The 57,671-nt window shown below is 62.4% G+C and carries 50 protein-coding genes and 1 riboswitch (1 of these 51 running past the window's edge); of the genes, 28 read left to right on the top strand and 22 right to left on the bottom strand.

Annotation, left to right across the window (positions count from 1 at the left end; translation table 11 throughout):
- The 15 genes from NKH36_RS29190 to NKH36_RS29120 form a co-directional block, all read left to right on the top strand.
- On the top strand, positions 1–2,059 hold the 3' portion of the coding sequence (locus tag NKH36_RS29190) for a transglutaminase family protein (protein WP_352964408.1). Its footprint begins 1,319 nt before the window's first position; the window shows 2,059 of its 3,378 coding nt (coding positions 1,320–3,378); its start codon lies beyond the left edge, outside the window; the stop codon is at positions 2,057–2,059.
- 6 nt (positions 2,060–2,065) lie between these two features.
- Positions 2,066–4,471, top strand: coding sequence for a circularly permuted type 2 ATP-grasp protein (locus NKH36_RS29185; RefSeq protein WP_352964405.1), 2,406 nt, complete (start codon positions 2,066–2,068; stop codon positions 4,469–4,471).
- Positions 4,472–4,495: 24 nt separating this feature from the next.
- Positions 4,496–5,380 (top strand): transglutaminase family protein, encoded by an 885-nt coding sequence (locus NKH36_RS29180; protein ID WP_352964404.1) that lies wholly within the window; start codon positions 4,496–4,498, stop codon positions 5,378–5,380.
- A gap of 148 nt (positions 5,381–5,528) precedes the next feature.
- Positions 5,529–6,629, top strand: coding sequence for a DNA topoisomerase IB (locus NKH36_RS29175; RefSeq protein ID WP_352964403.1), 1,101 nt, complete (start codon positions 5,529–5,531; stop codon positions 6,627–6,629).
- A gap of 115 nt (positions 6,630–6,744) precedes the next feature.
- Entirely contained in the window at positions 6,745–7,119 is a 375-nt protein-coding gene (locus tag NKH36_RS29170) for a YciI family protein (RefSeq protein WP_095484111.1), read from the top strand.
- Positions 7,116–8,390 (top strand): RNA polymerase sigma factor, encoded by a 1,275-nt coding sequence (locus NKH36_RS29165; RefSeq protein ID WP_352964401.1) that lies wholly within the window; start codon positions 7,116–7,118, stop codon positions 8,388–8,390. Before NKH36_RS29170 ends, NKH36_RS29165 begins: the two co-directional genes overlap by 4 nt.
- 243 nt (positions 8,391–8,633) lie before the next feature.
- A complete protein-coding gene (amaB, locus tag NKH36_RS29160) occupies positions 8,634–10,145 on the top strand; it encodes an L-piperidine-6-carboxylate dehydrogenase (protein ID WP_352964400.1) in 1,512 nt (503 codons plus the stop codon).
- A 344-nt stretch (positions 10,146–10,489) separates the two neighbouring features.
- On the top strand, positions 10,490–12,025 hold the full coding sequence (locus NKH36_RS29155; RefSeq protein WP_352964398.1) for an FGGY-family carbohydrate kinase: 1,536 nt from the start codon (positions 10,490–10,492) through the stop codon (positions 12,023–12,025).
- A complete protein-coding gene (locus NKH36_RS29150; protein WP_352964396.1) occupies positions 12,022–12,798 on the top strand; it encodes a DeoR/GlpR family DNA-binding transcription regulator in 777 nt (258 codons plus the stop codon). The genes NKH36_RS29155 and NKH36_RS29150 overlap by 4 nt, the downstream gene beginning before the upstream one ends.
- A gap of 92 nt (positions 12,799–12,890) precedes the next feature.
- The gene (locus NKH36_RS29145; RefSeq protein ID WP_352964393.1) at positions 12,891–14,606 is read left to right on the top strand and encodes a glycerol-3-phosphate dehydrogenase/oxidase; all 1,716 of its coding nucleotides are present in this window, start codon (positions 12,891–12,893) and stop codon (positions 14,604–14,606) included.
- 510 nt (positions 14,607–15,116) lie between these two features.
- Positions 15,117–15,773 carry a DUF2291 family protein gene (locus NKH36_RS29140; protein ID WP_352964391.1) on the top strand — a complete coding sequence of 219 codons (657 nt, stop codon included), beginning with the start codon at positions 15,117–15,119 and terminating at the stop codon, positions 15,771–15,773.
- A complete protein-coding gene (locus NKH36_RS29135) occupies positions 15,770–17,317 on the top strand; it encodes a sugar ABC transporter ATP-binding protein (protein ID WP_352964388.1) in 1,548 nt (515 codons plus the stop codon). The genes NKH36_RS29140 and NKH36_RS29135 overlap by 4 nt, the downstream gene beginning before the upstream one ends.
- A gap of 19 nt (positions 17,318–17,336) precedes the next feature.
- A complete protein-coding gene (locus NKH36_RS29130; RefSeq protein WP_352964386.1) occupies positions 17,337–18,473 on the top strand; it encodes an ABC transporter permease in 1,137 nt (378 codons plus the stop codon).
- A 32-nt stretch (positions 18,474–18,505) separates the two neighbouring features.
- Positions 18,506–19,465, top strand: a complete 960-nt coding sequence (locus NKH36_RS29125) for a D-ribose ABC transporter substrate-binding protein (protein ID WP_352965524.1) — start codon at positions 18,506–18,508, stop codon at positions 19,463–19,465.
- Between the two features lie 556 nt (positions 19,466–20,021).
- On the top strand, positions 20,022–21,137 hold the full coding sequence (locus NKH36_RS29120) for an AI-2E family transporter (RefSeq protein ID WP_352965521.1): 1,116 nt from the start codon (positions 20,022–20,024) through the stop codon (positions 21,135–21,137).
- A gap of 250 nt (positions 21,138–21,387) precedes the next feature.
- On the opposite strand, the gene NKH36_RS29115 is transcribed toward NKH36_RS29120, so the two are convergent.
- Genes NKH36_RS29115 through NKH36_RS29105 form a run of 3 tightly spaced genes read right to left on the bottom strand, consistent with a single transcriptional unit; the run spans position 21,388 to position 23,943 of the window.
- Positions 21,388–22,395: an ABC transporter substrate-binding protein gene (locus NKH36_RS29115; protein WP_352965518.1), complete on the bottom strand. Its 1,008-nt coding sequence runs from the start codon at positions 22,393–22,395 to the stop codon at positions 21,388–21,390.
- A 1-nt stretch (position 22,396) separates the two neighbouring features.
- Positions 22,397–23,158, bottom strand: coding sequence for an ABC transporter ATP-binding protein (locus NKH36_RS29110; protein WP_502912135.1), 762 nt, complete (start codon positions 23,156–23,158; stop codon positions 22,397–22,399).
- Positions 23,152–23,943, bottom strand: a complete 792-nt coding sequence (locus NKH36_RS29105) for an ABC transporter permease (RefSeq protein ID WP_352965513.1) — start codon at positions 23,941–23,943, stop codon at positions 23,152–23,154. Before NKH36_RS29105 ends, NKH36_RS29110 begins: the two co-directional genes overlap by 7 nt.
- A 143-nt stretch (positions 23,944–24,086) precedes the next feature.
- A riboswitch (TPP riboswitch) is annotated at positions 24,087–24,199 on the bottom strand.
- A gap of 296 nt (positions 24,200–24,495) precedes the next feature.
- On the opposite strand from NKH36_RS29105, the gene NKH36_RS29100 reads away from it, so the two are divergent.
- The 4 genes from NKH36_RS29100 (at position 24,496) to NKH36_RS29085 (ending at position 27,922) form a co-directional block, all read left to right on the top strand.
- The gene (locus NKH36_RS29100; RefSeq protein WP_352965510.1) at positions 24,496–25,272 is read left to right on the top strand and encodes a sulfite exporter TauE/SafE family protein; all 777 of its coding nucleotides are present in this window, start codon (positions 24,496–24,498) and stop codon (positions 25,270–25,272) included.
- A gap of 133 nt (positions 25,273–25,405) precedes the next feature.
- On the top strand, positions 25,406–25,915 hold the full coding sequence (locus tag NKH36_RS29095) for a superoxide dismutase family protein (RefSeq protein WP_352965507.1): 510 nt from the start codon (positions 25,406–25,408) through the stop codon (positions 25,913–25,915).
- Positions 25,916–26,111: 196 nt separating this feature from the next.
- Entirely contained in the window at positions 26,112–27,119 is a 1,008-nt protein-coding gene (locus tag NKH36_RS29090; protein WP_352965504.1) for an ATP-binding cassette domain-containing protein, read from the top strand.
- Entirely contained in the window at positions 27,116–27,922 is an 807-nt protein-coding gene (locus tag NKH36_RS29085; protein ID WP_352965501.1) for an ABC transporter permease, read from the top strand. The genes NKH36_RS29090 and NKH36_RS29085 overlap by 4 nt, the downstream gene beginning before the upstream one ends.
- Before the next feature lie 377 nt (positions 27,923–28,299).
- On the opposite strand, the gene NKH36_RS29080 is transcribed toward NKH36_RS29085, so the two are convergent.
- The gene (locus tag NKH36_RS29080; protein WP_352965498.1) at positions 28,300–29,253 is read right to left on the bottom strand and encodes a DMT family transporter; all 954 of its coding nucleotides are present in this window, start codon (positions 29,251–29,253) and stop codon (positions 28,300–28,302) included.
- Between the two features lie 360 nt (positions 29,254–29,613).
- Positions 29,614–30,507: a LysR family transcriptional regulator gene (locus tag NKH36_RS29075; RefSeq protein ID WP_352965495.1), complete on the bottom strand. Its 894-nt coding sequence runs from the start codon at positions 30,505–30,507 to the stop codon at positions 29,614–29,616.
- 428 nt (positions 30,508–30,935) lie between these two features.
- Here NKH36_RS29075 and NKH36_RS29070 point away from each other — a divergent pair, with 428 nt between their 5' ends.
- The 5 genes from NKH36_RS29070 to NKH36_RS29050 are packed head-to-tail and all read left to right on the top strand — an operon-like array spanning position 30,936 to position 35,728.
- A complete protein-coding gene (locus tag NKH36_RS29070) occupies positions 30,936–31,751 on the top strand; it encodes a class I SAM-dependent methyltransferase (protein ID WP_352965492.1) in 816 nt (271 codons plus the stop codon).
- Positions 31,751–32,944 (top strand): glycosyltransferase, encoded by a 1,194-nt coding sequence (locus tag NKH36_RS29065; protein ID WP_352965489.1) that lies wholly within the window; start codon positions 31,751–31,753, stop codon positions 32,942–32,944. The genes NKH36_RS29070 and NKH36_RS29065 overlap by 1 nt, the downstream gene beginning before the upstream one ends.
- Positions 32,941–33,858, top strand: coding sequence for a sugar phosphate nucleotidyltransferase (locus NKH36_RS29060; RefSeq protein ID WP_352965486.1), 918 nt, complete (start codon positions 32,941–32,943; stop codon positions 33,856–33,858). The genes NKH36_RS29065 and NKH36_RS29060 overlap by 4 nt, the downstream gene beginning before the upstream one ends.
- On the top strand, positions 33,855–34,733 hold the full coding sequence (locus NKH36_RS29055) for an NAD-dependent epimerase/dehydratase family protein (protein ID WP_352965484.1): 879 nt from the start codon (positions 33,855–33,857) through the stop codon (positions 34,731–34,733). The genes NKH36_RS29060 and NKH36_RS29055 overlap by 4 nt, the downstream gene beginning before the upstream one ends.
- On the top strand, positions 34,730–35,728 hold the full coding sequence (locus NKH36_RS29050; protein WP_352965481.1) for an NAD-dependent epimerase/dehydratase family protein: 999 nt from the start codon (positions 34,730–34,732) through the stop codon (positions 35,726–35,728). Before NKH36_RS29055 ends, NKH36_RS29050 begins: the two co-directional genes overlap by 4 nt.
- Before the next feature lie 28 nt (positions 35,729–35,756).
- Here the strand turns inward: NKH36_RS29050 and NKH36_RS29045 are convergent, their stop codons facing one another.
- The 15 genes from NKH36_RS29045 to nanR form a co-directional block, all read right to left on the bottom strand.
- Positions 35,757–36,665 carry a hypothetical protein gene (locus NKH36_RS29045; protein WP_352965478.1) on the bottom strand — a complete coding sequence of 303 codons (909 nt, stop codon included), beginning with the start codon at positions 36,663–36,665 and terminating at the stop codon, positions 35,757–35,759.
- Positions 36,665–37,597, bottom strand: coding sequence for a sugar phosphate isomerase/epimerase family protein (locus tag NKH36_RS29040; RefSeq protein WP_352965916.1), 933 nt, complete (start codon positions 37,595–37,597; stop codon positions 36,665–36,667). Before NKH36_RS29040 ends, NKH36_RS29045 begins: the two co-directional genes overlap by 1 nt.
- A gap of 2 nt (positions 37,598–37,599) precedes the next feature.
- Complete coding sequence (locus tag NKH36_RS29035; protein ID WP_352965472.1) at positions 37,600–38,658, bottom strand: alcohol dehydrogenase catalytic domain-containing protein; 1,059 nt, start codon at positions 38,656–38,658, stop codon at positions 37,600–37,602.
- On the bottom strand, positions 38,645–39,721 hold the full coding sequence (locus tag NKH36_RS29030) for an ROK family protein (RefSeq protein ID WP_352965469.1): 1,077 nt from the start codon (positions 39,719–39,721) through the stop codon (positions 38,645–38,647). The genes NKH36_RS29035 and NKH36_RS29030 overlap by 14 nt, the downstream gene beginning before the upstream one ends.
- Positions 39,718–40,947, bottom strand: a complete 1,230-nt coding sequence (locus NKH36_RS29025; RefSeq protein ID WP_352965466.1) for a family 4 glycosyl hydrolase — start codon at positions 40,945–40,947, stop codon at positions 39,718–39,720. The genes NKH36_RS29030 and NKH36_RS29025 overlap by 4 nt, the downstream gene beginning before the upstream one ends.
- A 157-nt stretch (positions 40,948–41,104) precedes the next feature.
- Positions 41,105–42,325: a sedoheptulose 7-phosphate cyclase gene (locus tag NKH36_RS29020; RefSeq protein ID WP_352965463.1), complete on the bottom strand. Its 1,221-nt coding sequence runs from the start codon at positions 42,323–42,325 to the stop codon at positions 41,105–41,107.
- Positions 42,326–43,117: 792 nt separating this feature from the next.
- Positions 43,118–45,082: a D-apionate lactonase family protein gene (locus NKH36_RS29015; protein WP_352965461.1), complete on the bottom strand. Its 1,965-nt coding sequence runs from the start codon at positions 45,080–45,082 to the stop codon at positions 43,118–43,120.
- On the bottom strand, positions 45,079–46,173 hold the full coding sequence (locus NKH36_RS29010) for an ABC transporter ATP-binding protein (protein WP_352965459.1): 1,095 nt from the start codon (positions 46,171–46,173) through the stop codon (positions 45,079–45,081). Before NKH36_RS29010 ends, NKH36_RS29015 begins: the two co-directional genes overlap by 4 nt.
- Positions 46,174–46,184: 11 nt before the next feature.
- Positions 46,185–47,033, bottom strand: a complete 849-nt coding sequence (locus NKH36_RS29005) for a carbohydrate ABC transporter permease (RefSeq protein ID WP_128246859.1) — start codon at positions 47,031–47,033, stop codon at positions 46,185–46,187.
- Positions 47,033–47,974 (bottom strand): carbohydrate ABC transporter permease, encoded by a 942-nt coding sequence (locus NKH36_RS29000; RefSeq protein WP_352965456.1) that lies wholly within the window; start codon positions 47,972–47,974, stop codon positions 47,033–47,035. Before NKH36_RS29000 ends, NKH36_RS29005 begins: the two co-directional genes overlap by 1 nt.
- A gap of 109 nt (positions 47,975–48,083) precedes the next feature.
- Positions 48,084–49,739 carry an extracellular solute-binding protein gene (locus tag NKH36_RS28995; RefSeq protein WP_352965454.1) on the bottom strand — a complete coding sequence of 552 codons (1,656 nt, stop codon included), beginning with the start codon at positions 49,737–49,739 and terminating at the stop codon, positions 48,084–48,086.
- 115 nt (positions 49,740–49,854) lie between these two features.
- Positions 49,855–50,907: an NAD(P)-dependent oxidoreductase gene (locus tag NKH36_RS28990; RefSeq protein WP_352965452.1), complete on the bottom strand. Its 1,053-nt coding sequence runs from the start codon at positions 50,905–50,907 to the stop codon at positions 49,855–49,857.
- A 13-nt stretch (positions 50,908–50,920) separates the two neighbouring features.
- On the bottom strand, positions 50,921–51,697 hold the full coding sequence (locus NKH36_RS28985; RefSeq protein WP_352965450.1) for an HpcH/HpaI aldolase family protein: 777 nt from the start codon (positions 51,695–51,697) through the stop codon (positions 50,921–50,923).
- Between the two features lie 47 nt (positions 51,698–51,744).
- A complete protein-coding gene (locus NKH36_RS28980) occupies positions 51,745–52,053 on the bottom strand; it encodes a putative quinol monooxygenase (protein WP_352965447.1) in 309 nt (102 codons plus the stop codon).
- Entirely contained in the window at positions 52,050–52,757 is a 708-nt protein-coding gene (nanR, locus tag NKH36_RS28975; protein ID WP_352965445.1) for a transcriptional regulator NanR, read from the bottom strand. Before nanR ends, NKH36_RS28980 begins: the two co-directional genes overlap by 4 nt.
- Positions 52,758–52,956: 199 nt before the next feature.
- Between nanR and NKH36_RS28970 the strand changes: the two genes are divergently transcribed.
- The gene (locus tag NKH36_RS28970; RefSeq protein ID WP_352964281.1) at positions 52,957–53,169 is read left to right on the top strand and encodes a KTSC domain-containing protein; all 213 of its coding nucleotides are present in this window, start codon (positions 52,957–52,959) and stop codon (positions 53,167–53,169) included.
- Positions 53,170–53,628: 459 nt separating this feature from the next.
- Here NKH36_RS28970 and NKH36_RS28965 read toward each other — a convergent pair whose 3' ends face one another.
- Positions 53,629–54,093: a hypothetical protein gene (locus NKH36_RS28965; protein ID WP_352965442.1), complete on the bottom strand. Its 465-nt coding sequence runs from the start codon at positions 54,091–54,093 to the stop codon at positions 53,629–53,631.
- A gap of 368 nt (positions 54,094–54,461) precedes the next feature.
- Between NKH36_RS28965 and NKH36_RS28960 the strand changes: the two genes are divergently transcribed.
- From NKH36_RS28960 to NKH36_RS28950, 3 genes are all read left to right on the top strand, one after another.
- Positions 54,462–54,812, top strand: a complete 351-nt coding sequence (locus NKH36_RS28960; RefSeq protein ID WP_352965441.1) for a DUF982 domain-containing protein — start codon at positions 54,462–54,464, stop codon at positions 54,810–54,812.
- Between the two features lie 492 nt (positions 54,813–55,304).
- The gene (locus NKH36_RS28955; RefSeq protein WP_352965440.1) at positions 55,305–56,432 is read left to right on the top strand and encodes an extracellular catalytic domain type 1 short-chain-length polyhydroxyalkanoate depolymerase; all 1,128 of its coding nucleotides are present in this window, start codon (positions 55,305–55,307) and stop codon (positions 56,430–56,432) included.
- 434 nt (positions 56,433–56,866) lie between these two features.
- Positions 56,867–57,202 (top strand): KTSC domain-containing protein, encoded by a 336-nt coding sequence (locus tag NKH36_RS28950; RefSeq protein WP_352965438.1) that lies wholly within the window; start codon positions 56,867–56,869, stop codon positions 57,200–57,202.
- Here the strand turns inward: NKH36_RS28950 and NKH36_RS28945 are convergent.
- Positions 57,099–57,671 (bottom strand): DUF6766 family protein (locus NKH36_RS28945; RefSeq protein WP_352965436.1); only part of this gene is annotated, 573 nt, incomplete at its 5' end. The genes NKH36_RS28950 and NKH36_RS28945 overlap by 104 nt on opposite strands.

Here is a 57,671-nt window from a genome sequence, read left to right as displayed (position 1 = left end):
CAAAACCATGGTCAGCGAAGCCTATGAGGACCCGGCTGAGTGGCTGCTCAAGGAAGGCAAGCTGCCCGACAATGTCGACCCGTCCAATTCGAAGCTGGAAGACCCGGAAGAGCGCAGCCGCATGGCAAAAGTGTTCGAACGCGGCCTGACCAAGCCGTCGGGTTATGTACTGCCTGTCCAGCGCTGGAACAGCCAGGCGTCGGGGCCGCGTTGGCGTTCGGAGAAATGGAAGACGCGGCGCGGCCGGCTGTTCCTGGTGCCGGGCGATTCACCGGTCGGCTACCGCCTGCCGCTGGGCACGCTTCCCTATGTGCCGCCGGCGCAGTTCCCCTACATCGTGCCGGTTGATCCGTCGCTGCCGCGCGGACCATTGCCGGCGCGCGAGGCTATTTTGCCTGAGGCCGCTCCTTTGCCAGAGGCTGCCCCGGCCGAATTGGAAGGCGCCGACGAAATGGCGCGCCGCCAGCAGGCGGCTTCTTTTACGGCTGTTGCCGGTCAGCAGGACCGTGTCGAGCAGAAAATCACCGAGATCGGCGGCGCGGTGCGCACAGCGCTGTCGGTCGAGCCGCGCGACGGACGGCTTTGTGTGTTCATGCCGCCGGTCGAGGCGCTGGAGGATTATCTCGAACTGGTCGCGGCGGCCGAGAACGCGGCAAAGGCGATCGGCCTGCCGGTGCATATCGAGGGCTACGGCCCGCCGCACGATCCGCGCCTCAACGTCATAAGGGTGGCTCCGGATCCCGGTGTCATCGAGGTGAATATCCATCCAGCTGCGAACTGGCAGGACTGCGTGGCAACCACCACCGCGATCTACGAGGAAGCGCGGCAGACACGGCTTGGCGCCGACAAGTTCATGATCGACGGCCGCCACACCGGCACCGGCGGTGGCAACCATGTCGTCGTCGGCGGTGCGACGCCCAACGACAGTCCGTTCCTGCGCCGCCCCGACCTGCTGAAAAGCCTTGTCCTGCAATGGCAGCGGCATCCGTCGCTGTCCTATCTGTTCTCGGGCCTGTTCATCGGCCCGACCAGCCAGGCGCCGCGTTTCGACGAGGCGCGCCACGATTCGCTCTACGAGCTCGAGATCGCGATGGCGCAGGTGCCGCATCCGGACAAGGGGCAGGCCCCGCTGCCGTGGCTGGTCGACCGGCTGTTCCGCAACCTTCTGACCGACGTAACGGGGAACACCCACCGTTCGGAAATCTGCATCGACAAGCTGTTTTCGCCGGACGGGCCGACTGGCCGGCTGGGGCTGGTCGAGTTCCGCGGCTTCGAGATGCCGCCCAATGCGCGCATGAGCCTCTCGCAGCAATTGCTGGTGCGCGCCATCATCGCCCGCGCCTGGAAAAACCCACTCGATGGCCGCTTCGTGCGCTGGGGCACGTCGCTGCATGACCGTTTCATGCTGCCGCACTATGTCTGGGCTGATTTTCTCGACGTGCTGGACGATCTCAAGCTGAACGGCTTCGAGTTTCGTCCCGAATGGTTCGACGCGCAGCTCGAATTCCGCTTTCCATTCTGCGGCGAGGTCCAGCATGCCGGCATCAAGCTGGAACTGCGGCAAGCGCTGGAGCCATGGCATGTTATGGGCGAGCAGGGTGCCATCGGCGGAACCGTGCGCTTCGTCGATTCCTCGGTCGAGCGGCTGCAGGTGAAGACCGAAGGGCTCAACCCGGAGCGTCACGCCGTCGTCTGCAACGGCCGCATCGTGCCGATGAAGGTGACCGACACCAGGGAGATCGCGGTGGCGGGCGTCCGCTTCAAGGCCTGGCAACCGGCATCGGGGCTGCATCCCGCGCTGCCGGTCAACACGCCGCTGGTCTTCGACATCTACGATCGCTGGTCGGGCCGGGCGGTCGGCGGCTGCGTCTACCATGTCGCGCATCCCGGCGGGCGCAGCTACGACACCTTCCCTGTCAATGGCAACGAAGCGGAGGCGCGGCGGCTCGCCCGCTTCGAGCCACGCGGCCATACGCCGTCCGGCTACGTGCTGCGCGACGAACAAGCATCTGAGGATTTTCCGATGACCCTTGACCTGCGGCGACCTGCAAGACTCTGATCAGCCATGGCAAAGGGGAATCACAAGGAAATACGCGGCAGGCCGCACAACCTGCTGGAGCACTACCAGCTGATCGACGGTGTCGTCGACGAGATGGTCGATGCGTCAGGCAATCCCCGTCCGGTCTGGAAGGACTTTATCGAGGCGCTGGAAGAACTGGGGCCTGAAAAGCTCGCCCAGCGCTTCGCTCGCGCCGACCAGTATCTGCGCGACGCCGGCGTTTATTACCGCGTCTACGACAAGGCCGGCGCCAATGAGCGCGAATGGCCGCTGGCGCATGTGCCGTTGCTGATCGAGGAGCAGGAATGGGCCGCGATCAGTGCCGGCCTAGTTCAGCGGGCCGACCTGTTCGAGGAAACCATCGCCGATATCTACGGGTCGAACCGCCTGATCGGGAAAGGAATCCTGCCGGCGGGGCTGATCGCCGCCAGCCCGGAATATTTGCGGCCCGTCGTCGGCACCAGACCGGCCAGCGGGCATTTCCTGCATTTCTGTGCCTTCGAGCTCGGCCGTGGACCGGATGGCCGCTGGTGGGTACTTGGCGACCGCACCCAGGCGCCATCGGGTGCCGGCTTCGCGCTGGAAAACCGCGTCGCCACCACGCGTGCGCTGTCCGACATCTATGGCGAGATGCATGTGCACCGCCTTGCCGGCTTCTTCCGTCGCTTTCGCGACGCGCTGAACGGCATGGCTAAGGAAACCGGCGGCCGTGTCGCCATCCTGACGCCGGGACCGCTCAACGAAACCTACTACGAACATGCCTATATCGCCCGCTATCTCGGAATCATGCTGCTCGAAGGCGAGGATCTGACCGTCTCCGGCGGCCGGTTGATGGTGCGCACGGTTTCAGGGCTGGTGCCGGTCAGCGTGCTCTGGCGGCGGCTCGACGCGGCCTTCGCCGATCCGCTGGAGTTGCGGCCGGATTCGCAGATCGGCACGCCAGGGCTGGTCGAGGCGATCCGCCGGGGAGCCGTTTCAGCCGTCAACGCGCTCGGCTCCGGGCTGATGGAAACACGGGCGCTGTTCGCCTTCCTGCCGAAGATCTCGCGCGAATTGCGCAACGAGGAGCTTCTGCTGCCGAGCGTCGCGACATGGTGGTGTGGGCGGGACGCGGACCGTGACCATGTGCTGGCTAACCTCGACCGCATGGTGATCGGTCCGGCGCTGTCGACACGGCTTGCCTTCGAGGATGACGATTGCACGAGGCTGGGCTCGGCGCTGGTTGCCGGGGAGCGGGCCGAACTGATAGCCCGGATCGAACGGGACGGCGGCGCCTTCGTCGGACAGGAAGCGGTGACGCTTTCGACCACGCCGGTCTATGTCGGCGGCTGGCTTGAGCCGCGGCCAGCAGCCCTGCGCGTCTATCTGGCGCGAACACCGGAAGGCTGGACGGTGATGCCCGGCGGTTTTGCCCGCGTCGGCTTTTCGCTCGACCCGACCGCCATCGCCATGCAGCGCGGCGGCCAGGCCGCGGATGTGTGGGTGGTCAGCGACAGACCGGTGGAACGCGAGACGCTGCTGCCGCAGGAGCATGACAGCTTCACCCCTACCATGCCAGGCAGCCTGCCCAGCCGTGCGGCGGAAAACCTGACATGGCTCGGCCGCTATATCGAACGATCGGAAGACACGGTGCGCATCCTGCGCGCCTACCACGTGCGGCTGGCCGAGGCCTCCGACCCGGATATGCCTTTGCTTGCCGATATCAGAGACCATCTCGAACCGTTCGGCATCGACGTTGCGACGGCGATCCCGCCGGGGCTGATCGGCACGCTTGACAGCGCCGTCTACAGCGCCGGGCAGATCCGCGACCGCTTCTCGCCCGACGGCTGGCTGGCGCTGAAGGATCTGTCGAAGACCATTCATCAATTCGCGACAACCGTGGCGCCGGGCGACGATGCGACACGCGCGATGACGGTCATCCTGCGCAAGCTCGCCGGATTTTCCGGCCTGCTGCATGAGAATATGTACCGCTTCACCGGCTGGCGCTTCCTGGAGATCGGCCGGCGGCTGGAACGCGGCATTCAGATCGCCCGCACGCTCGCCCGGTTGACCAGGGCCGCGGCGCCGGACGGTGCTCTCGACATGATGCTGGAGATCGGCGACAGCGTCATGACCCATCGGCGGCAGTATCCCGTGCAGGCCGGCCGGCGCACGGTGGTCGACCTTCTGGTGCTCGATCCGCTCAACCCGCGCTCCATCCTGTTTCAGCTCGAGCGGCTGAAGGCCGAAATCGCGTTGTTGCCCTCTGTCGGCAGCGAAGGGCATATGTCGCCGGCGGCGAAGGAGATCCTGCAGCTCAACACGGCAATCGCCATCAAGGAGCCCTCGGACATGACGGCGAAGGCCCTGGACGATCTCGCCACCGAGATCGGCGGCCTCTACAACAGCCTCGCCAAAGCCTATTTCGGCTAAGGACGGGTTCGGATAAAGGCGGGCATGCTCTACGACATCAGGCTCAATCTGCGTTACGATTATGATGCTGCAGCCGGCGGCGGCCGCCATCAGGTGCGCGTGCTGCCCCCGACGATATCGGGCGTGCAGCGCGTGATCGCCGCTTCGCTGTCCTTCGCGCCGGCGCCGAGCGAACGGTCGGATTTTTCCGATTTCTTTGGCAACAGCGTCACGGCGATCGCGTTTCGCGATGCCCATGAGGCGCTCGACATCAGGATGAGCGCGCGCGTCGCGGTCTCGCGGCCTGAACCCGGGCTTGACGTGTCGCCCGACATTCGCCGGCTGCGGGAGGACCTCGACGCGGTGCGATCGCTATCGCCTGATACACCGCACCACTTTCTAGCCGCCAGCGACCATGCCGGCGTTGATGCGGCGATAACGGGTTACGCGCGGAGCAGTGCCGGCAGTTCTGTCGTCGGCACTGCCATGGACCTGTGCAACCGCATTCATCGCGATTTCACCTATGACGGCGAGGCGACCACCGTTCGGACCCGAGCCAGCGATGCTTTCAGCCTGAAGCGGGGTGTCTGCCAGGACTTTTCGCATATCATGATCGCCGGCCTGCGCGGCCTGGGGATCCCTGCCGGCTATGTCAGCGGGTTCCTGCGGACCATTCCGCCGCGTGGAAAACCGCGACTGGAAGGGGCCGACGCCATGCATGCCTGGGTGAAGGTGTGGTGCGGGCGCGACACCGGATGGCAGGAATTTGATCCGACCAACGGCATGCGGGCAGGCAACGATCACATCACCGTCGGCCACGGCCGCGACTATTCGGATGTAGCGCCGATCATCGGCGTCCTGAAGACGACGGGCGGACAGGTCGGCGAGCAGGCCGTCGACGTCATTCCGGTTGTGCTGGAAAAGGCATGACGGCAAGCGAGGCCACACTCGATCTTGAACATCGGCAGAAGGCTGCTTTTCGAACGCGGATGTGGTGAGCCTGGCATCTTTGTGGAAGCCATGGCGGAACCAGCGGCCGATCCGTCGCTTATCTACGGGAAAATTCCGTGGAGAGGACATGCTGGACAAATCCGGGTCGTCGCTTGGCCGGTCGGCTAGCAGGAAGGTTGCTCCAGGGGCGCCGACAAATGGGTCGCAAGCCTCCGCCGATCGAGCCTCGCTTAGCTACATCACCGACGCCGAGCCCGGTATCCGCCGTTTCAGGGCTGGCAAGGGATTCTCCTACAAAGGGCCTGACGGGCAGGGTGTCGACGACGACACTTTGGCCCGCATCAAGGCGCTCGCCATACCGCCGGCGTGGACGGACGTGTGGATCTCGCCGGATGCCAACGGTCACATCCAGGCGACGGGCCGGGATCAACGTGGGCGTAAGCAATATCGGTATCATGCGCTCTGGGCGGAGGAGCGTGACGGCGTCAAATATTCGAGCCTGGTTGCCTTTGCAGAAAGCCTGCCTGAGCTGCGACGCCAGATCGACGCCGATCTGCGCCGCCACGGCCTGCCGCTGGAACGCGTTGTCGCCGCTGTGGTCTGGCTGCTCGACAACACGATGATCCGCGTCGGCAATGCCGCCTACGCTCGCGACAACAACAGCTTTGGCCTGACCACACTGCGCGACCGCCATGTCGACATCAATGGCTCGAGCCTGCGGTTTGCTTTCAAAGGCAAGTCCGGCAAGGAATGGAAGCTGAAGCTCGTCGATCGCCGGATCGCCAGGATCGTGCGCGGGGCGCAGGATCTGCCGGGCCAGAAGCTGTTCCAGTATCTCGACGAGGACGGAAGCAGGCGACCGATCCGCTCCGACGACGTCAACCGCTATATCAGGGGGACGGCAGGGGCCGATTTCAGCTCCAAGCATTTCCGAACATGGGGCGGCACCATCCATGCTGCGTCGCTGTTTGCGCAAACCGAACGACCCGAAAGCCAGGCACAACAGAAGCGGGCGATGAACGGCGTCATCGACAGGGTGGCCGAGCGGCTGGGCAACACGCGCGCCATCTGCCGCAGATGTTACATCCACCCGCAGGTTTTCGAAGCCTGGTCCGAAGGCCGGCTGCTCAGCGAAATGGCGGATGCGAACAAGCGGAAGCGATCGATACCCGGCCTTGATGTCGAAGAAGCCCTCGTTCTGAGATGGTTGAAGGCGCAGGAAAGCTGAACCGAACAGAGCAGCCACAAGCCTTCATTGTGCTCGCAGGACGCAATTTTTTTATCGACGTTATGTCGGGATCGGTCCTACTGTTTCGTCCTTTGACAGAGAAAAGGACGCACCAATGCTCTACGCTATCCTCTGCTATGCCTCCGAAGACGTCGTCTGCTCGTGGAGCAAGGAACAGGACGATGCCGTCATGGAAAAACTCCTGGGCGTGCAGGAAAAATACGCTCAGGCGGGCCGGCTTGGCCCGGTGGCGCGGCTGCTGCCGACAACCGCTGCGACAACGCTGAGAAAGGTCAAGGGCGAAGCGGTCGTCATCGACGGCCCGTTTGCCGAAACCAAGGAACAGTTCCTCGGCTTCTACACGCTCGAATGCGCCGATCTCGACGAGGCCGTCGACTTTGCGCGCGAACTTTCCGAGGTCAACCCGAGCGGCGGCTCCTACGAAATACGGCCGGTTTCGCTCTTCAATCCCGCCAAGGTTTCCGCATGACCGATCTCACCTGGATCAGCACGGCGATCAGCACCGCCCGCCCACAGGCGATGGGCGCGCTGCTGCGCTACTTCCGCGATCTCGATGCGGCGGAGGAAGCCTTCCAGGACGCTTGTCTGCGAGCTCTGAAGAACTGGCCGACAAACGGTCCGCCGCGCGATCCGGCAGCCTGGCTGATCTTCGTTGGCCGCAACAGCGGCATCGACGCGGTGCGCAAGCGTGCCAAGCAGGCGCCGCTGCCGGAAGAGGACCAGATCTCCGATCTGGAGGATGCCGAAACCGATATCGCCGAACGGCTGGACGGCGCGCATTACCGCGACGACATATTGCGGCTGCTGTTCATCTGCTGCCATCCCGACCTGCCGGCGACGCAGCAGATCGCCGTGGCGTTGCGCATCGTTTCAGGCCTGAGCGTCAAGCAGATCGCCCGCGCCTTTCTCGTCGGTGAAAGCGCCATGGAGCAGCGCATCACACGTGCCAAGGCGCGCATCGCCGATGCCGGCGTGCCGTTCGAGACGCCCGGTGCGGTCGAGCGCTCCGAACGGCTCGCCGCCGTCGCCGCCATGGTCTACCTGATCTTCAACGAAGGCTATTCGACCAACAGCGGCGAGGCGCCGGCCCGCGCGCCGCTCTGCGAAGAGGCAATCCGGCTGGCCCGGCTGCTGCTCAGGCTGTTCCAGACCGAGCCGGAGATCATGGGCCTGACGGCGCTCTTGCTTCTCCAGCACGCGCGTGCGCCGGCGCGTTTCGACGCGAACGGCGAAATCGTGCTGCTCGAAGACCAGGACCGCAGCCTGTGGAGCCGCAAGATGATCGACGAGGGGCTGGCGCTGGTCGACAAGGCGCTGCGCCACCAGAAGCCCGGTCCTTACCAGGTGCAGGCTGCGATCGCCGCCCTGCATGCGCGGGCGGAAAAGCCCGAGGACACGGACTGGAACGAGATCGAGCTGCTCTACAGCCTACTCGAGCAGATGCAGCCGTCGCCGGTGGTGACGCTCAATCGCGCCGTCGCGGTGGCCAAGGTACGCGGGCCGGAAGCGGCACTTGCCATGATAGAGCCGCTGGAACAAAGGCTTTCCGGCTATTTCCACTTCTTCGGCCTGAAGGGTGGCCTGTTGATGCAACTCGGTCGCGGCGAGGAGGCGCGCATCGCCTTCGACCGCGCCATCGCGCTTGCCAACACGGCAGCCGAGGCCGCCCATATCCGCATGCATATTGACCGGCTGATGAAGGAAGGCGCCGTGCGGGGAACCGCGCAGACAGCGCGCTGAACGAATCGCTGGTTCAACGGTCTGACCTTGGCTTAGACCATGCCGGGGTGGCGATTTTTCCCTGAAACGAGTAATGCCACGCCATGACAGCGCCTGATGTGCCGATCGGGCACAGGGACGGCATGGCACAAGGCTTTGGCCGACGTGCTTTTAAGTTTGTTTTATGCATGTCGTTGTCCCAAAACCGCTGCGCACTTTTGGGCGACATGCATTATGAGCGACGGGATCTGAAAGGGAAAGAAAATGACGATTGCGAAGGAAACAGCCGGGCTATTGGCGAAACTGGGCGTCACCGGGGATGCCCTTTCGGGCGGCGATCTTATCGTACGCAGCCCGGTGACGGGCGAGCAGATCGCCTCTCTCAAAACGATCTCGCCGGCCGATGCGGCAAAGGCCATCGATGCCGCCCACAGAGCCTTTCAGGCCTGGCGTCTGGTGCCGGGGCCGAAGCGCGGCGAGCTGGTGCGGCTGCTCGGCGAAGAATTGCGCGCGCACAAGGCCGAGCTTGGCCGGCTGGTGTCGATCGAAGTCGGCAAGATCCCGTCCGAAGGGCTCGGCGAAGTGCAGGAGATGATCGACATCTGCGATTTCGCCGTCGGCCTATCGCGCCAGCTCTACGGCCTGACCATCGCCACCGAGCGCCCCGGTCATCGCATGATGGAAACCTGGCATCCGCTGGGTGTGGTCGGCGTGATTTCGGCCTTCAACTTCCCGGTCGCGGTGTGGTCGTGGAATGCCGCGCTCGCGCTTGTCTGCGGCGACGCGGTGGTGTGGAAGCCGTCGGAAAAGACACCGCTGACGGCGCTCGCCTGCGAGGCGATCTTCAAGCGTGCGGCACAACGTTTCGGCGATGCTCCGGAAGGCTTGACGTCGGTGCTGATCGGCGACCGCGCCGTCGGCGAAATCCTTGTCGATCACCCGAAGGTTCCGCTGGTTTCGGCCACCGGCTCGACCCGCATGGGCAGGGATGTCGGTCCGCGGCTGGCGAAACGCTTTGCCCGCGCCGTGCTGGAGCTCGGCGGCAACAATGCCGGTATCGTCTGCCCGACCGCCGATCTCGACATGGCCTTGCGCGCTATTGCCTTCGGCGCCATGGGCACGGCCGGCCAGCGCTGCACGACGCTCAGGCGCCTGTTCGTGCATGAGAGCATCTATGATGCCTTGGTTCCGCGCCTGAAGAAGGCCTATGAAACCGTCTCGGTCGGCAATCCGCTGGAGACATCAGCGCTGGTCGGACCGTTGATCGACAAGGCGGCCTTCGACAGTATGCAGAACGCGTTGAAGGAAGCCGCCGCTCACGGTGGCAAGGTGACCGGTGGCACGCGGGTCGAGAATGGCCATCCAGACGCCTATTACGTTCGTCCGGCGCTGGTCGAGATGCCCAAGCAGGTGTCGCCGGTGACGGAAGAGACCTTCGGGCCGGTCCTCTATGTGATGAAGTACTCGGACTTCGACGCCGTGCTCGACGAGCACAATGCGGTCGGAGCGGGGCTGTCATCGTCGATCTTCACCCGCGACCTGCAGGAATCCGAGCGGTTCCTCGGTGTCGACGGTTCCGACTGCGGTATCGCCAACGTCAACATAGGCACATCGGGGGCCGAGATCGGGGGTGCCTTCGGTGGCGAGAAGGAGACCGGCGGCGGCCGCGAGTCGGGCTCTGACGCCTGGAAGGCCTATATGCGGCGCGCCACCAACACGGTGAACTATTCCAAGGCGCTGCCGCTGGCCCAGGGCGTATCCTTCGACATCGACTGAGGCTGGTGAGACCTTGTCGTGGCGGCTACGCAATAGCTGCCACGATTTATCCCGGTCGCCGTTCAGCGGCTTCCGGGAGATCCAAAACAATCTGCGAAAGCCGCATCAATGATGGCGAGCTCGGGACTTCGGCGCTCGTACGGGCCCTTGGTCGCCGCAAGATGCTTCCAAAAATCACACATGTTGACGTTAATTTAACACCATTGTATGGTCGATTCCGTTGGTCGGAATTCCCATCGGTGCTCGGCGGTTGCTTCGCCGGGCTTTCCCCGCCGTCGTCAAGCGCAATGCACCAAAATCCTATTCGCAACGCGTATCGGCAAGCACTGAGCTGAGAGGTAGCCATGTCCAGCCTGCTTGGGATCGACAGCGGCCTGACGGTGACGAAGGCGGTGATCTTCGATGCCGACGGCTCGCAATTGTCGGTGGCGCGCCGGCGGGTGGCGCAATCTATGCCGCATGCGCGCTGGGTCGAACGCGACATGGCCGGTCTCTGGCAAGCGACCAGCGAGGCGATCCGGGAAGCCGTTGCCTTGAGCGGCCGGCCGGCCAGCGACATCGAGGCAGTGGCGGCGACCGCGCACGGCGATGGCCTGTACCTGCTCGACAACGATCGCCGGCCACTGGGCCCCGGCATATTGTCGCTGGACAGCCGGGCAGGCGAAATCGTCGACAGATGGTCGCAAGGTCCGGTCTTCGCCGAGGCGCTCGCCCTGACTGGCCAGGTGCCGCACGCTTCCTCACCGTCGTCGCTGCTGGTTTGGTTGCGGGAGCACGATCCGGGACGCTTCAGCCGGATAGCGCACATACTCGCCTGCAAGGACTGGCTGCGATTTTGCCTGACCGGCACTATCGGCACCGACCTGACAGAGGCGAGCACCTCGTTCACCAATATGCGTGCGCAAAGCTATGCGCCGGAGGCGATGCGCATTTTCGGTCTTGAGACATTGTTTGAAGCTTTGCCGCCGGTGGCGCATTCGGCCGACATCGTCGGCTACGTCACAGCCGATGCAGCGGCGCTGAGCGGGCTTGCAGAAGGCACGCCGGTCGCTTGCGGCCTGCATGATGTCACGGCCTCGGCGCTTGGCATGGGTGGCCACGAGGAGGGCGTGGTCAGCATCGTCGCCGGTACCTATTCGATCAACGAAATAGTCTCCACCGAGTCGCGCGTCGACACGCGCTGGTTCTGCCGCAACGCCATCGACTTGGGGCGTTGGAACAACATGTCGATCTCGCCGGCCTCGACGGCGAATTACGACTGGTTTCTCGACACGCTCTGCCGCCCGGAACAGGACGAAGCAAAAAGCACCGGCGGCTCGATCCACGAGATGCTGGCGGCAGAGATCGACGTGGCGCTTGGCAAGCCTTCGACCATCTTGTTTCATCCCTATCTGTTCGGCTCGCCTTACGGCAATGCCGCCAGTGCCAGCTTTCTCGGCCTGCATGGCTGGCATGACCGCGGCGACATGCTGAAGGCGGTGCTGGAAGGCATCGTCTTTAACCACCGCACTCACGTCGAAGCGCTGCGCGACGGATTTGCAGTTCGTGAGGTGCGGCTCACCGGCGGCGGTTCGCGCAATCCGGCCTTCGCGCAGATGTTTGCCGACGTGCTCAACGTGCCGGTTATCGTCACGTCGACCGACGAGGCGGCGGCCTTTGGCGCAGCTCTTTGTGCCGGTGCCGCGGTTGGCCTGTTTGCCACGCCGCAACAGGGCGCGCGCGCCGTCAGCAAGACGAGCCATGAATATCTGCCCGACGTCGCGCGCAATGCGGTTTTCGAGGACCGGTTTTCTCTCTATTGCCGCATTGCCGAATCGCTCAAGCCGCAGTGGCCGGAGATCGAAAGGCTGGCGCGGCAAAGCATTGAGGGGGCTGCATGATCAAGGCCGACGAACGGCGCGAGGAAATCGCCGACTATGTGATCAAATTCGGCCAGGTGCGCATCGACGACCTGGTCGAGCATTTCGGCGTCTCGCGGATGACCATCCACCGCCATATCGACCAACTGGCGCACCAGGGCGTGCTGCGCAAGCTGCACGGCGCGGTGACGGTTCAGCCTTCCGGCCTTTATGAAAGCGCTTTCCGCTATCGGGTGACGGTCGGCAGGGGCGAGAAGGATGCGCTGGCGCATGCGGCGCTGGATTATGTAGAGGCCGGCCAGGCCGTCATGCTGGACGATTCGACGACGGCGAACGCGATCGCGCCTCTGCTGCCCGACATCAAACCACTGACCGTCATCACCAACAGCGTCGCGACTGCAGCACTGCTGACCAATGTCGACGATATCGACTTCATCTGTCTGGGCGGTCAGTACCACCGCACCTACAACGCCTATATTGGCATCGTCTGCGAGAATGCCGTGGCGCAATTGCGCGCCAATCTTCTGATTTGCTCGGCTTCGGCGATCTCAGGCACCACGGCCTTCATCCAGGACCAGCATGTGGTCCGGGTCAAGCAAGCGATGGTCGCTGCCTCGACCACGCGCATTCTTGTCGTCGACCATTCCAAGTTCGACAAGGTCGCCCTGCATGTCTTCGACGATCTGACCCGTTTCGACGCGGTGCTGACGACCGACGGTGTGAGCGATGCGCAGGCGCAAAAACTCGAACGAGCCGGCGTAAAACTGCGCATCGTCAACATGGCTCAATCATGAATGCTTCCGGCGACGCAGGCGCATCGGACCCTGTGTCGGATCCCGGCGCATCCGGTCCCGGCTCAGCCGACCCCATCGGGCGCCTCGCCTTTATGAACAAGACGGGCGACGTCGATGTCATCATTCTTGGCGCCGGCATCAACGGGGCTGGCCTGTTCCGGGATCTGTGCGCGCAAGGCGTCAGTTGCCTGATCGTCGACAAGCGCGATTTTGGCTCAGGCACAAGTGCTGCGCCATCGCGGCTGATCCATGGCGGCCTGAAATATCTCGAAACCGGCGAGTTCGGCCTGGTGGCGCAGTCGACGCTGGAGCGCAACCTGCTGTTGAAGAACGCGCCGCACTATGTCAGCCCGCTGCCGACAGTCATCCCGATCTTCTCGTGGGGCAAGGGCATGTGGGCGGCGCTGCGCACGCTACTGGGCTCGGCCAGCGCGCCGCGCAGCCGCGGCGCCATCCTCATCAAGATCGGCCTGACGATCTACGATTTTTATGGGTCGCGGCATCGTGTCATGCCGCGCCACCGGCTGGTCGGACGACGGCGGGCGCTGAGCGAGATGCCGGCACTGACCAGGTCGATCGTCGCCACCGGCACCTATTACGACGCCAAGATCAGCCATCCCGAAAGGCTGGTACTCGAACTGATCACCGACGGACTGGCAGCAAATGCCCTCGCCGCGGCCGCCAACTACACGACGTTGGTTTCGTCGTCCAATGGCGTGCTGACTTTCCAGTCAAAAGGCGGGGGCCAGTCAAAGGGCGGGGGCCAGTCAAAAGGCGGGGGCAGGTCCGAGGATGGCGGCACATTTTCGGTGCGGCCGAAACTGGTCGTCAATGCCGCCGGCCCGTGGATCGACGATGTCAACGCCTTGCTCGGCGCGCCGTCGAAAATGATCGGCGGCACCAAGGGCTCGCATATCCTGTTGAAGCATGACGAACTGGTGCGAAGCCTCGCGGGCCGCATGCTCTACTTCGAAGCCGATGATGGCCGCATTTGCCTTGTCTACGACTATCTCGGCCTTGCGCTTGTCGGCTCGACCGACATCCAGGCCGACAATCCCGACACGGTGCGCTGTGAGCCGCAAGAGATCGACTATCTGCTCGAGAGCGTGCGTGCACTGATGCCGGCCTTGACCTTTGGACGCGATCAGATCGTCTATGCCTATAGCGGCATCAGGCCGTTGCCCGCATCCGACGCCTCAGTCCCCGGCTTGATCAGCCGGGATCATTCGGCACCGGTCGTCGAGCCGGAAGGTTCGCGTCCGTTTGCGATTATCTCGTTGGTTGGCGGCAAGTGGACGACGTTCCGGGGCTTTGCCGAGGAGGTTGCCGACACGGTGCTCGACCGGCTGGGATGCGGCCGCAAGGTCACCACGCGATCGATGCCGATCGGCGGCGGCAAGGGTTTTCCAACCGAGCCTGCGGCGCGGGCCGCCTGGCTAGCCGATGCCAAATCGGCTTCGGGCGCCGACGAACGCCGCCTCGACCAGCTTCTGTCGCGGTACGGAACCAAGGCGTTGCCGATCGCCCGCCACCGAAGCCCATGGGATAATGAAGATCGCCTCCTGGGGGCGAGCGGCTATGGCACGTCCGAAATCGACTACATCGTTCGTAATGAGTTCGTCGAGCATCTGGCCGATATCGTCATGCGGCGCACGACGCTGGCCATTGGCGGTTCCCTGACTATGAGCGATTTGAAGCAGATCGCCGCCATTGCCGGCCGCGCGCGCAACTGGGACCCGCAGCGGATATCCGACGAACTCGATGCCGCTGTCGCGCAGCTCAGCGACAGAAATCTGGTGCGATTGTGATGGCGCCCGGATTTGGGACGAACACCTCTCGGGTATGCGCTGTTTTCAAAAAATACCACACGAAAATAGCATATTAAGCTTTGTTGATAGGTGCGCATTCTCCGGCAATGCCGGAGAACGGGCAAAATATCACATATCTTGACGTGAATTTAACACTAACGTATGGTCGGTTTTGTGTCTGAGACCTAGCTGTTCCGAAAGCTTCGGCTCGTGAGGAATTTCTTGCTTCCGGCAGTCGGCTGACTACCAGCGCATGCAATCGCAGGCACACGATCGTGCAGCCGAACACCGGCTGTTGGTTCTCGGCCCGTCAACGGCTACGCGACAAGGATATTCTCAATGGCGCCGGTTGCACGCTGATCTTTCTGAGGGGCCGATTGACAAACGACGCAAACGCATGAAAAATTTTTCAGCTTAAGATAATAATATCATCTCGGGAGGAGATGGAATGAAATCCAGCAGCGCTGCCAATCATGGCCTGATCGGCGTCATGCCACAGGTCGTCGCGCCATGAGCTCGCAGCCTGCCACCACAATCAATCGGCGAGTGGCACCGGGCATTCGTCGCATGGTCGCCGCGGCCGCGATCCTGATTGTGCTCGGCGCGATGGTTCTCGACACCAAAGTCGTTATAATTGGTTCGCCCGAGGACGCGCGGAAGGCTGCGTTTTCCCCCGAAGAATACGGAAAGTCCGAGTTTCCGAAGGTTCAATCCGCCGTGGAGCAGCGCGCGGTGAGCGCCGCTACCCTCGCGTCGGCCATCGCCAAGGACAAGGCGGCGGCCGAGAAACAATATGGCGTGCCGGCCAATGTCGGTACCGAATTCTCGGTCAAATTCACCGGCGTGGTCGGTGAGGGAAAGTCCGGCATCTACGCCGTCAAGGTCGACGATGTTCCCAGCAATTTGGTCATTCGGGTGCAGACCGGGCCGGCGATCAACGGAACTGACCTGCGCGATGCCACGGGCACGATCACCTTCGGACAATTCACCAACCAGATCGAGTATCAGAACGCGGGATCAGCCCTGAACAACGAGATGAAGAAGCAGGTGCTGTCGGCCATCGACAACACCAAGCTCACCGGCAAGACAATCTCGGTTGTCGGCGTCTTCAAGTTGATCAATCCCAAGGGCTGGCTCGTCACGCCCGTGAAGCTGAGCGTTCAATGAATGCGGCCCCTCAATTCGAGCCGGCGGCAGGGGACACCGTGCTCGCGGCGCGCGACATCGTGAAATCCTACGGCGGGACGCATGCTCTCAAGGGCGTCAATTTCGACATCCGCCGTGGCGAAGTCACCACGCTGTTCGGAGAGAATGGCGCCGGCAAGTCGACGCTGATGAAGATCCTCTCCGGTGTCGAGACGCCGACATCGGGGAGGATCGAGCTCGACGGCCGTCCTGTCGCTTTTTCGTCCACCGTCGACGCGCGCGACCGCGGCATCTCGATCATCCATCAGGAGTTGAGCCTCGCGCCCAATCTGAGCGTGCGCGACAATATTTTCATGGGCCGCGAGCTGCGTGGCGCGACTGGCGTCGACTTCGCGGAAGAGGCTCGTCAGGCGCGAATGCTGATGGCCGATCTCGAGGAAGACATTGATCCGATGACCCTAGTGCAGGATCTGCGCCTGGGTCAGCAGCAGATTGTCGAGATCGCCCGCGCTCTCTCGGTGGATTCGCGTATCCTGATCATGGACGAGCCTACCTCCGCATTGAGCGCGACCGAGGTCGAGGTGCTGTTCAGGGTGATCCGCGACCTGACCGCCCGCGGCGTCTCGATCGTCTACATCTCCCATCACCTCGAGGAGGCGCTGCAGATCACCGACCACGCGGTGGTGCTGCGGGACGGAACGATCACGGCCACGGCCAAAGCGAAGAACATCGATCTCGAATGGATCGTCCGCAACATGGTGGGCGAGAACTTCGACCTGGGATCGCCGCCCGCCGGCTACGCCTTCGGCGAGGTCGCCTTGTCGATCGAGGGTGTGAGCATCGCCGATGGCTCGGGTTCGGATCGCCTGGTCGTCGACCGGCTGTCGCTCGATGTCCGCGCCGGCGAGATCGTCTGCATTTACGGGCTGATGGGGGCCGGGCGCACGGAATTGCTGGAGTGCGTCGCCGGACGCCTGCCGGTGACGGGCGGCCGGGTCTTGCTGAAGGGCGACGATATCTCCGGCCTCAGCATTGCCGAGCGCATATCAAGGGGGTTGGTGCTGGTGCCCGAGGACCGCCAACGCGACGGTCTGGTCCAGACGATGTCCGTGGGGACCAACCTGTCGCTGGCCAGCATTGGCGCCTTCGTCACGCGGCTGTTCTTGTCCCGGTCACGGGAGCGCTCGCTGGTCGAGGGCGCCATCCGCGATGTGCGCGTCAAGACCGCGGGCGGAAATGCGCCCATCGGATCACTGTCCGGCGGCAATCAACAGAAGGTCGTCATCGGCAAGATGCTGACGACCAATCCCAAGGTCATGCTCTTGGACGAGCCCAGCCGCGGCATCGACGTCGGTGCCAAGGCGGAGGTGTTCCGGCTGCTCGGGGAGCGGGCCGCCCAGGGCCTCGCGGTCGTGTTCTCGACCTCGGAAGTCGCCGAGTGCCTTGGTATCGCGCACCGCATCATCGTTATGCGCCGCGGCAGGATTTCGGCCGAGTTCGGCGCCGGCGTCACGAAAGAGCAGATCATGGCCGCCTCGGGCGAGGCCGTGGTTGCCTCGTCATGAAGAATACAGGAGCCAGACCGTGACCAATGCCAGCCCAGATCGTAGCCGCACCGGCCCAAGGACGTCGAGCGGTGGCTTCAGCCTGGCCAAGCTGTTGCTGGAGGGTCGGGCGTTCCTTGCGCTGGTCGTGATCATCTTCGTCTTCTCGATGCTGTCGCCCTATTACTTCTCATTGGGCAATTTCCTTACCATGGCCTCGCATGTTGCCATCTTTGGCATCCTGGCGGTCGGCATGCTGCTGGTCATCCTCAATGGCGGCATCGACCTGTCGGTGGGCTCGACGCTTGGGCTGTCGGGGGTCGTCGCCGGATTCCTGATGCAGGGAGTGCAGTTGCAAACGCTCGGCGTCGTGCTGTTCCCTCCCGTTTGGGTGGTTGTGGTGCTGATCTGCGTGCTGGGCGCACTGGTCGGTCTGGTCAACGGCGTCCTTATCGCCTGGTTGAAGGTGCCGGCCTTCGTTGCCACGCTAGGAATGCTCTATGTGGTGCGCGGTGCCGCGCTGCTGATGACAAACGGCCTCACGTATAATGATCTCGGCGGCAAGCCGGAACTGGGAAATACCGGCTTCGACTGGCTGGGCTTCAACCGCCTGTTCGGTATCCCTATCGGCGTGCTGGTCATGGTGGTCATCGCGATCATCGGCAGCATCATCCTCAATCGCACGGCCTTCGGCCGGTGGCTCTATGCGTCCGGCGGCAACGAGCGCGCCGCGGAACTGTCCGGCGTGCCGGTGAAAAAAGTGCAGGTGTTGGTGTATATGCTGTCCGGCATCTGCGCCTCGGTGGCCGGCCTCATCCTGTCCTCGGAATTGACCTCGGCAGGGCCGACCGCCGGCAACTCGTACGAACTGACCGCCATTGCCGCCGTCGTCATCGGCGGCGCGGCACTCACCGGTGGTCGAGGCAGTATCCGCGGCACGCTGGTCGGGGCCTTCGTCATCGGCTTCCTCTCCGATGGCCTCGTGATCATCGGCGTGTCCGCCTATTGGCAAACAGTGTTCACCGGCGCGGTTATCGTGCTGGCGGTGCTGCTCAACGCCATTCAGTATCGCCGTCGCGTAAAGCTCCCGAGCTCGACCGGCGGCCCTTCGACTTCTCCGCAACAAGCCGGCAAGGCCCGAACGGCCGATCCCGCTCACGAGAAGACTGCCGGTTGACCGGTACCATCGCTAACCAAGGAGGAAATTTCATGTATGGCAAGGCAAGAACTCTAATGCTCACGGCCTTTGCGCTGGCCGCTCCGGTACTCGCGGGGTCGGTAAGCGCAGCGTCGGCCGAAGGCCTCATCTCGATCATCGTCATCGATCCCGCCAACCCGTACTGGCTCACCGAAGGCAATGTGGCCAAGGCCGAGGCCGAAAAGCTCGGCTACACCGCGACTGTCGGCGCATCGAAAGCCGACACGAACACGGAAAGCAGACTGATCGACACCGCAATTACCAACAAATCCGTGGCGATCATCCTCGATCCTGCCGATGCCAGCGGATCCATCGGCGCCGTGAAGAAGGCGATTGCCGCGAACATCCCGGTCTTCCTGGTCAACGCCGAGATCAACCAGGAAGGTCTGGCCAAGGCGCAGCTCGTTTCCAACAACGCACAGGGCGCCGCTCTGGGGGCACAGCAATGGGTTACTAACATCGGCGAGAAAGGCAACTACGTCGAACTTCTGGGCGCCCCGTCCGACAACAACGCCGCCACCCGGTCAAACGGATACGAGACCGTGATCAGCCAGTATCCGGACCTCAAGAAGGTCGGCTCGGAGGTCGCCAACTGGGACCGGACCCAAGGCCACGACAAGATGCAGAGCCTGCTGCAGGCCCATCCCGATATCATCGGCGTGACGAGCGGCAATGACGAGATGGCGCTCGGCGCGATCGCCGCGCTGAAAGAAGCCGGAAAGCTGTCGAGCATCAAGGTCGGCGGCTTCGATGGCTCTCCGGACGCCGTCGCCGCGATCAAGGCGGGCGACTTGCAGTACACCGTGCTCCAGCCGGTGGCCGTCTATTCGGCGAAGGCCGTACAACAGGCCGACTCGTTCATAAAGACCGGCAAAACCGGCGCGCCGACCGAGAAGCAGCTGTTTGACTGCCTTCTCATCACCAAGGACAACGTCGACAAATACACGGCTCCATTCACGCTCTCGGAGTAAAAAAAGAGGAGTGTCCCGCGGACACTCCTCGCCTGACCCGAGGCGGCGACCTCTTTGATCGGGCCGACGCACCGGTCGTATGTCTGTCACGCTAAAACTGAAACACGGACCGTGACGATTGAACCCGCCCACGTGGCTCTATGGAGCGGCTGATGTGGCCCACCACATCTCGTTGAAACGTCACCCGTGCCGACCCATATACGCACTGCGTCGGATGTTTTCCTCCCATTGCGTCCGGCGCGTTCCCCTCTGGAGGTTTTGAACCTTCATGCCTGGCCGGACTTTAACAGTCCGGCCTTTTTTCTATTGTTATGTGAAGCTGCGAGTCCGCGAGCGAGCTGTAGAACCGCCGTAGGTCAGAGTGTCCGCGACCGGGCAGGCCGCGGTGCTGGCAGCGCGCACGGGCGCCCAATCAGCATAACCAGCCCAAAGAGCGGGAAGATGTCCCGGCCATTTCGTCACACTCGAAAGCGGCTTAGTCGTAGGGTGCGGCGACGGAAGCTGCCATTTTGTCAGGAAATCCACTAGGCTCGCTTGGTTTGCGAGGCGGCGAGAGATGCCCGACCTGAAACAGATGCCCGATATGAAACAAATGAAATTGCTCGGCATCGTGGCCGCGACGGCGATCGGTCTATATGTCTGCTATCTCTTGGCGTTGCCTTTTTTGCCCGCATTGACCTGGGCGCTGGTGTTGGCAATCGTCCTGTATCCGGCTCATCGACGGGTCGAGGAAAGGCTCAGGAACCAGAACCTGGCCGCACTGATGTCGGTCAGCATCGCGGCGGTTGCAGTCGGCCTGCCGCTCATCTTCGTGGCACAGCAGCTTGTTCGCGAGGCGGTAAACGGCGCCACCTATATGGAGGAGGTCATCCGGGGATGGAACACAGATGCGTTCCTGTCGGGCTATCCCAGGCTTTCGGCGGTTGCCCAGTGGGTTGAGAACCAAATCGATCCGGCCGGTACGATCGCCGCATTTGTACAATGGCTGACGGGACAAAGCACATCGCTGTTGCGCGGCTCGATCAATCAGGCCGTGATGTTCGTGCTGACATTCTATCTGCTGTTCTATTTTCTGCGGGACCGTGGATCCGCCCTGCGGGGGATCGAGCGTCTCTCGCCCCTGCGTGCACTGGAGACGGCATACATGCTGTCCCGCCTTGCCGAGACGGTACATGCGATCGTGATAGGCACCGTTTTTGTCGCCGCTGTGCAGGGAACGCTGGGCGGCCTGATGTTCTGGTGGCTCGGCCTGCCCACGCCGGTCTTCTGGGGCCTGGTAATGGGACTTCTTGCCATCGTGCCAGTGCTCGGCGCATTCGTGATCTGGGTGCCGGCAGCGATCTATCTCGCGCTGGAAGGGGCTTGGGCGAGCGCCGCGATACTAACCATCTGGGGCGGCGTCATCGTCGCCGGCATCGACAATCTGCTCTATCCGATGCTTGTCGGGAGCCGGCTGCGGCTCCACACAGTGGTGACCTTTATCGGCGCGATCGGTGGCATCGTTCTCTTTGGAGCATCCGGGCTCGTCCTCGGCCCTGCGGTGATAGCGGTCACCATCAGCCTCATTGACATCCTCAAAAAACGATTGAACGACCAATCCGGGGCGAAACTGACGCCAAAGCGCGACACGAAGCCATCACGTCAGTCCGGAGCCGCGCCCGGTCGTGAGTAAGCACCACCACGCGCGACCAGTTCGATTCTAGACCTAAAGACTTGGAGGGCCGTATCGCTCGCGAAGGGTGCGCTTACCCCCAGCGTCGAAAACTTCCGAACGCTCCAGCAAAGGCATCACGTCATCGATGAAGCTTTGCGGTCGACCCCAATAGTCGAGGCAAGCGGGTCGCTTTTCAGGCATACGCCAACCGGCCTCGTGACTGCCGGGCCAAGGATCACGGCATTGAGATGCATGCGCCGCGGCGGGCTCATTTTTCGCCGGCCAGATAGGTGTTGGTGTAATAGGCCGCGAAATCGGGTCGTTCGCCGACCGGGTTCCCATCGCTGTCGCGCAGGGCGCCGGCCTTGAACAAGTAGTCGCCGATAGCCTCCATCTTTGCGGGATCGATCGTGCCGATCGCGCCGGCCGGGCTTTGCAGGTAGTGGCCGTCGACCAGCGCCTTCAGTGATGCTTCGATCAACGGGCGGTCGGTCAGCACGTCGCTGTTTGCTGCGATCAGGATATCAGCCGCTTCTTGCGGATGTTCGACGGCGAAGGCGTAGCCGCGCCTGGTCGCGGCGATGAACGCGGTTGCCGTGTCCCTGTTCTTTTCGAGATAGGCCCGGCTCGAGCCAATGAAATTGGTGTGTTGGTCGGGCACGCCGAAATCCGCGTAACGGAAGGCGCGCTGAGCCTTGCCGTCAAGTTCCGCTTTGATCCCCTCCCAAGTGTAGACTTCGAGCGTAAAATCGACTGCGCCATTGGCCAAGGCCTCATAGGCGGAGGTGCCCAGCGTCACTGTTTCGAATTTGCCCTCGCCGCCATCATGGCGGATGATGGTGCCGATCAGTGCATTCTCCCAGGCGCTGCCGAAACCGCCATAGGTCAGGCCGTCCAGGTCCCTGGGGGACTGTATATCGGCGCGGTCGGCGTTGAACACCAGCCTGCCGGTTTCTGTCTGCACGATGGCGTAGGTGGCGACGAGGTCGGCGCCGGCCGTGCGTTGGGTGAACAATCCTATGGATCCCAGTATACCGAAATCGGCCACGCGGTTGGCGATCAGCGTACCGGCCGCAGTGTCGCTGTAGGGCAGGATCTGCACGTCGAGCCCCGCCTCGGCGTGGAAGCCTTTCGCCCGGGCGACATAGAGCCCGACATGATTTGTGTTCGGCGTCCAATCGAGTGCGACGGTGACAGTCTGCTCGGCTGAGACGGACGTGACGGGTCCGAGCCCGGTGATCAATGCGGCAGTGATGAAGAGGCGTCTGGAAAGCATGTCATGTCCTTTGGGCGAGCTGTGGATCGAGAAGGGTATCGAGGATGTCGGCTTCGATGGCGCTGGCTTCCGGCGAGGCAAGATCCTTGCGCGGGCGCGGAAGAGGTATGGCGATTTCGCGCAGCACGCGGGCAGGGCGGGCGCTCAGCACATAGATGCGGTCGGACAGGAAGACCGCCTCGCGGACATCGTGGGTGATCAGCAGGATGGTCCAGCGGTGTTGGTCCCACATCGTCTGAAGCCAGCGCTGCATGCCGGTGCGCGTGAGGGCGTCGAGTGCGCCGAACGGTTCGTCGAGCAACAGCATGGCGCGATCCTGCACGACGGTACGCAACAGCGCGGCGCGCTGGCGCATTCCGCCCGATAGCTGCGCCGGATATTTTTGCTCGAAGCCCGCAAGGCCGAATTCGCCGAAGAGCGGCGCCACCTTGCCGCGCGCCGCCTTGCGGGACATGCCTTGTACCTCGAGACCGAGTGCAGTGTTGTCGATGACCGTGCGCCAGGGCATCAGGGCATCGCGTTGCGGCATGAAGGCAAACGGTCGGCGCACGTCGGCCAGTGGCCGCCCGTCGACGTCGGCCCCGCCGCCGTAGCCATCGAGATCGCCGGTCAGCAATCTGAAGATCGTGGATTTGCCGGCTCCGGAGGGGCCGAGGATTGAAACGAATTCGCCCGGCTCGACATGCAGGGTGATGCCGGCAAGCACGTCGATGTCGCCAAAACGCTTGCTGACTTGGCGCAGCTCCAGCCGCCTGCTCATGATTTTCGTGCGCCATCGAGCCGCTCCCATGGCGCGGCGGCGCGCTGGATCAGCACCGTAGTGGCAAACAGGACCAGGGTGAGCAAGGCGCTGACCAGCACGGCCGCCAGCACGAGATCGGGCCGGAAATTGTTCTTGGCGTTGAGCATGTAGATGCCGAGCCCTTTGGCAGCACCGGCATATTCCGCGAAGATGGCGCCCACCACGGCATAGGTGATCGAGATGCGCAGTCCGGCGAAAAAATAGGGCAGTGAGGAGGGCAGGCGGGCCAGCAGGAAAATGCGCATGCGGGAAGCGCCCATCGAACTCAGAAGCGCCGAAACGTCCCGATCCGTCGAATCGTAACCCTGCACCAGCGCGACCAGCATGGGAAAGAAAGTCACGAGTGCGACCAGCATGATCTTCGGCGTCAGCCCGAAGCCGAACCAAAGCACGACCAGCGGAGCGATCGCCACCAGCGGCAGGGTCTGGCTGATGATGAACACCGGGAACAGGGCGCGGCGCAGCGGCTTGAAGAAGTCGATCAGCACCGAAAGGATGAAAGCAACAGCCAGCGAGCAGGCGAAACCCGCCAATGTGGCGCTGATCGTCGGCACGGTGTTGTCGAACAGCGCCTGGCGCTGCTGGATGGCCTGGGCGAGGACGCGTGACGGCGCGGGCAGCGTGGTGGGCGAGATGCGCGCATAGAGCTCCCAAGCCAAAACCAGCGTGCCGACCGACAGCAAGGCCGGTCCGATCTTTGCGAACAAGGCTGCGATTCGCAGCGCGGCGGAGAAAGGCTGGGACATGCGAGACCTCCGGCGCGAAAGATCAGCGTGGGATCGGGCCGTTGGCCGAGACCGTGAGGTCGATCGTGACATGGCCCTCGGGCGGAAGATATTGACGACGCCGACGAAATCGCCGTTTGTCGGATAAAGAGAAATCTGTGCGTCAGAAAACATCGCCCGCCTCGCTCCGCTGGTATTATCCAGATCAGCTCTAGGGTTTACGGGCTTGCAGCCCATCTCTCAGCCCCGACGATACGGAGCACCCCTGTGGATGGCGGCAATTAAACAGATAAAGAGTGGAGCTGCAAGTCTGCGTCGGACCTGTGAAAACCTCAGGTCAGAGGAGGTTGCGGTTCCAGCCGGGACATCGGGGCAGAACAGAAAAGAGGGTGACAACCCGGCATCCTCTTCGAGATCGCTCTCAAGACGTCGATCGACAGTTTCCCATTCGTCGTCACCATTGTCGATGCCAGGCGTTTGGTGAATTGTGGAAGCATGAAGTATAGATTGCATACGCTGTAGGCAGCGGTTCCTCTTTCGCCAATTACGACCCGCACTTTATTGGAGATCGAAATGCAAGAATTTATCCTTTTTGCGCTCGTAGGGTTTGTAGCTCAGGCTGTCGACGGGGCTCTCGGCATGGCCTATGGCGTGGTTTGCTCGACAACACTACTGGGGTTTGGCGTGTCTCCTGCACACGCTTCGGCTTCAGTTCACGGAGCTGAGCTGTTTACCACTGCGGCCTCAGGTTCGGCTCACCTCTATCACCGCAATATCGACTGGAAGCTTTTCTGGCGGCTGATGCCATTTGGCGTTCTCGGCGGCGTTCTCGGCGCTTATGTGCTCACCTCGTTTGAGGGAGCGATCATGAAGCCATATGTGACCACATACCTTGCGCTGGTCGGTGCTTGGCTCCTGTTCCGTTCATTCCGGCGGATTCCAAGCAATCCGGTCCCTGCAGGCGCGGTACCTCCGCTTGGACTTGGTGGTGGATTTCTCGACGCCGCGGGGGGAGGCGGATGGGGTCCTATCGTAACGACGGGCCTTCTCGGTTTTGGCGGGACGCCCCGCTACGTTATTGGTACGGTAAATGCCACCGAGTTCCTCACCACGTTGTCGGTATCTCTAACCTTCTTGTTTGCCTTGCTAACGGGCCATTGGCAGGAGGCAGGAGAGCTGACAGAAAATCTAATTGCCGTTGCCGGCTTGATCCTTGGCGGCGTGATCGCAGCGCCGATGGCCGGATTGATGGTGAAGTCGATCGCAGAAAAGACGCTTCTCAGGCTCGTTGGCATTCTCATCATCCTGCTGGCAGGCTGGCAAACTGCCCAACTCTTCGAATGGGTGTAAACTGGAGAGACATCCGACAGATTGTCGGTGTCGCTTCCGTGGCGGCCGTGCCGGACACAAAAAGTCAATTCCCAAATGGAACGAAGAGACCCCTTTGTTGTTTGGATGCCTTGGACAACCGGAGGACGAGTCGATGAAAAAATTGGTTGTAGCAACAGGGTTGGCGCTGGCGGTCGCGATGCCTGCAGCGGCTCAGGACACCGCGACCGCGAAAGCCGAATTCGTCAACATGGCTGGCGAGAAGAACGGAACGGCCACGCTGACCGAGACGGCGCAGGGCGTGCTGATAGCGTTGGAGGTAACAGGACTGCCGGCGGGTGAATGGGTCGCATTCCATGTTCACGAAACCGGAAAGTGCGACCATCAGACCGGCCATGCCTCGGCCGGTGGGCACTTCAATCCGACGAATGCCGAACATGGATACCTCACTGGGAAAGGCCCGCACGCGGGCGATATGCCAAATCAGCGGGTCAGCCCCGACGGCGTTTTGCGTGCCCAGGCTTTCAACAGCGTGGTCAAGCTGGATGGTGGAGATACGGCGATACGAGGCAAGGCATTGATGATCCACGGCGGACAGGACGACTACAAAAGCCAGCCTGCCGGTGATGCCGGAAATCGTCAGGCCTGCGCGGTGATCGAGTGAAACCCCAAGATAATTAGGGACCTGTCCGACATATAATCGGACCGGCGCTTCAGCCTCAGCGGCCAGGTAGTGGTACATGGTCGGAGCCTATGGCATGAGGATGAGCCAGACGGTAAGCTCCTGCGCCTGCAGAGGAATTGACGACGCAGCCATTGCGCCGAAGTTGGCCTTCATTTTGCGACTGCCGGATGATTGCATGAACGATACTTCTCCTATGGGTGTGCCCGCCACGGGTCTTGCCCAGTCAGCTATTTCCGCCCGCGGCCTGGTCAAGACGTTCGGCAAGCTGCGCGCCGTCGATGGTATCGAGCTCGATGTGCCACGCGGCATGATTTTCGCTATCCTGGGTCCGAACGGCGCCGGCAAGACAACGCTGATGCGGATGCTCGCAACGCTGTCGCGCCCCGACGCCGGCTCCGCGACGGTGATGGGGCACGATCTCGTGCGGGCTCCGCATGCGGTCCGTGCGGCAATCGCGATGACCGGGCAATTCGCTTCGCTCGACGAGGACCTGACGGGCCGGGAGAACCTCGTTCTGCTCGCCCGACTCTGGGGTTTTCGCGGTCGCGCCGCGAAGGCTCGTGCGGACGACCTGCTCGCGGCTTTCGGCTTGTCCGAAGCGGCGACGAAGCAGGTGAGGGACTATTCGGGTGGCATGCGAAGGAGGCTCGATATAGCCGCCTCGCTGGTCGTCACGCCGGGCGTGCTGTTCCTTGACGAGCCGACTACAGGCCTCGATCCCAACGCCCGCAAGGATGTCTGGGGCATGATCCGCGGCCTCGCCGAGGCCGGCGTCACCATCCTGCTCACCACGCAATATCTCGAAGAGGCCGATCAACTCGCAGCGCGCATCGCCGTCATCGACCACGGCAGGAAAATCGCCGAGGGCACCAGCCGCGAACTGAAGGCGGCCACCGGCTCCGGCTTTCTCCATGTCGCGCTCGCCGATGTTGCACGGCTGGACCAGGCGGCGACCATTCTGGAACGCCGGCTGGAACATCCTGTCCAACGCAGTGCCGAAGGCGCGGAACTCTCCGTTCTTGCCGGCGCGGCGAAGGCCGCCAACGAGGCGCTGGCTGATCTGGTCGCCGCCGGCATCGAGCTGTCGGATTTCTCCATGGGCCAGCCCAGCCTCGAGGAGGTCTTCTTCGCGCTGACGGGCCGGCCGGGCCTGGGTGAAAGCCGGAAGGACGACAACCCATGATCGACACGACATCCCTGCAGCGGCTGCAAAGCGTCCCCCGACCTAAGGCCCCATCAGCCTTTTCCAACGCGCTGGTCTTCGGATGGCGCGCGGTGCTGAAATTCAAGCATGTGCCGGAGCAGCTCTTCGATCTGGTGATGACGCCGATCATGTTCACTCTGCTCTTCACCTTCGTCTTCGGCGGTGCGCTCGCCGGTTCGCCTGGCGAATACCTGCAGTTCTTCCTACCCGGCATCCTGGTTCAGACCGTGGTGTTCAACGCAGTCTATTCGGGCATGGGATTGTCGACCGACCTCGGCAAAGGCTTATTCGACCGCTTCCGATCGTTGCCGATTTGGTCGCTGTCTCCGTTCGCCGGCCTGATGGTGGGTGACATCCTGCGCCATTTGATTGCCGCGTCGATCATTCTCACCATCGGGCTGATCCTCGGCTACCGGCCGGAGGCGGGCATCCTCGGCGTGCTTGCCGCCTTCGCCATGCTGATCGCCATCGGGTTCGGCATGGGCTGGGTATTCATCGTGCTCGGCCTCCTGATCCGCACGCCAACCACGGTGATGACGCTCGGCTTTACCTTCCTGTTCCCGCTCGTCTTCGCCTCCAACATCATGGTCGACCCCGGCACCATGCCGGATTGGCTGCGAGCCTTCGTCGAAGTCAACCCAGTGTCGCTGATGACGACGGCGCTGCGCGGGCTGATGGGTGGCGGGGCAACACTCGGTCAGGTCGTCCTCGCCCTGATCGCGCCGGTGGCGCTGACCGCGATCCTGGCGCCCACGACACTATGGCTGTATCTCAGAAGGTGAGGGAGGGCCAAACGTTCGCGTCAACAATGCGGCCCGGATCGACCTGCGCTTCTTAAAAGTCGACGCGAGGCGTGTCCTGCATCTGACGCTCGAACAGGAGCCAGAACGGCGATCCCGGGTTTCGGCATATCACGCTCGCTCCAGTGAACCTGCGCGCCTGGGCGATACCAGCGGCCGCTCTGGGCACGGAGGGGACCACAGCTCGTTGAGCTCGAACTTCATGGCGCGAAGTGCCCATCGCGCGTGACGATGTTTCGGGGCGATGAGGCGGATGGGAGCGTCCTGAGACCACTCGCTGCAGTGCCAAAGGCCAGGATCCTACAGGTGCACGTCACGCAGGTAGGGAGCGGCGATAGCTGACGCGATGCGGATATTCGCTACGCGACATGCACAGTGCGCTGCCTCGGCTTGATCGCGGTGGCCAGCAGCAGGCCGGCGACGATAAAGGCAGCGCCGGCGAGGTCGTAGTCGTGCAAGCCTTCCCCAAGGAAAAGATAAGCGAGCACGGCGACGAAGACAGTCTGCAGATAGAGCAGCATGCTGGCGCGCCCGGCGCCAAGCGTCTCGACGCTGCGGTTGTAGAGGTAATACATCAGAGCGCCGCCCGGGCCAGCGACATAGGCGAGTGCCAGAAGGCCGTTCGCATGCAGCGCCGAACGCTCCCCGGAAAACAGTTCCCAGAGATAAAGGGGCAGTGCGGCCAGCGCGCCGGCTCCTAGCAGCAGGACCACCATCGGCAGAAGCTCGATAGCGAATTTGGAGCGACGCAGCAGCACGGTGTAGAGACCCCAGCAAAACGCGCTGCCGACGATCCACAACTCGCCGGGATTGAACTGGAGCCGCATCAGCGCGGTAAGGTCGCCGCGCGCTACGATCACCACCATCCCGACCAGGGCGAGCAGCGCGCCAAGCGCCTTCCAGACGCCGAGGGGCTCGCCGAGCACGTAGCGGGCAAGCACCATGGTCATGATCGGCGACAGGGCCATGATAATGCCGGCGGTCGTCGCGTCGGTGTAGTTGAGGCCAGTATAGATCATGCCCTGACAGAGGGTCAGCCCGATCGCACCGATGGCCAGCACCTCGGTCGCACGGGATCGGATCAGCACGAGCATCGCCCCGTGATGATGATGGACGATAGGCAGCAGGATCGCGCAGGCGAGCGTCAGTCGCCAGAAGCAAAGCGCCCAAGGCGGCATCTCGGGAGCAACCCATTTGGCTGCGATGTAGACGCCGGCGGACAGGAGCCAGCAGAGCGTCGCGGTGGAATAGGCGAGTGGAAGCGATGCGCCGGCTGTCGTCTTGGCTACGCTAGGATGGGCTATCGGCAGCATGTCCGTCTCCTCCCACCGCCGATCTTAGCAAGATTGCTGCGCCTTGCCGAGCAGCAACGTCAGCTATGTCACCAACCCTTGTGCGGCGATTTTTTTGTTTTCCGTGTGGAACACAGGCCAGCGCCGAAAGTTCGGCTCCTGCAGCCGTAGACAAATGCTGCCAGATCGGATCCTCCCGCCGATCACAGCCCGCGACCTCTCCCGGGGGCGCGGGCTTTTCAATTCACAGGCTGGTCCGCAACGCTGCGCTTTTCAGAAAATTAGTCCGAGCAGTTGAACGTCTGCGTGAGCCACGAGCTGGCAACGCCCGACCTGAGCCTTATAACCAGCCTTCGAAGCTGGGTGATGGACCGACATAAATCAGCTTTTGTGTCGAAGCGCGTCGACGAGAAGAGCGAAAGCGGGGGACGTTTGACGGCGGCTGGGATAATAGAGGTAATATCCTGGCCAAGGCGGGGACCACTCGTCCAGCACCCGGATAAGGCGACCGCTCTCGAGATGGGGCTCCGCCACGTCCTGCGGCACATAAGCGAGGCCGAAACCATCCAGCGCGGCTTCGAGAATCTCGACGGTGCCATTCAGGACGATCTGGCCGTCCACCCGCACCTTCAGTTCGCGACCGTCTCGCTCGAAATCCCAGGCCCACAGCCCGCCATTGGTGGAAAAGCGCTGGTTGATGCAAACGTGACCGGTTAGCTCTTGCGGCGTCGTTGGCGGTGGCCGCTTGGCGAAATAGGATTTCGCGCCAACGACGGCGAAGCGAATATCCGGTCCGACGCGCACGGCGATCATGTCCTTTGCAACCTGCTCTCCCATTCGCACGCCTGCGTCGAACCGTTCTGCAGCAATGTCCGTCAGTGCGTTGTCGAGGAAGATCTCGACCATGATCTCGGGATAGTCCGGCAGGAGCTTCGCCAGCTTCGGCCAGATCACGGAGTTGAATGCGTGATCACTGGCGGTGAGGCGAATGGTGCCGGCGGGCTTCTCCCGCAACTCGCTCAATGCGTCGAGTTCGGTCTCGATCTCCTCAAAATGCGGGCCGATGTTGCGCAGCAGGCGCTCGCCTGCCTCCGTAACCGAAACGCTGCGGGTTGTGCGGGTCAGCAGTCGAAGGCCCAGGCGCTCTTCGAGTCCGCGGATCGTGTGGCTCAGGGTGGACTGCGAAATTCCGAGCTGCGCGGCGGCCCGCGTGAAGCTGCCTTCCCGTGCGACGGCCAGAAAGGCCAGAAGCATATCAAGTCTTCCGCGCTGCATTTATGGCTCATCCCGATAAGTCGGTACTCATTATACAAGCTAGTGGGACGAATTGCACCCGGCATGATCGAAGTGGAATGTCCTAAACGGATCGGGCCTCGGTGATCCGACAACCGCAGCGGGCGCGTCACGAACGCCGACTTCGCCGAATATGCCGTGCCGGTTCACGCCGACGCGCCGCCCGTCATCGACGTGATTGTCGTCAACAAGGAAGACCGTACGTGAATCCTGTCGGCGTAAAAGGCTCTGATCCAGCGCGGATCGGGCTCGTCTGAACGCCGCCGATAAAGACGCCTTTATAGACGACGGCATCATCCAGATAGATGTCAGAGAAGCGTCCCGCTGCCTGTATGATGATGGCGGTATGGAGGGAAGTAAACTTGCAACGATCGGGCGCGTGTCCAATCTGCCGGACCAATGCCGGTCCGGTGGCGTTGCGCGAAGGCGAGTATAGCGGCCGTCAGTGCGCGTGCGGGGTCGTTTATATCGATCCGTTGCCGGCCCATCCGGTGGACGCGGCGATCGATCATCACCACCGCGTCTATTATTCCGCGCCAGCACGTGCGCGGGTCGGCTGGGTGAAGGCATTCACCCGGCGTGGACGGCTGCTTGAGATCGGCTGCGGTGACGGCGAGTTCACCGCGGCGGCGATCCGGGCCGGTTTCATGGTGGAGGCGGTCGAGCCGTCAGAAGAACGCGCCACGCGCGTCGAACGCACGCTGGGCATCACGGTGGAGCGCGCGCTGATCGAGGACAGCCGTCTGCCTGAAGGGCGCTACGACACCAGCTTCCATGTCGATCTGCTGAGCCACTTTCCCGATCCGGCGGCGGCGCTGAGGGCGATCGCGGCGAAGGTGGCGCCGGGCGGCACGGTCTGCTTCGAGGTCGGGCTGTTTTCCAACCTGTCGCCCTTCTGGCAGCGGCTTGTCGGGCGGCCGAACATGCCGACGCATATATGGTTCTTCGATGCGCCGGCCATCGTGCGCTTGCTGAACGCAGCCGGGCTGAAGCTGATCGCGATGCGACGCTATCCGGTCGGGCTTTCGACTGCGCTTAGTACGGTGCTGGGCAGCCGGCGCGTCGCAGCGGCACCGGATAGCCACGCCCCTCTCGCGCAGGGCTGGGCGGCCGCGCCTTATTACAGGCTGCACATGTTCCTGCGCTATGGGATAGGCCGGTGGCTCCCGATGGGCGGCCCGCAGACCGCGTTCGTAGCCGCCCGGCACAAGACCGAGAGCGCGTGATGCGCAGGGTACGCCGCATTATCGTCATTGTCACCGCGCTGCCGCGTTGGATTTCCGATTTCAACCACGTCAGCACCGCGTTGGCCGAGGCGGGCCACGCCGTGGAAGTGTGGTCGCCGGACGACAACGGGCTCGCCACGGCCGGCTGGGATTCCAGGCCGGCGATCGATGCTGCACGAGATGCGCTGGCGCCAGACGTCGCGACGCGGACCATGCCGTTCTCGCGCAATCGCGGGCGGCCGAGCCTCTTGCGGCTGGCGCGCGCCAGGTTGATGGCGGCGCGCGCGGCGCTGTTCAGCCCGGGTAGTGTGTTCATCTTGTGGTCGGCGCTGTCGATCATGCTGGCCGGGCCATGGGTTCGGTTCAGCAACCGGCATGCCATCTATCTGGTCACCGGACTGGGCGCATGCTTCTCGGTGTCGCAACGCGACAGCCTGACGACGCGGCTGATCTGTGTTGTCTACCGCTTCGTTTTCGCTAGCCGGCGCGCGATCGTCATCGTCCACAATCACGAGGACAAGGCCGAACTGATCAGGCGCACTGGCGTCGCACGGGACCGCGTGATCGTCACCGGCGGCTGCGGCGTCATGCCTGAGGACTTCCCCTACAAGCAAGCGCGCGCGGTCGGCGCGCGGCCGACGATACTCGTTCCCGGACGACTGTTGCGTGACAAGGGCGTGCTAGACGCGGCCGCCGCGTCGGGCATCCTGTCCGAACGGGGCGTGGCGCATCGCATGGTGTTCACCTCGAACCCGATGAGCGGCCGCGCCGACGCGCTGACGGAAGCGGAACTGGCGCGGGCTCGCTCCTATCCCGATGTGGCGTTCATCGGGTATCAGCCGAGCATCACCGCGCTGTACGCCGGGGCGGACATCGCTTGCATCCCATCGTGGTATCGCGAGGGATTGCAGACCGCCTTGCTCGAATCCGCGTCCTCGGGGTGCCCGATCGTCGCGTGCGACAATGTCGGGGTGCGCGATTTCCTGCGGCCCGAAATCGACGGACTGGTCGTGCCGCCGCACGCGCCGGCGCCGCTGGCCGATGCGCTGGAGCGGATGATCCGCGAACCCGGCCTCGCCGAGCGGCTGCGGACCGCCGCCTATGCCCGATTTCTGTCCGGCTTCACCCGACAGCACATGGTGGAGACGACGCTGGCAGCGATGCGCCGCACCGGCATCGAGACGCCGCTATGAGCGGTGACGCATGGACCGGTCTGATCATGGCCGGCGGGCAGGGCGAGCGCATGGCGCGCTCCGGCGTAGTCGGGCGCAAGCCGCTGGTCGAGGTCGGCGGGGTTAGCCTGCTCGAGCGCAACATCTGGATGATGGCGCGTGGCGGATGCCGGCGCATCTTCATCGCGCTGACCCGTGCCGATGCAGCGCGTGAGGCGGACAGGATCGCCGATTTCGTCGCGCGCGCCGCCGGCATCGGCGTGGCGTTAGCTCCCTTGATCGAGGAGGTGCCGCAGGGCAATTTCGGCGCAGCGACGATGTTGTCGGGCGACGCTGGCGACGTGCTGGTAGTGTATGCCGACAATCTCACCACGCTCGATCTGGCGGCGCTGGCCGCCGCGCACCGTGCGTCCGGCGCGGCGATGACGCTGGCGGCCCATGACGAGCCGTTCCGCATGCCCTATGGCGCGCTTGAGGTGAACGCGCACGATCCTGATCTGCTCACCGCCTATCGCGAGAAGCCGGTCTATCCGATCCTGGTCGGCAGCGGGCTTGCGGTAGTGACCGCTTCCGCATTGAGCAGCCTGCCGCGGGGCACGCCGCTCGGCCTAGTCGATGCCGCCAATCTGTTGATAGCTGGTGGCGCGGTGGTGCGGCTATATCGCCACCAAGCTTCATGGATCGACGTCAATGACGTCGTCAAGCTGGCCGCCGCCGAAGCCTTGCTCTTGGGCGATGCCGCCTTCGAAGCATGGTGGCCGGGGGAGGTCACGCGCGAGATCCGGGTCGCGGGCGGCAATGTACGCTATGTCTGCGACGCAATGACGGAATCCGGCGTCCTGCGGGTCCATGTCGGCGGGGCGGGTGCGCTCAGTGGCGACGAGCTGCCGGAGCCGGTGCGCCGCCGCCTCGCCGCACGGGGGCAGGGGGCGTGATCGGCATCACCGGTGCGAACGGTTTTATCGGCCGGGCGGTGCTGCGCCGGATCGGCGCGGATGCGTGCGTGGCGCATGCCGGCCCGATCGACGGCGAAGCGGGGGCGATCGACATTTGCGACCAGCCGGCGCTGGAGGCGTTGTTCGCGGGGATCGACACGGTCGTCCATCTTGCCGGACCCAGTGCCGTCGCTGCCTCGTTCCACGCGCCGGCGGCATTCGCCCGCGCACATGTGCTGGGCACGGCGACATTGCTCGCCGCCGCCGAGCGGATCGGCGTGCGGCGCTTCGTCCATGTGTCGTCGGCCGAGGTCTATGGTCGCCCGGACACCGCGTGCGTATCGGAGAGCTCGCCGCTCCTGCCGCTCTCGCCCTATGGCGCAGCAAAGGCGGCGGCAGAGCAACTCGTCTCGGGTGCGGTGCGGCGAGGGGCGCTGGAGTCGGCAACCATTGTTCGGCCCTTCTCGGTCTACGGCCCGGGGATGCGCGCGAACGGGCTGGTCGGCCGGCTGGCGGCACAGGCGCGCCTGCGACAGCCGATGCGCGTCTTCTCGGCCGATACGACGCGCGATTACCTGCATGTCGACGATCTGGCGCGGGGATTGCTGATGGCTGCCGCGCGCGACGGAGCTGGCCTCCTGACACTCAACATGGCCTCCGGCACCGGGACCGACGTCGCCGCGCTCGCCACCGCCTTCGCGAGGATCTGCGGCGGACCGGACGCGCTGATCGTCGAGGAGCAGGGCGACCGATCGCGCACCCTCGATATCGCGCATCTCGTCGCCGATGTGTCGCTGGCGTGTGAGACGCTTGGCTGGCGGGCGGAGATCGCGGTAGCCGATGGCGTGCGCGATTGCCTGGGTGATATGGCGTGACTCGGACGATACTGGTTACCGGCGCGCAAGGGTTCATCGGCCGCTATCTGGTGCGCGCTTTGTGCGATCGCGGCGATTGCCGGGTGGTCGGCGTCGGGCGTTCGCCGGGCAACGCGACACGTTTCACGCACCACATTCATCCCGGCGGTGCCGAGCTCGCCGCGCCGCTGCCAGATGCTCTGGTGCCCGGCGGGCCGAATTATGCCTATGTCGCCACCGACCTATCGGATGCGGCCGCAGCGGCGCGGCTGATCGCCGAAACGGGGCCTGAAATCGTCTTCCATCTTGCTGGATCGTTGCGCGACGAACCGTTCGAACGGCTGGTGACCAACAACATTGTCGTTACGCGCCATCTCTGCGATGCGCTGGCGGCGCAGGGCGCGGTGCTGGTGCTGGGATCCTCGGGTTCAATCTATGGCGAACTCGGTGGTGGGGGCTTGCCGCTGGTGGAAACTGGTGCGACCGAGCCGATCGACCTATACGCCGCGACCAAACGCACTAGCGAGGACATCGTGCGGATCGCAACGCGCGCGGGAAGGATCGACGGCCGCGTGGCGCGCATCTTCAACGTTGTCGGTCCGGGCCAGGAGGAGCGCCATGTCGCCGGCCGCATCGCCAGCCAACTCACTGAGCTTAGGGTGGGGCGCCGTAATGGCATCGCCCTCGGTCCGCTGACCGCGTGGCGCGATTTCATCGACGTGCGCGACGTGGCGAGTGCACTGGTCGCGATCGGCTTCGCAGGGGCCGACGATATTTTCTATAACGTGGCGTCAGGGTGCGAGACGCAGATCGCCACCGTCTACGATCGGCTCGTCGCCGCGGCTGGGATTGCCGATCCGGCGCTGACGCAATTGCCGGGACGGGCGGTGGATATGAAGCGGCAGGTGGTCGATGTCAGCCGGCTGCGCGCACTCGGCTGGCAGCCGCGTGTCGATCTTCCGCAGAGCCTCGGCGACGTGATGCATTATTATCTCGAACTGGAAACTAAAACGTGACCGTGGATACGGTCCACAGATATCGGGCCTACTGCGAACGCGCCGTGTTGTGTGCCTTGAACGCCGCGCGAAGGCTTAGCGCCTCTGGGCTGGTACTGCCAAGCTTGGTGTCGCCGTTCTGCGATCCCCACGCGTAGGCAAAGTCAAACACGGGATTGGGAGCGTAGGTGGCCCAGCGGGCGAACATCTGGTTCGCCTGATCCGGTGTCGGCAGTTTATAAACGTCTCTGACCCCGCCGGTATAGGTCCTCCAATTGCCGCCGCCAAAGGCTTGGAACACAGGCACGATCTTATCGAGCGGGATGCCCGCGGCTACGGCTGCCTCGACCGTTCTGTCGATGAAGTCCAAATCGAAAACCTTGCCGCGTACCGGATACGGATCGAGGCCGAAGAAATCGATCCCGGTGTTGGCGGGATTGAAGGTGTTCATGAAGTGGGGGGCTTCAAAAGACCCCATGTCCATCAGCGTGACGAACGTCACGGCCCCGGGCACATTGGCCTTGATCCAGTCGGCCTCGGCTTTGAGGGCTGCTGGGCTAACTGCCGGGGAGTGGTACTTGCCGGTGATATCAGGCTCATCACAGAGGCGAAAGCCGAACAGCTTCGGGTTGCCGATGAACGGCTTGACCTTGGCGATGAAACGCGGCGTAACGCCGCTGGTCTCATCAAGCCAGATCAGCCCCTTCATCCCGGGAGGGAGCGCATTGAGTTGCTCGACATATTGTACGTCAGCGAGGTTGAAGCCCGCGGCCGCGATTGCAGCAGCCGAACCGCCAGAGGTATAATGCAGGGTTATGCCATTCTCTTCTGCTGACAGTTTGGCTTGGCCATAAATCAATAGAATGAGCAGAGCTGATACGCACAGGATGCTCATGCGAGCAATCGTTGAGCTGCCGAAAGAAATCAGCCTGTAGGCGTTCGCAATGATAGATTTCATTATACAGCCACCCGTCTATCGATACATTGAAGCAGAGACGTGCCTTCGCTCATCGGGGCAGTCCAGACCGCCCGACAGCATGACCTCCTGATGAGTATCTTCAGGCGAGCGAGGTCGCGACTGATGCGGGGTCCAGAATCGTCGCTGTAATCGCCCTCGAGTGTGAAGGATGTAGGCCTCGGCTGGTGTGCGAATGCAGTGAACGTAAGCTCTAGTTCGGCTACACCGTCGCCCAGCGGCAAATCCCCCTCGACCGACACCCCCAAAGCATCCTTAAGGTGGACGTCCGGCGAGGCGACATCAGCAAGTCGCGCCCAATTGGAGGCCGCAGAATGCCCGTAGATAGCGGGATTTCCCGTGTCAAACTGTACGCAGATGCCCGGCTGGCCAACAGCTTGAAGAAGCTGGAGTGTTCTTTCGGAGTCAAGCCCGCTTTCGTATGCCAAAGTAATCCCTGCGGCTTGGGCAGGACCAAGTGCGAAACGCAGCACTTCAGCTGTTTTAGCCATGTCCTCGGGCGTCCGAACGAGGCTCTGGCGAAAGCCCGGAATGATGATCCTGTGCACCTGCAGACAGTCCGCCACTCTAATTGCGTGCAAGATACTTCGCCGGACTTCCGACGCTTCCTCGCTACCCTTTGGCGCGGTCAGGCCAAGGTCGTTGAGCCGATTGACTGCAAGGGCGGTGATCGGAAGCCCGAAACGGCGTGATGCCGTTCCGAAGGCCGCAAGCACGCCGATATCTGCGAGATCGGGACCGCGGTTCGGGCCACCCAAGTCGATGTGAACGTGATCGAGACCCGCGGCGGCGGCGGTTTCAAAGCCGGCCAGGCCCCGATCGCCCACCTTCCACAGCGCGACCCCGATTTGTAGTCGATAGGTACTCTGCGCGGCAGTCAAATGTGCGTTGCTCGTCAACGGACGTTCCTTCAAGTTCACCACTTCCGTAAGTCGATCCCAAGCTTGGTCCAGGATCTGACCGGCGGATGGCCGACAGCGTTGCGTAATGTGCGGACAGCTTCCTTTGGGTCTGTCACGATCGTAAGAAGCGGCCGATAGGTATTGGAGCGGGCGCTGAGATCGAGCATTGCCCGGGTCAGCATCGCGTTGGAAGAACCGCGGTGCCCCGTGATCGCCACCCGCTTGTGGCCGATAGTTGTTTGGCATTGCTCGGTAAGCGGCCAACCGACACGTCCGCCGGTATGTCGCGCGCGGACTTCGCTGAGATTGACCCCGGGCAGACGCGGGTCTCGACCCTCGGATGGGAGACCTCCGAAGAGATGCAGGATGCCACCGTCGCACAAGGCGTCGAGCCCGATTGTGAGGGCGGCCGCCGCATCCTGGCGCGAGGAACATAGGATCACAGTGTCGAATGCCCCGTACTCAATACCGGCCGTCTCTTTCGTCCCTATGACGACTACGCCCCGAACCGACGCGCAGACAGTTTTGAGCGCAATACGAAGGAGTTGTCCGATCGTACCTCGTCCAACCACCAATACATGGATCGGCTCCGAAACCCGCTTGAGAATGTCTCCGCAAGTTAGGACGGATGCGAGCGGCTCAGCGAGAACAGCGAGATCGGCAGCCAGTTCCGCGGGCGACGAAACGACCAAGGACCGCAACCGAGCAGGCACGAGGAAGCGCTGCTGCATCATCCCATCGAGAGTATGGCCGAGTTCAACGGTGCCCCACTCAGGTGTTGGATTCACTGCAATTGTCGCACCCAGCCAGCGCTGATCCGCTTTCGCGGCCACTTCCTCGACAACCGCTACGCCCTCATGCCCAAGGATCCGGGCTGGATCGTCGCGCATGCCGCGCAGAATCTGAAGGTCGGTCCCGCAGACGCCGGCAATGAGGGTCCGGCACACAAAATCGCCCGGCAGCGCCACGGGTGTCCGGACCTGCTCCAGTCTCGGGGCACCCATGCCCGGCGGCCGCACCAGAGCGAGGTGCGACTTCGATCCGGTCAAGCTGATCCGATCACCGGAAAACATGGATGCTTCGCCCCTCCTCCGCCATTTCGGCGAGATGGCCAGCACCGATAAGTCCAGAGATGTCCCCCGGCGCGACGACACGGAGCCGACGGGCGAAATAGGACGAATCGCATTCAGTGATCTGGAACATTCCGTGGTCGCGGAATTGCCGATCAAGGCTAGCCGAATAGGCCGGTTCGAGTGCATCCACGACACCCCCGGTGAGAACAATTGAATCGAGTAGCGGATCGTGCGTCAGGAGCGCCGAGAAAACAGTTGCCAGCGGTCGCGTGATCGTAGCGAGGACGTCTAAGGCGAGGACATCAGCGACCGCTATCCCGCGCGAGAACTCCGCGAGTATGGCATCATCGTCCTCGTCGCGTGCCGCGGCCATCGTCGAGGCTGCCAGCGCGTCCGGCGAGCGAGATGGCAACTCGCGCAGCAGTTTCAACACGCCGCGCCCGGACGAATAGGCGTTCAGATGGTCGGCTCCACCGCAATCGCAAGTAAATTTGAGGCGCGTGCCGCGGAAGAAAGCTTCTACTTTGATATGGCCAATTTCGCCCTGTATCCCGTGTACGGGATCGACCGGCACGCCGCCTCGCGCGAAATCGTAGAGCCTCGCCCCGATCCCGGTGCTCACCGTGACGAACAGGATACGCGAATGGCTCCCCCGATCGCAGGTCTGTATGTAGGATGCCAGTCCTGCGGTTACGTCATTCGCGATCGTCCAGCGGGTGTCCAGCCGACGGCGTGTCAACGCCGCCTGGAGTTCGAAGGGTCCTGATCTCGGACCCCAGAGTGGGCCAGATTGCAGCACACGACCGCTACGAGCATTCAAGGGCGCTCCAAGTGAGATGCCGGCATGATCTATCGCGGTTCCGCTCACCAGTTGCAGACGCTCAGTCTCGGCCACCAGGTAGTCGGCCAAAGCTTCCTGAAGTTCGACGGTGCTGTGGTGGGCTGTGTTAAGGTAGTTGATCGCAGGTCGTCGCGTCACTGGACCCAGCCTCCCACTGGTCCACAGCGCCGAACGAAAATGCGTGCCGCCGATATCAAAGACAGCAATGTCCTTATTGGTCATTGCTGGCCTCGCACGGTTGGCCGATTGCTGGCAGCATCGCGCCAGGTCCGGAAAATTCGTGCAGCTGCAGTCCGAACTTTGTCGGAAGGCGTGATTCGATCGGCTTCGAGCGCTGCGCCGATCGTGTACGGCGTTGGATCGGCGAGCGCTGCCAGGCACAATCGTTCGTGATGATCGAAAGCCGCGAGCCAGTCGCGGAATGGACCGTCCGCTGGTGCGGGATCAAGAATATCGATGCGATCACCGAGGACGCGGGCTCGCCGCTCGTGAACGAGAGCTCCTTCCACCGCGACGTTTATGGTGGCATCGTAGCCCTGCGCTCCGACGCGGGCGGCGACGAGCGGTACGACAGCTTGCGCATACCAAGGCATATCACGCTTTGCTATTTGCGCCGGGCACTGTGTAGGATCCGCGATAAGATCCCTGGCAATCGCATCTCGCAGAGATATCAGCGCGACCGCCCGACCCTTGTTGTGCGAAGACCCGCCGTCGAAAAGAGCGAAGTATTTCGTGGATATTGCGCCAAGGCGAAGAATATCGTCCCGGTACTTCTGCGTTGCGCTATCTGGGGCCAACCGAAGGACGCGCTGCAGGAGATCCTCCCCGTCACGGGTTCTGGCGATGGGGATAAAGCCTCTGTGATTGAGGCCCTCGTAACTCCAGTAAAGTTCGGTCGGATCGATGCGCAGCGCTCTCGCGAAAGCCTCGAGTGTGGCAAGGGGAAGCTCGCAGATGCCGGCCACGGCCAAGCCGTGCCGGAGCATCATGGCCGTCGTCAGGCTCAGCGGGTTGATCATGTTCACGACGAAGGCACCGGGACAGATTGCCTTCATGCGGATCGCGAGATCGTCTACTGGCTGTATTTGACGGAAGGCAGAGAGCAGGCCGCAGGGTCCCAACGTTTCGTCAGCGATGCATCCCAGCTCGCTTGCGAAGAGTTCGTCATCGGCCCTCGCCTCAAGCCCGCCGAAGCGCGTCTGGACAATCACGATCTCGGCATCGGCCAGGGCCGCATCGAGGTCTGTCGTGGACATGACCGATGTTCCGAATGCTCCCAGCCGGTGCCGGGCATAATGTGCAACCGCATGGAGGTTTTGCACATTGCGCCCTTGGAAGACTAACACCCACTCGCCCAGCCGGTGGCTTAACGCCTTGCTTCCCTCAATCGCATCGACGAGTGCCACCGTGAAGGGCGAACTCCCGCCAAGGACGCAGACCCGCGTCATCAGGACGTCCGGGACGAGCCGATGGTCGCGGTAACGTAGGCGATCTCCCCGTCGGGCATGCACCGCCGGATCGGCAGCGCCAGTAGTTCGCCGGCAAGCGCCTCAGCATGAACTGAAATTCGGTCCGGACGTGGCCTTGAAAGGAAAGGCCCTAGGCTCATTGCAGGCCAATCCTGGCCAGATTTCCCTCAACAGGAAGTTCCACCCCATATTGAGCCGAACCGCTATTAGAAATAGCTTCCTGCCAGCTCCGAGCGCGCAAATAGCTGAGAACCTCGGGTATCAATCCCGGCGGACACTGATCTTCCCGCTTGAGGAAGCGATAGCGGCCAAGATCGGTCGGCACCACCATATTAATATTGCCACCTCGATGCTTGGCGGCTGCCCGGAACGACCTCGAGACCAAGTCTTCGTTCAGATGCTCGTGCCAGATCGGCAAACCAACCGCCACCAGCAGATCCACTATGCGCAGGGCCGTTTCCTCCCTGAGCCAACCGAGGTGCCAACCGAGAACACTGGAAAAAGCGAGGTCGATCGCGACGGCAAAGCCGTGGTGGAGCTCATAGTGAGTCGAAGCTTCAAGCGGATGGGCGATCGTGTGACCCAGATCTACCGCCCTCTCGTAGGATGTAACCTCGAAGGGGTTCTTCGAAAGCTCTCCCAGCATGGCGGCGATGGCCCGCTGGATGGGCTCGTGAGCCAACGAGTCGCCGTTGCGGACCCAGGACTGCAGTCCACCGCCGCGGATCTCTTCGATCATCCGGAAGAGATCTGTGTCGGAGGTGCAGGCGACCTTGATCATCTCGGCCACCCCCTGCCTGACCGTATCGACGCCCAGGGTCTTGAGCAATGACGGGATCACCGCGACAGCTTCCGGTGGGTGGAAACAACCAAGGTAGTTCTTGCCTTCCCCGAAATTGACGCCACCCTTTAGTCCGATTCCGGCATCGACCTGCCCAATCAAGGTGGTGGGGATGCGAAGGTGAGACAAACTCCGGCGCAGCATCGAAGCCGCCAGCGTAACGATATCTGAGCAGACGCCACCCCCGATCGCCATCAAGGCACCCCGGCGATCGATCTCGGCGTCTGAGGCTGCGCGACAAACGGTCAACACAGATTTCATAGTCTTCGTCCGCTCGGTGCAGTTCAACACGAGCCAGGACGGCTTCAAACCAACGCTTGCAAAGGCTGCACGGATTTCGTTTCCATAGAGCCTCTCGACAGTAGGAGTGGTGACCGCCAGCACAGTCCGATTACGAGCATGGGCCTCGATCCACCCGCAGAAATCCGACGAGTGGAGACCGTCAAACAGAGTGACATTGAAGGTGTGGTCACTGGAAGACCGGAGGGAAAGCTGCTCTTGGGTGGGTATCCACATGATCGAGCCCGATGTTCGGGCAGAACAGCTCACCGGCATGCTTGAGAGCAACCCAGCAAAAGTCGTTCCGCATTCTCTACCGTATACTGTGTAAGAATTTATTAGGCTTCATCCGTTCGACCGATGCGGCAGGTCGTTGGGAAGTGAACTTACAACTAGCAAGCACAGCCGTGAGCCTGAGAGTCTGCGCTTTTTAAAGAAAGACTGACAAAACCTTTGTCGCATGTGATCACACATCGTCGCGGCAAGGACTGCTTTTCTCGTCACGCGGGCTGGCATTCTCCTGCTAACCCTTTCGCCTGGGTGATTTTTTTCGCGATACTGGGGAGTTCCACCTGGTTTCGCCAGAGGGCGTTTGGCGGCTCTATGAGAGGCTGTTGCGCGGCTAGGCGGGTCGAAGTGAGCGCTATCGACGTCTGTAAGAGTAGTACTCCTGCGGTCGATGGTAGCGGATGCTCAGGTAACCGATTGATTGATCAAGTGGTAGCGGGAGAGGACCTGAAATCCAACCTTCTCCAGGCGCCAACCTAGCGCCAGGAACGTTGATATCACAATGGGAGCTCCCGGCGATGTCACCGATTCCGTAGTTCGAACCGAGATAGAAATATCGCCGGGCCGGTGTCGTTCGCCGGCGTATAGGAATAGGTCGATCTCATCATGCAAGGCCTTGATTGTAGTCGGAGCAGGGCGCCGCGCTCCAGCGTGGTCAGCCAGTCGACTTCGATGGCCGCTCAGTGCTTGGATATGAACCGGTCTAACGCGGCTAAGCGGTACCACTATTGTGGACAGCGATCAGTTGAGGTCAACTCGCGCGACGGCGTAAGCGTCAAGCGAGACGACCCGGTCATCCAGCTGTCTCACCGAGCTTTCCATGAAATTCGAATCTCTTGCCGCCCGCTCGAACTGGTCGGCAGCGAGAAGAGCAATGCGGGCCTTGATCGGCGTTTCCGAAAGCTGGACGGATTGCGTTTTGGCAGTGAGGTTTGAGAGCCATAGCGTCGTGCGCCCGTCTTTTTCGGCCGCGATCGCCGCGATGCTGTCAATTCCGGAAGTTCCTACAGACAGCAGGGTGGCCCCGTTAAGCTTTGAGAGGCCTGCCATGACATGGAAAGCGGGATACACGATTCGGCCTTCCTGTTGGTCAAACCACGGCTGCACGAAATCGGTCTTCCTGTAGACGTATCCAAGTGGGCCGGTGAAGTCGCCGAATGCGACGGCCTCGATTCCCTCGAGCGCGCTGCCCGCGAAATAACCAACTGTCCAAGCCGCATTGAACAGGCCGCGCTGCCGAGGATCGATGCGGCTCAGACAGACGCGACCGTTCGCTTCATTCGGTGTAGTGGACTTTCCGTAGGGGTTCTCGCGGCAGCCGAGCTGACTGGGACCAATGCGCAGGGGCAAGCGGTCGCCCATGAAAGCACGGGTAGAGCGGATCAAATGGGGGATCGCCTGAAGGGTCTCCATCACGGAGACATCATCTGCTGCGTGCACGTTTGGACAGGTGGTGAAGGTTGCGTAATCGAGCACTCCGGTTGGCGGACGCTTACGATTTAGCTCGGTGAAGTATGCGGCCATGCCGCCGCCCAGCGGCACCCCCGGGAAAGCCCGGCGAGCTGCGGAGTAGTTTTGCTCGAAGGTGGGCATCGCCGGCCACGGTGCTCCCGGCTGCACCGACTTCATGTCCTGCGCCGAAAAGACGGAGATAGCTTCTAGATTGAGGCCGAGTCTTTGGACAGCATCCGCGAGCGGCGCCAATTCGCTGAAGGGGTCGAGCGTTCCCTTGGTGGTGATCTCCAGAACGACGCCAGCGCCAGTCAGCCGCGCCAGGGCCGCGTAGGTTCCAAGTTCATCTTGGCCGTGACCGAGCCGGAGATCGACCTGGCAGACCATCCACTGCGGAGCCAATCCTCGAATTACCTCGGCAACGTCGAGCGCGCGCTTCGCCTCGTCGGCAGCGACGCCGATGCCAATGCGGGGCACTCGGCCGATGGCTCCGCCGATCGTCAGGTTGATGAATGGATTGAGGGTTTCAGACGTCCCTGCAAGGGGCGTTCCCAACACTTCAAGTCGGATGGACTGCGTGAATTTCTGGCCTTTCGGTAATCCGTAGGGCCACGGCCGACGCAGTGGACGGACATAGGTTTTAAAGGAGGCGTCGGACCAATTGCGTTGATCCTCCATCTCAAAGGCATCACCTTCCAAGGTGCATGTGGCCCAGATTCCAGGCTCGATCTCGTGCGACAGCGCGCGGATGTCGGTGAACGGACATTTGGGATCGATGTGGTCCGGAAAGTGCGACAGTTCCTCGCGACCGTCCTCGTGCAGCACCTTTACCGGCTTGCCGGCCAAACCCTCGATCGGATGCAGCACGACGAAGCCGGTTCTGTTGGTCAACACATCAGTTTCGGGCTCTGCCTCCACCACAAACGACAGCGCACCGTCGCTCCCGCCTGCGATCCGCGCCTGGTAGACCAGCCGACCGCACGCACCGCCGCATGTTCCACGGTAGGCGACGCTGAACGCATCCGGCTTTTCATCGATCTGGAGGTCATCGAGTACGGGCGTCTCGGTTCCCCAGTTCTCGTCCCGTACGAGAAATGAGATCCCGCGCAGAACCTCGACCCCGCCGATACGCACATAGCGTATCGCCCCATTGTCAAACTCGACTGACAAGGGTCCCGCGCGCAGAGTCCGCAACTGCGGATCGACCTGTTCGGTACCACACAAGCGGATTGCTCGAGATGCTGTCGTGGTCAAATCGCTCTCTCGGTCTTGGCGTCGAAAATCGAGGCCCGGTTCATGTTGATGTCGATCGGCAGCCTCTCGCCGGGACGACTGACGTCGTGCGCCTGCAGTTCCGCCATCACCGGCGTGCCGGCCAGGCGGAAGGTCGCATAGCTGCGCGAGCCGGTCGGCTGCAGCAGGTCGATCGTTGCGTCGTAGCGAAACGTGCCCTGCGCAGGTGTCGCAGCATGCGCGCGTGTCAGATGTTCTGGCCGCAGTCCAAGCAGCACCGCCTGTCCGTCAATGGCGCCATTCAGGCTCCGGCCGGGGGCGACCGGAAGCAGCGCTTCGGAAAGCCGGATGGCGGCAGCGCTGCCGTCCAATGTCAGCGTGCCCGGCAGGAAGCTCATGCGCGGCGAACCGAGAAAGCCAGCGACGAAGGTCGAGGCGGGGCGCTCGAACAGCTCGAGCGGCGCGCCCTGCTGCTCAATAATCCCGTCGCGCATCAGCACGATGCGGTCGGCCAGAGTCATCGCTTCGATCTGGTCATGGGTGACGTAGATCATCGTTGTGCCAATGTCCTGGTGAAGGCGCTTGATCTCGCCGCGCATCTCGTCGCGAAGCTGCGCGTCGAGGTTGGACAGCGGCTCGTCGAACAGGAAAATGCGCGGGCTGCGGACGATGGCGCGGCCGATGGCGACGCGCTGGCGCTGGCCGCCGGACAATTGGCGCGGAAAGCGCCCGAGCAGCGGGGTGATGCCAAGCATGCGCGCCGCCTCGGCAACGCGCGCATCCACCTCTGGCTTCGGCATCTTGCGGGCCTTCAGGCCGAAGCCAATGTTTTTCGCCACGTTCATGTGCGGATAAAGCGCATAGTCTTGAAACACCATCGCCACGTCGCGGTCGCGCGGTCGGAAATCGTTGACCACTTCGCCGCCAATCTCGATCGTGCCTTCCGAACTCTCCTCCAGCCCTGCGATGGTCCTCAGTAATGTACTCTTGCCACAACCGGACGGGCCGACCAGCACGGTGAACTCGCCGTCGCGAATGTCGAGGTCTATGCCACGCACGGCATGGAAGGCGCCGTAGCGCTTGTGCAAGCCGGTTATCCTGACTTCGGCCATGCCGACCCTTTCTATCCGCGAACGGCGCCGAGCGTCAGCCCGCGCACGAGATGTCGTTGAGCAAGTACTCCCAGCGCGATCGACGGCACGAGGGAGACGATGGCCAGGGCTGCCGCCTCGCCATATTGCGCGCCCTGGAAACCAATGAAGGCGCGAAACACCGTTGGCAGGGTGAAAGCAGTGCGGCTGGTCAGAATCAGCGCGAAGAAGAACTCCGTCCAGCAGGCGATGAAGGCGAAGACCGCCGCCGCGACGATGCCTGGCGCGGCGAGCGGCACGGCGACGCGCCAGAACGCCTCCCAGCGCGTGCAGCCGTCGACAAGGGCCGCCTCCTCCATCGATTTCGGCATGCCGCGGAAATAAGCGAACATCATCCATACCGACACCGGCAGCGTGAACACCGTATAGGCGATGATCAGCCCGATATGCGTGTCGTAGAGGCCCACGCCGCGGTAGATCAGGAACACCGGCAGCACGATGCCGATGGGCGGCAGGAAGCGCTGCGACAGCACCCAGAACGACAGATGCTGGCCGCCGGTGTTGTAGCGCGCCAGGCTGTAGGCCATCAGCGTGCCGAACAGGGCCGAGAGCACCGTTGCCGACAGCGAGATGATCAGGCTGTTGATCAGCCCGTCGAGGCCGCGATATGCGAACAGCGCAGCTTCATAGTGGACAAGGGTGGGTGCGGTTGGGAACCAGACGGGCGGCACGGTGAGATAGTCGTCGCTCGGCTTGATCGAGGTGTTGAACATCCAGTAGAGCGGCCACAACACGAAGACCAGGAAGAAGCCGAGCAATAGGATGCGGCCGACCGGTATCGAGCGGCGTTTCGGGCGACGGACAGGCGCGACGGCCGCCATCAGACCGGCTCCGTCTTCAAAAGCCGTCGCACCAGCAGCATCACCACGAGCGCGGTGAAGATCAGGAACAACCAGCTTCCGGCGGTCGCCTGCGACAGATGGAACTGGGTGAAGCCGACTGTGTAGAGATAGTAGGAGGCGGTGTAGGTCCGCGTGCCTGGCCCGCCGCCGGTCATGATGAAAATAGTATCGAACATGCGGATTGCATCGAGCAGCCGAAAGGTCAGCGCCAGCAGCATCATTGGCGCAAGATGCGGCAGGGTTATCGCCCAGAACGCTTGCCAGGCATTGACCCCGTCGAGTTCCGCCGCCTCATAAAGATTCGGGGGAATGGCGGTAAGCCCGGCGAGCAGGATGACGAACATGAACGGTGTCCACTGCCAAACATCGGCGATAATCAGCGAAACATAGAGCCATGGCGATTCGGTCATCCAGCCGATCGTCACCTCCTGCCCCAGAAGTTGCGTCAAAATGTAGTTGGTCGGCCCGAAAGGCCGCTGCAGCAGCAGCGTCCAGGCCTGGCCGACGATAACCGGGCTGATGAACAGCGGCACGATCAGGATCGACATGATCACGCCGCGGCCCGGAAAGCTGCGAACCATGGTCAGCGCCACCATAAGGCCGAGAACGAATTCGATAGCGACGCTAATCCCCGACAGCCACGCTGTCAGCAAGAGCGACCAGCGCGCGACGGGATCGAACACGACGCGCTCGAAATTCTTCAATCCGACAAAGGCGTGGCCCGGCACCTGGAAATCATAGTTGATGAAAGACACGACCAGCGAGAACAGCAGCGGATAGACCGAGAGCGCCAGGATCAGCAGTACTGCTGGCGCCACCAGCAGCCATTTGAAGTGGCGGTCCGCCCATTGTGCGAAGCCCGACAGTCGTGGCGGCGCGCCAGCGGCCTTCAAGCGACTGATGGTTGCGGTATGCTGCATCGATTACATCCCAAAACCTGCCTGGCGGTTACGACGAGGTGTTGCGGACCAAGCGCCCGCAACACCGATTTTGGTTAAGAATAGCCGGCGTCCCTGATGCAGGCCGAACTCAGAGGGTGACCGCCATGCCGAGCTTCTCCACCGTGCTGTCGGCAGTAGCGCCCGGCAGTTTCAGGAACTCGGTGTAGAATGCCTTCTGCGAATCCACGCCGAGCCGGTCGGTCGTCTCATTCCACTCGGCCGCCGCTGTTTCTAGCGACGCCTTCGGATCCGCACCGGCCCACACAGCTGTGCACATGCGGTCGAGGCTGAGGAAATAGTCCTGCGCGCCGGGCATGATCGGGTCGAGGAGGCCGACATTGGCCGAGTTGTTAAGATTGCTCAGATACTCCTTGGCGCTCGGGAACAGCGCGCCGTAAAGCTCGGATTTGAAGTGGGAGATGCGGTAGGGGTCGCGCAGGGCGTAGGGCAGCATGCAGCGCGCAAGCGAGACGGGCGGCGAGCAGGCCCATTGCATGAACAGGTAGGCCGCTTCCGGGTTCGCCGAATCGGCCGATAGCGCCTTGTTGTAGCCGGTCGCATGTTCAGGATTGCCGGGCACGACCGCGTAGCCGACCTTGCCGGCGATCTGTGATTGCGGGATGAAGTTGATTGCGGTGGCCGACTGGGAATAGTTCGCAGCCATGCGGCCAGATGGCGGCCAGGAGTAGATCATCGCTACCTTGCCGGTCAGGAACGCCGCCCACAGCGAGACGGCGTCGAGTTCATTGTTGCCGGGGATCGACGCCGCATTGGCTGCAATCATGTTCTGCAGCGTCTTCACGCCTGCATCCGAAACCAAGCCGGCTTTCATGTCGTCGCCGAACAGTTTTCCACCGTTAGCGCGGTACTGCTGCAGAAAGTCGAACTGGTTGCCGGGACTGCCCGCTTTGCGGAAATGGCCTGCGCCATAAACGTTCGGCGCCATCTGGTCGGTGATGAACTGGGCGATCTGGGCATATTCCTCCCAGGTCTTCGGCGGCGCCAACTTGGCGTTGAACTTGGCCTGGTAGGCCTCCACCATCTTCGGATCCTCGAAGATGTCCTTGCGGTAGTAGAGAGCGAACATGTCGCCGTCGTCGAAGAAGCCCCAAATCTTGCCTTTGTAGGTCGGCAGCGCCTTGTAGAGCGGATGATAGTCCTCGAGGTCGGCCGGGTTCATGTATTTGGTGATGTAATCGTCGAGGGGTGCGATGACGCCGCCATCGGCTAGCGACGGCGTCCAGGCTGGCGAGATGTCGAGGACGTCATAAGCGCCTGAGCCGGCAATGTGCTCCGCAACGGCCTTGGAGTACTGGTCCGGGTTCGACAGTTCGACCACGTTCGACTTCATGCCCGTAAGCTGCTCCCACATCGGTCCACTGAAATTGCGGGGGTCGAGAGCCTGCAGGCCTGCCTCGTAGGTCATGTTCAGCGTGACGCCCGAATGCGCCTTGGCGGCCTCGACGGCGCGGAAGGCAGAACCATCCGCCGGGCCTTCCATCGACGCCTTCATCGCCGCCGCCTGCGCTTGGCCGAGCGGTGAAGCGGCGTCTGCCAGTTCGAGCTTCTGCTGCGCTAGCGCCCAATCCGTCATCGTGGCGAGGATCGGTCCGGACGCCGCCAGCATGCCGGTCATCTGGCCGAAGCGGGTTATGAAAGATCGGCGGGTAGTTTCGCCGCGCATAAAGGCGTCGACCTCTGCTTCGAGGCCTGCCTGAAAGTCACGTTTTTCATGATCGTTCATAGTGCTTGGTCCTCCCAATTTTCGTTTGCCTTCACTCGTCCGCGGGCGCGGCGGTCGAGCATTCCTCCCGTGAAGCCGTCGCGAAGGCGCGGCGGCGCGCCGTATTTTCGTACTCCTACGTCCCGAAGCGGGCGGCGAAACCGGCCAGCCGATTTTTCCATGCCTTGCTTGAAAGCACCTCGCGATTGACCACGCCGCGCGGCTCGCGGCCGTGCTGCACTTCGATCACCGCCTTGACGTCCGCAGCACCGTTGCCGGCAAAACACTGGTCGGTCCAACAGAGCGCATGCGGCGTCAGGATAACGTTGTCGAGCTTGAGGATAGGGTCGTCGGCGTCCGGCGGCTCCTGCTCCAGCACGTCGAGCCCACCGCCGGCGATGCGGCGTTCCAGCAGCACTTTCGTCAACGCCTTCTGGTCGACGATCGGACCGCGCGCGGTGTTGATCAGGTAAGCCGTCGGCTTCATCAGGGCGAGCCGCTCGGCATTGACGATGTGGTGGGTCTGAGGCGTTAGCGGACAGCTCACCGACAGCACATCGGCGCGGCGGAACAGATCTTCCAGCCCGACCAGTTCGATGCCTAGTTCGGCAGCGACCTTGCTGTCGGGGAATGGGTCATGGGCGATGAATTTCATGTCGAAGGGCTTGGCCAATCGAAAGACCTCGGCGCCGATGTTGCCGATGCCGAGCGATCCCAACGTACGCCCGACGAGACCAACGCCCATATGTTCCGAACGCTGATTGAACCCGGCAAGCCCCTTGCGGGTCAGCGCGTCTTTCGTGAGCAGTTTGCCGGTCAGTGCCAACATGAAGGTAATGACGGATACCGCGACCGGCCGCCGCACTCCATCGGGCGTGATGACCAGGGCGATGCCGGCGGCGGTGCAGGCCTCGACGTCGACGGTATCGTAGCCGACACCGAAACGGGCAACGACGGCCGGGCGGCCGCTCTTCGGGACACTGGTCGCATCGAATCGATGGGTGAGCAGGATCAGTGCATCGAAGTCCTCAAGCTGTTCGGCGCGCAACGGATTGTTCGATTCCAGGAACGCCATCTCGACGCCGGGCGCATTGCGCAGCGGCTCCAGGTCGAAGTCGGGAAAGGTCGGCGAGCCGTCCGGCTTCCGGAAATCACCGGAGAGCGCCACCCTGAATGTTGCGTTGGCCATCGTCTCCTCCGCCTCACTCGCACCCGGCCCGAATCTTTGAGACCGCGTCGGCCATCGCATCGTGCAGGACCCAGACGTCGCCCGAATAGCAGATGAAATCGAAGCCTTGCGCGTAAAAATCGTGACCCTGCTGGACACTGGGTACCAGGCGTCCAAGCGATTTATTGTGCTTCTTGGCGGCGGCAACGATCTTGTCCATCGCCGCGGTGAAGGTGGGATGGGCGAAGTCGCCGGGAACGCCGAGTGAGACCGACAGATCGAAATGTCCGACCCACAGGCAATCGACCCCGTCCAGTCCCGCGATGCCGTCGATGTTCTTGACGCCGTCGGCCGTCTCGATCAGGCAGATGAACACCGTGCGCTGGTTGGCCGCTTCGAATTTTTCCTTAACCGAGCCTGGGCGGTAGCGGTCATGCGCGATCTGCAGCGCCACGCCGCGAGCGCCAGCGGGGTGGTACTTCATCGAATTGATGATGTGCTGCGCCTGTTCGACCGTACTCACCATCGGCGCGATCAGGCCTTCAGCGCCCATGTCCATGGCGCGGGCGAGGAAATGGTAGTCCTGCGACGGCACGCGTACCATAACCGGCAGATCGGCCGCCTCGAAATAGCGGATCGCGCTCTTCACCGTTTCCAAGCTGAAGCCCGAATGCTCCATATCAAAGAAGACGAAGTCGCAGCCGGCTGACTTCAGAATGTGCCCGATTCCCGGCGTCGCGAACTCGGCGACCAACGTGCCGAGCTTGACCCGCCGGTGCGCGGCCAACGCCTTGAGGCCTACCTCTGACATGCACTTCCTCCCCTTCGCCCAGAGGGCGCAATCCGACTATGCTTTCTTCAAGTCGTAGCCTCGAGAACGAGGTCGCAGATCGTCACCAACTTGGTGTCGATGAGCGGCGCGCTATGCGTGTTGAATTCATCGAAATGAGCCGTCCGGCAGTGTTCGTCGAAGGCGGCCTCGCTATCGTAAATCTCGTAGAGCACGACCCGGTCCGGTTCGCCGCGCGCCTCCGTCACGTCAAAGCGGCGGCAGCCGACCTCATTGCGCACCGACGCGGTCGCATTGGCGTCGACGAGCTTTCGGAAGCTGTCTCGGGCGCCCGGCTTGAGGCGGAAATCGACCCAGACAACGTAGCCGGTCCTCACTTGGGCCTCGCGATTTCCAGATAGCGCTTAGACACATATTCCAGATGCCTGCGCATCGCCGCTTCGGACCGGTCCGGATCGCGCGCGGCGATCGCCTCGAATATTTCGCGATGGGCCTCGTAGGCTTTGCGGTCTTCACCTTGGGCCAAAGTCGTCCGCCGCTGTTCGAGCAGCCATTCGGCCAACGCAGCATGGATAGCCGTGAAGATTCGATTGCGGGTGATCACCGCCAGCACGTAATGGAAGTCCACGTCCGTGCGTTCGAAGCGCGTTAGATCGCCGATCGATTGCCGATTCAACTCGAGCGCCTTCCTGAGGCTTTCAATGTCCTCTAGCGTGGCATTTACAGCGGCGTTGCGGGCAAGCCCGACCTCGAAAAATAAACGCGCATTCTGAAAGTCGTGAACCCCGCCCGGGGCCGAAATCATGTGCCGCGCCGGCCCTGAGAGGGCGTCGATTACGAATTGGGGCGTGGGGCGGGTGACCCGGGCACGCTCGCCGGATCTCACCTCGACAAGGCCCATCTTGCTCAGATGCAGTAGCGCCTCTCGAATCGAAGGACGACCAACGCCGAACTGCCGCATGAGTTCCCGTTCGGACGGGAGCCGGTCGGCTTCGGCCACTTCTCCCTTGCGGATCATCCGCTCGAGGTGTTCTGCGACCTCATCCGAAAGCTTCCGCTGTTTGATCTGAACACCAATCACTTGGCATACCTTTTATACCAGTTGAGCACGCTATTGCCGTCCTGCCCTTATGTCAAACTCAACAACTCGCATCTCAAGGCTCCCCTTCATCGGCGGCCCTGTCGCCGAGAGCAAATCCTCGTCCGCTGCTCGGGAGGGACACCATGAGGGAACGCGACCGCCTCTCCGATCGTTGCCTGCTTTTGATCGAGCCGCCACGATGCCATCCACCTCGATACGCAAAACGGAATACGATCCGGTGCGAAAAGTCCTTTCGGTGTGGTTCGTCGCCAGCGGCAAACGGTATGAGTTTGAGGACGTGCCGCCGGAGACCTTCGCCGAGTTCCGAGCCGCCTTCGCCAAGGGCCGCTTCTTCAACGACCACATCCGCAATCACTTCCGCTACCGTCTGGTTGGACCCGCGGTCGACTGAGCAGCATCAGCGGACGATCTCTCTTTTGGCAGGGATGCGGCTCTTTCGTCGCGGCCCTCCGGCCGGCGCTTTGCGAGGGCAAGGTCGGACATCGGAACGAAAGACGGATTCGCGAATTCTATTGCCAGATAATCGGAATCGTCGCCTATGAGGCTCGCGACCCTTCACCTTGAAACTGCGAAATACGGCGACGTATATCGCGCCGCAAGGCTCGCTCGGCTGAGGCAACAAATGATCCGGCATATCAAGCGCACTGACACCTCGGCTCAAAAAGTCGAGCAAGCGCTGGCTAGTTTGGCCGAAGCAAACGCACCCATGGACCGGCTCGCGCGGCATCAGTAGGGCCGCGCTCATGTGCGCTCACGCCCGACGAACCTGCGGCTACTGAGTAGGGGTTGCTACGCTCTTCTAGCTAGCGCTCGATACGGCTAAATAGGGTTGGCTCGGGGCTTTTTTTAGTCACGCGCTGGGGAACAAGCGCCAGATAGCGACGGCACAAGGAGCTTCACCTATGGCTGACGAACAGAATAGAGCGCCGAACAGCCCTGAAATCGTCGTTCGACGCTTGGTCAAAGAAACCGGCATTACCGAAGAGCAGGCCCGATAGCTTATCTTCTTCCTCGGACTCCATTGGGCGTCGCTGGTCCGGGAAGCAAAGGCCCTAGCTGTCAAGCGGTAGGCGGCTTTTTTCGGATATAAATCGGCGCCGGGTGAAGGCGTCTCGCCGCCGTGCCGAAAAGGTGCGGCGGGCTTTTTGTTGTCCGAGATGTCCTGAATTGTATTAGTTCCGCAGAACCTTTTAGCCGGAGGGGTGGTATGCCGATTGATCGAAAAGCTAAAGAATTTGGCGTCTTCAGTGCTTCCGAAGTAGCTTTGCTGGGCCGTGTGTTCGACCGGCTCAAGATTGAGAGCGAATCCGAACATCTACGTGAGGCTCTCGCGTCCCGGATCCTTGCAAATTATACGGCTGGTATCACTGACGAGGACGAGCTCGTCTCAGCGTCAAAACTGCCGTTGGGTCGATAGATGCAACGCAAATAGGTCCTGCTTTCACCGCCTTTTTTCAACCTTCGCTGGAACATAGGTTTAAGCCGGAAGTTCGGGACGTGCAGCATGGTCTTGGTTCCCTCCCAAGATTGCTGCCGATCGGGCGTTGCTCCGATCAGCCCGCGTCCTCCTGAGGCGCGGGCTTCTTCGTTCAGGTAACCGAAACGATCAAGGCTCTTCGGACGTCCAGCCCCTGGGACCGAGCAACGCGGCCTCGGCCGGCGAATTCAAAGCACCACTGCCCGATGGACGTTCATGCAACCACCGCCATGTCTTCGCGTTTAGCCACTTCAATTCTGGAGACAACAAAGATGCCGGCGTTTATACCGATTACTATCTACCTGAATCACAGATCGATGCTGGTTGCGTCGATACCTGATGCTGAGACGGCCCTTCAGCAACCATGGCCATTCATGGACAAGCCGTCCCGACTTGAGGCAATCCGAATGGTTGAGGAATGCTTGGCCGGACATTGCAGTCACCAGGCTGCGTTCGCTGCATTCGAGGAGGCCGCATCTGAACAGGGCCTTCTCAAGGAAAAGCCTCCAAGCGTAGGTCTGAGGAAATTCGACGGGGTCGCCGAAGATCTGCTGTGAGGTGATGCCGCCCTCGAGAGGCGAGCAACGAGTGGCCGGCAGTCGCGGTTCCGGGCTGCACCCATCCTGATGTTTCTCGGGTCCGGCCTCGGGCTCACGATGGTGTCTCCATGGTCCAACGAAAGCGCCAGCGTCACCACCTTCGCTGTGTCCACTGCAATCTGGCTGGTCATCGTGCAATGGTTGTGGCAGCCGACACAGCTAGAAAAGCCGGCGCCGCCTTCGCGCTGGTTGGCGCGCTTTCTCTCATCAACGGTGCGTTCATCGCCAGCGCAGCGGCAGCGTTAGGCGGCAAGCAGCGCGACGACGAAGAAGTCGCGCTCTATCTCACAGCCAGTTCGAAGCTGAAGACGTCTACACCCGGCCGACCGAGAGGATCGGCCGGAGTCCATCTCCCGCCGCGCTCTCTTGTTTTTGTGCAATGCAGCAACGATATTGCTGCATGTGCAAAGATTGCCGTCCATTCCGGGCGTCAGAACAGGGACGGCCACATTGCGAAAAATCTCCGATACCATCGCACGCCTCGCCGCGCTGCAGGCGCGACATACCGCACATCCCGCCGACCTCGGTGCGTCAGACCATCTCCGGACGCTGGCCGACTTCGGTACCAATCCCGGCGGGTTGGGAGCGAAGTTCTACATTCCTAATGACCTATCCAAGGGCGCCGCAGTCGTCGTCGTGCTGCATGGCTGCACACAGAACGCGGCCGGCTATAACCATCATTCCGGCTGGTCCCAACTCGCGGACGAGGCCGGCTTCGCGCTCCTCTTTCCCGAACAGCAACGCGGCAACAATCCGAACCTCTGTTTCAACTGGTTCCAGCCTGGCGACACCAAGCGTGGTTCGGGGGAGGCGCTTTCGATACGCCAGATGATCGAGACGATGGTCGTCACCCACGGTCTCGACCGAAGGCGAATCTTCATCACCGGCCTCTCGGCCGGAGGCGCAATGGCGGCGGCCATGCTGGCGACCTATCCGGACGTGTTTGCCGGCGGTGCGTTAATTGCCGGTCTGCCCTACGGCAGCGCAACGACAATCCCGGAGGCCTTCGATCGCATGCGAGGCCACGGCGGTCCTTCGGAACAGGATCTGCAACGGGCCCTCCGCGGCGCATTGGATCATCAGGGACCGTGGCCGAGGATTTCGATTTGGCACGGTGCCGCTGACCACACGGTTTCGCCTTCCAACGCAGAAGCGATCGCAGGCCAGTGGCGGGGAGTCCACCGGCTTGAGAAAGAGCCGACGCATCGCGAAGTTGCCGGATCGCACGCAAAGCAGGTCTGGCGTAACGGCGCGGGAGAGGCCTTGATCGAAATCAACATGATCGCCGGGATGGGCCATGGCACGCCGCTCGGCAACGGCCTCGGCGTTCCGGGACCTTATATGCTTGATGTCGGCATCGCCTCCACACGCGAGATCGCGCAGTTTTGGGGGATCGCGGCAACCGAGGATAGCGCCTCCCGGAAATCGAGGCCGCAAGTGCCCGCCAGCCAACCGGCGCCAAGTATACAAAATGCGAAGACGAAGCCCCCGCAGCCGACTGCCATCCATCAATCGGGCCAGCCCAGCGTGAAGAAGATCATTGAGGATGCCCTGCGGGCGGCGGGCCTGATGCGCTAGGCGGACGGCGCAAATCGCTCGCCCCTGTCTACGCCGGCCCGCGAAGGTCAAGCGGCTCCGACCAGGCAAGGGAAACGCGTCGTTCTTTGGAATCGGTGACCGCTTTTCAGCGAGCAGTCGCCATGCACCTCGTCCAGATCCTGCTTCCCCGCGCGGACAACACCGGTCGCCCATTTGGCCGGGAAGATTTCGACCGTGTGAAGGAAGACCTGGCCAGCCGTTTCGAAGGCGTCATTTCTGCAGGCGCCTGCGGAAGGTCAGTGGCAGGATGGCGAGCAGTCCAGCAAAGATGATATCGTCATCTTCGAAGTAATGGTGGATGATATCGACCTGCCGGACTGGCGCAAACGGCGCGCCGAGCTAGAACGGCGGTTCCGGCAGGACACGGTGATCACCCGCTACATGCCAATGCCGCTCGTATAGCGGCGGTTATCGTGTATCCATCAACGTCAATCCGCAAGACCGAGTACGATCCGGAGACAAGGGTTCTCTCGGTGTGGTTCGTCGCGAGCGGCAGGCGTTATGACTACGAGGCTGTGCCGCCGGAGACCTATGCGGCGTTCCGAAATTGCCTTCGTAAAGGGCCGGTTCTTCAGGACCACTTTCGCGACCATTTCCGGCACAGCCTGATTGCCGAAGCATCGATCGTTGCCTGCACGCGGAGACTCATGCACCGGTTTCGGAGTTTGACGCGCCGGCTGGCTTTGATTCCGGGGAGCCCTTGTGGCGTAGGAAAATCGACAGCAGGACCAGGACGGCCGTCGACATGAATTCCGACTGCCAGTTCTGAAAGGACTCGAACCATAGCTGGGCGTCGAGAAGATAGTCTCCCAGGGATTGAACCTCGCCGCCGTGCCGAAGCGCCTCCTCGTTCGCGGCCGCCAGGCTCGCCCACCAATGCAAGGCAAATGAGATGATGAACAGCAGGGCCAGCGCCAAGCCCAGCGAGTATGAATAGAGCCACGACAGGATCGGGTTGCGCCTGCGGGTGGCGGTCGGAAGTTCGTCCTCGGGCCGGTTGGGATCATCGGGATCACGAGACTCGGCGGAACCGCGCTGGAACAGCATTGCTGTCAGCATGACATAGGCCGACATCTGCAGGAATTCGCTTTCCCAGTTTTCGAAGAGCGCCGAGAGGAAGTCGCCGCTTTTCAAATAAGCCAACAGTCCGATCGCTGCCGAGCCATGCTCACGAAGTCCTTCATTGTAGGCAGAATGCCCCGACCAGATCATGCCGAG

The sequence above is a fragment of the Mesorhizobium sp. M1312 genome, from assembly GCF_040318115.1.
Lineage (GTDB): Bacteria > Pseudomonadota > Alphaproteobacteria > Rhizobiales > Rhizobiaceae > Mesorhizobium.
Note: the sequence above shows the minus strand (reverse complement) of the source record. Positions and strands in the feature narration are given on the sequence as shown.

Excerpts from the sequence above, each read along its gene's own strand:
- NKH36_RS29035 (WP_352965472.1), bottom strand. The coding sequence starts at position 38,658 with ATGTTTTCCGGTGATCGGATCAGCTTGACCGGATCGAAGTCGCACCTC.
- NKH36_RS29150 (WP_352964396.1), top strand. The coding sequence starts at position 12,022 with ATGATCAAGGCCGACGAACGGCGCGAGGAAATCGCCGACTATGTGATC.
- NKH36_RS28960 (WP_352965441.1), top strand. The coding sequence starts at position 54,462 with ATGGACGTTCATGCAACCACCGCCATGTCTTCGCGTTTAGCCACTTCA.
- amaB (WP_352964400.1), top strand. The coding sequence starts at position 8,634 with ATGACGATTGCGAAGGAAACAGCCGGGCTATTGGCGAAACTGGGCGTC.
- NKH36_RS29060 (WP_352965486.1), top strand. The coding sequence starts at position 32,941 with ATGAGCGGTGACGCATGGACCGGTCTGATCATGGCCGGCGGGCAGGGC.
- NKH36_RS29170 (WP_095484111.1), top strand. The coding sequence starts at position 6,745 with ATGCTCTACGCTATCCTCTGCTATGCCTCCGAAGACGTCGTCTGCTCG.
- NKH36_RS28995 (WP_352965454.1), bottom strand. The coding sequence starts at position 49,739 with ATGAACGATCATGAAAAACGTGACTTTCAGGCAGGCCTCGAAGCAGAG.
- NKH36_RS29120 (WP_352965521.1), top strand. The coding sequence starts at position 20,022 with ATGCCCGACCTGAAACAGATGCCCGATATGAAACAAATGAAATTGCTC.
- NKH36_RS28970 (WP_352964281.1), top strand. The coding sequence starts at position 52,957 with ATGCCATCCACCTCGATACGCAAAACGGAATACGATCCGGTGCGAAAA.
- NKH36_RS29105 (WP_352965513.1), bottom strand. The coding sequence starts at position 23,943 with ATGTCCCAGCCTTTCTCCGCCGCGCTGCGAATCGCAGCCTTGTTCGCA.
- NKH36_RS29085 (WP_352965501.1), top strand. The coding sequence starts at position 27,116 with ATGATCGACACGACATCCCTGCAGCGGCTGCAAAGCGTCCCCCGACCT.
- NKH36_RS29090 (WP_352965504.1), top strand. The coding sequence starts at position 26,112 with ATGAACGATACTTCTCCTATGGGTGTGCCCGCCACGGGTCTTGCCCAG.
- NKH36_RS29180 (WP_352964404.1), top strand. The coding sequence starts at position 4,496 with ATGCTCTACGACATCAGGCTCAATCTGCGTTACGATTATGATGCTGCA.
- NKH36_RS29030 (WP_352965469.1), bottom strand. The coding sequence starts at position 39,721 with ATGACCAATAAGGACATTGCTGTCTTTGATATCGGCGGCACGCATTTT.
- NKH36_RS28985 (WP_352965450.1), bottom strand. The coding sequence starts at position 51,697 with ATGTCAGAGGTAGGCCTCAAGGCGTTGGCCGCGCACCGGCGGGTCAAG.
- NKH36_RS29125 (WP_352965524.1), top strand. The coding sequence starts at position 18,506 with ATGTATGGCAAGGCAAGAACTCTAATGCTCACGGCCTTTGCGCTGGCC.
- NKH36_RS29025 (WP_352965466.1), bottom strand. The coding sequence starts at position 40,947 with ATGACGCGGGTCTGCGTCCTTGGCGGGAGTTCGCCCTTCACGGTGGCA.
- NKH36_RS29100 (WP_352965510.1), top strand. The coding sequence starts at position 24,496 with ATGCAAGAATTTATCCTTTTTGCGCTCGTAGGGTTTGTAGCTCAGGCT.
- NKH36_RS29095 (WP_352965507.1), top strand. The coding sequence starts at position 25,406 with ATGAAAAAATTGGTTGTAGCAACAGGGTTGGCGCTGGCGGTCGCGATG.
- NKH36_RS29115 (WP_352965518.1), bottom strand. The coding sequence starts at position 22,395 with ATGCTTTCCAGACGCCTCTTCATCACTGCCGCATTGATCACCGGGCTC.
- NKH36_RS29145 (WP_352964393.1), top strand. The coding sequence starts at position 12,891 with ATGAACAAGACGGGCGACGTCGATGTCATCATTCTTGGCGCCGGCATC.
- NKH36_RS28990 (WP_352965452.1), bottom strand. The coding sequence starts at position 50,907 with ATGGCCAACGCAACATTCAGGGTGGCGCTCTCCGGTGATTTCCGGAAG.
- NKH36_RS29080 (WP_352965498.1), bottom strand. The coding sequence starts at position 29,253 with ATGCTGCCGATAGCCCATCCTAGCGTAGCCAAGACGACAGCCGGCGCA.
- NKH36_RS29140 (WP_352964391.1), top strand. The coding sequence starts at position 15,117 with ATGAGCTCGCAGCCTGCCACCACAATCAATCGGCGAGTGGCACCGGGC.
- NKH36_RS29065 (WP_352965489.1), top strand. The coding sequence starts at position 31,751 with ATGCGCAGGGTACGCCGCATTATCGTCATTGTCACCGCGCTGCCGCGT.
- NKH36_RS29135 (WP_352964388.1), top strand. The coding sequence starts at position 15,770 with ATGAATGCGGCCCCTCAATTCGAGCCGGCGGCAGGGGACACCGTGCTC.
- NKH36_RS29000 (WP_352965456.1), bottom strand. The coding sequence starts at position 47,974 with ATGCAGCATACCGCAACCATCAGTCGCTTGAAGGCCGCTGGCGCGCCG.
- NKH36_RS29045 (WP_352965478.1), bottom strand. The coding sequence starts at position 36,665 with ATGAAATCTATCATTGCGAACGCCTACAGGCTGATTTCTTTCGGCAGC.
- NKH36_RS29165 (WP_352964401.1), top strand. The coding sequence starts at position 7,116 with ATGACCGATCTCACCTGGATCAGCACGGCGATCAGCACCGCCCGCCCA.
- NKH36_RS29185 (WP_352964405.1), top strand. The coding sequence starts at position 2,066 with ATGGCAAAGGGGAATCACAAGGAAATACGCGGCAGGCCGCACAACCTG.
- NKH36_RS28965 (WP_352965442.1), bottom strand. The coding sequence starts at position 54,093 with ATGTTCGGATTCGCTCTCAATCTTGAGCCGGTCGAACACACGGCCCAG.
- NKH36_RS29020 (WP_352965463.1), bottom strand. The coding sequence starts at position 42,325 with ATGTGGATACCCACCCAAGAGCAGCTTTCCCTCCGGTCTTCCAGTGAC.
- NKH36_RS29005 (WP_128246859.1), bottom strand. The coding sequence starts at position 47,033 with ATGGCGGCCGTCGCGCCTGTCCGTCGCCCGAAACGCCGCTCGATACCG.
- NKH36_RS29010 (WP_352965459.1), bottom strand. The coding sequence starts at position 46,173 with ATGGCCGAAGTCAGGATAACCGGCTTGCACAAGCGCTACGGCGCCTTC.
- NKH36_RS29175 (WP_352964403.1), top strand. The coding sequence starts at position 5,529 with ATGCTGGACAAATCCGGGTCGTCGCTTGGCCGGTCGGCTAGCAGGAAG.
- NKH36_RS29075 (WP_352965495.1), bottom strand. The coding sequence starts at position 30,507 with ATGCAGCGCGGAAGACTTGATATGCTTCTGGCCTTTCTGGCCGTCGCA.
- NKH36_RS29155 (WP_352964398.1), top strand. The coding sequence starts at position 10,490 with ATGTCCAGCCTGCTTGGGATCGACAGCGGCCTGACGGTGACGAAGGCG.